We start from the raw sequence: 57671 nt of genomic DNA, 5'->3' as shown, positions 1-57671 counted from the left end.
TTAATAAATTACTTTTGCCTAATTCAATGCCTCCAAAATATCTAATAACAACTAGAAGTTTATTAGATATTTTTTTATTTTCTAATAAAGAATATAAAGGACGACCAGCTACGCCAGAAGGTTCTTTATCATCACTATAGCCTGTAATTTTTCCATTGCTATTTTCAATAATAAAAGCGTAAACTATATGTTTAGCTTTTTTATATTCTTTTTTTAAATCATTAATTATTTCTTTTATTTTTTCTTTATTATCTATATCAAGCAATAAAGGAATAAATTTAGATTTTTTAATTTCAAGCATTTTCATAACTTATATTATAAGCAATTTTGTTATAATTTAAATATGTTAAAAATAATTGCTAAATATTCAGAAAGAATTGATAAATATATTGCAAATAATTCAGAAATAACTAGAAATGATATTCAAGCACTAATTGAACAAGGTGCCGTTTTTGTTAATCAAAAAAAGATTAATAAAAACAAATATGTAGTAAATGAAAATGATGAAATTGAAATAATTAAATTAATTGATAAAGAAATAAAACTAGAAGCTCAAAAAATGCCTTTAGATATAGTATACGAATGTGATGATTATTTAATTATTAATAAACCATCAGGCTTAGTAGTTCATCCAGCACCAGGACATAAAGACTCAACTTTAGTTAATGCTTTAATGTATCATTTTAAAAATAATTTATCAAATGTTAATGGTTTATTAAGAATGGGAGTAGTTCATAGAATTGATAAAGATACAAGTGGACTTTTAATAATTGCAAAAAATAATGAAAGTCATAATTACTTTGCATCTTTATTAAAAAAACACGAAATAAAAAGAACTTATTATGCAATAGTAGATGGCATAATAGAAAATAAAGAATTACACCTAGATTTACCAATAGGAAGAGATCCAAAAAACCGTCAAAAATATTGTGTTACTGAAAAAAATTCAAAAAATGCATACACAATTGTTAAGGTTTTAAAATACTTAAAAATTGATAATAAAGATAAAACTTTAATTCAGTGTAATTTAAAAACTGGAAGAACACATCAAATAAGAGTTCATTTAGCTTATATAAAACACCCAGTTTATGGAGACCCTATTTATAATAAAAAAGTTGATGATTTTAATCAAAGATTACATGCTAAAGAATTATCATTTGTTTTTAAAAATGGTGAAGAAAAACATTTTGAGGTACCTTTACCTGAAATAATGGCTAATGAATGCACTAATAATTAGCAAAAATCATTGAAATTTTATATAATTATATTTATTTTATTAAGGAGAAAAAAAGCATGAGAGGTATTAATTTAGATGCATATAATGATGTAAATGAATACTATTCAAAAAATTCAAAAAGATTTATGGCTTGATTTGCTTCATTTACAGCTGTTTTTGCAATAACTATAATTTTACAATTAACTGCTTTATTACATTTTGTTATAAATAAAGAAAACTATTATGGACATTTTCTTTCTGAAATAACAAATCGTTTTGGAGCAGGCGGAGCAGATGAAAATTCTCAAAGAGTAATATTAAGAACTCTTTCAATGTATTCAATTATATTTTTATTAACTCTTTGAGTTTATATTTGACATATATATTCTTTCGCAAGATCGGTTATTCAAAAAAACTATGGTAATTATTCAATGCCTTTATTAATAATTTATAACTTTGTTTTTATCTTTTTAATTATTAATATTATTTTTAATGGTACAAGTTATTTTGTTATAGCACCATGAGACGTATCAAAAATATTATGAACTGTAGCAACAATTTGATTTATCATTATTTACTTTGCTGTTTTTATGAGATGTAAAAAGATAATCAACTCATTTAAATACTTAACTGCAATAATAAACCAAAGACAAATAATGAGTACAATGGCTAACAGTAATGATTCATTTATGGCGATGTTAAATGCCTTGCAACCAAATCAAAGCAATACACAAAAACCAAAAGAAACAGAAATGTCTCAAAACGAACAAAACCAAAATCAAGAAAATTCATATCGTACAAAACTTGCTAAATTAAATCAAGAACAATTAATTTTAATGGCTCAAAAACTAAATATTTTTGAACCAGAACAACTTAAAAAAGAAGAATTAATTGATAAAATAAGTAGTATTTTTGAAGATAATTCAAAACAAAATGAAAATTCTGAAGAAATAAAACAAGAAAATAAAGATGATAGTAAAGGAGAAACAAATGATTAATGTTTTAAATTATGCAGAAAATACATCTGCAGTAGCTACTAAAAGCAATAACTATTTATTAGCATTTGCAGGGTCATTAATTATTTTAATTGCTTGTTCTTTTTTTCTTTTAAAATATATAGTTAACTTTAAAAAGAGCATTAAAAAAACTCAAGAAATTTTAGGAAAAGATTTAGTTATTAAATATTTACAAGGTTTTAATTTTAAATCAAATGGACTTGTTAATTTTTTAATAGCAAATATACTAGCATTAGCTGCAATTATTTTCAATTCTGTAATGATTGGGAAAATCATTAATAGAAATGAACAATCAAATAATTATTTTCCAGCTTTTTTAGCAATGTTAACTTTTGCAATAATTTGAGTATTTACATTTAATTTATTAGTTTTAACTATTTATTTAATTTCATATAATGTAGCTCAATATAAACACAAAAAAGATTTAGCTGAAGAACTTCATTCTTTAAAAAATGAAAAACAATTAAATGATTTTAATTATCCAGAACAAATTAAATTAGACGTTAAAAAAATTGAACAAAATAACCCTGTTGCCCCAAGAGTTTTATCACACTTTATAATTTTTTATAATAACTTATTTAAAAAAGAAATGTCTTTAATAAAGACATATCAAGAATATTTAAATCAAACTTTTAAAATTAGATTCTTTAATGAGTCACTAAAAATAATAGAAGATCAACAGAAAAAAGATCTTCCAGAAGAAACTCAAACAAAAGCAAATGATTCTTCAATTACAAGCCAAATTGAATGAATGAAAAAAGCAGACGATAGAGCAAAGATTTTAAAAGAAACTGAACAATTAACAAAAATGGATAAAAAAGAATTTAACAAGCATTATGATGAATATCTTGCTACAGTTAGATCACAAGATCCACTATATCAACAAATTCAAAAGAATTCATGATTAACTTATAGAGATGGAGACATAGAAGATCTTTTCTATAATTCATCTTCGCCAATTTTCTATTCATATGATGATGGTAAAACTATTTTAGAAAAACCACTAAATGAATTTTTAAATGAATATCTAGAAAACTTAGAAAAAAAATTCTTTTCAAATAAATAATATAGTTTTAAAATAGACCTTTTTATTTAGGTCTATTTTTATTTAGTTAAAAAATAAAATAATTTTTGTTAAACACCGGTTTAGTTGTTGTATAATATACATGTATTTATATAAAATAGCAAATACCAAACAAATAAATCTTAAGAAAGGAAACAAAATATGCCTACAGTTGCACAATTAGTTAAACAAGGCCGTAAAGATAAAACATCTAAATCAAAAGCACCTGCTTTATTAAAGATGTACAACTCTTTACAAAAAAAAGAAAAATACATTCCTGCACCATTTAAACGTGGTGTATGTACTCGTGTGGCTACTATGACACCTAAAAAACCTAACTCAGCTATTCGTAAATATGCCCGTGTTAGATTATCAAATGGTCAAGAAGTTACAGCTTATATCCCTGGAGAAGGACATAATTTACAAGAGCACTCAGTTGTTTTAATCCGTGGAGGTAAAGTTAAAGATTTACCTGGGGTTAGATACACAATCGTTAGAGGTACACAAGATGCCGCTGGTGTTGATAAGAGAAAACAAGGTCGTTCAATTTACGGAACAAAAAGACCTAAAGGTAATTAATTAGAAAGTTAAGAAAGGAAAAAATATGTCAAGAAAACATAAAGCACCCGTTAGAGACGTTTTAGCAGATCCAGTTTTTAACTCTAAAGTTATTACAAAATTAATCAACACAATTATGTTAGATGGTAAAAAATCTATCGCTGAAAATATTTTATACAACGCTTTTGAAATTATTAAAAACAAAACAGGTAAAGAAGCAATCGAAGTGTTTAATGTTGCTTTAGAAAACATTAGCCCTCAATTAGAAGTAAGATCAAGAAGAGTTGGTGGATCAAACTACCAAGTTCCTTGTGAAGTTAGTGCTAAAAGAAAACAAACATTAGCATTAAGATGATTAATCCAATATGCTCGTTTAAGAAACGACAAAACAATGGAAGAAAAATTAGCACACGAAATTATTGACGCTTCAAACAAAATGGGTGGAGCAATCAAAAAACGTGAAGATACCCACAAAATGGCCGAATCAAACAAAGCATTCGCTCATTTCAGATGATAATCTTATAATAAGGAAATTTAATTATGGCAAGAGAATACAAATTACAAGATTACCGTAATATTGGTATCATGGCTCACATCGATGCTGGTAAAACAACAACTACAGAACGTGTTTTATTCCACACAGGAAAAATTCACAAAATAGGTGAAACACACGAAGGTGCTTCACAAATGGACTGAATGGTTCAAGAACAAGAAAGAGGTATTACAATTACCTCAGCTGCTACAACAGCTTACTGAAAAGGTAAAAGATTAAACATTATCGATACACCAGGACACGTTGACTTTACAATCGAAGTTGAACGTTCATTACGTGTATTAGACGGTGCTGTTGCAGTTTTAGACGCTCAATCAGGTGTTGAACCTCAAACAGAAACAGTTTGAAGACAAGCAACAAACTATGGTGTTCCTAGAATTGTTTATGTTAACAAAATGGACAAAATGGGGGCAAACTTTAAAGCTTCTGTTGAATCTTTAAGAAAATTATTAGGAGCAAATGCTCACGCTATTCAATTAAATATCGGTGAAGAAGCACAATTCGAAGGTATTATTGACTTAGTAGAAATGAAAGCATATTCATATGACGGTTCAGTTGATGAAAATGCTAAAGAAATTGAAATTCCTGCTCATTTAAAAGATGAAGCTGATTTAATGAGAGCTTCATTAGCAGAATCTCTAGCAGACTTTGATGAAGAAATCATGGAATTATTATTAGCTGAACAACCTGTTTCAGCTGAATTAATGAAAAAAGCTATTAGAAAAGCAACAATTAGCGCTCAATATTTCCCAGTAGTTTGTGGAACATCATTTAAAAACAAAGGTGTTAAATTAATGTTAGATGCTGTTGTTGATTATCTACCTAGCCCAGTTGATATTCCAGCTATGAAAGCATACAAAGGTGAAGAAGAAATTTCTATACCTGCTTCAGATGATGAATTCTTCTCATCATTAGCATTTAAAGTTATGAATGACCCATTTGTTGGTAACTTAACATTCTTTAGAGTTTACTCAGGTGTTATAACAAAAGGATCATACGTTTATAACTCAACAAAAGGTGAAAAAGAAAGATTATCAAGAATTCTATTAATGCATGCAAACAGCCGTTCAGATATAGAAGAAGTTAGAGCTGGTGATATAGCTGCTGCAGTTGGTTTAAAAGTTACAACTACAGGGGACACATTAATCGATGAAAAACACAAAGACATCGTTTTAGAAAACATGAACTTCCCTGAACCAGTTATTTCTCAAGCAATTGAACCTAAAACAAAAGACGCTTCTGAAAAATTATCTTTAGCTTTACAAAGATTAGCAGCAGAAGACCCTACATTTAAATACTACACAGACGAAGAAACAGGACAAACAATTATTGCTGGTATGGGTGAACTTCACTTAGACATTATTGTTGACCGTTTAAAACGTGAATTTAAAGTAGAAGTTAGCGTTGGAGCTCCTCAAGTTTCATACCGTGAAACAATTACAAAATCAGCAGAAGTTGAAGGAATTCACAAAAAACAATCTGGTGGTAAAGGTCAATATGGTCACGTTTGAATTAAATATGAACCAAACCCAGATGGTGGTTTTGAATTCATCGACAAAATTGTTGGTGGTAAAATTCCTAAAGAATACATTAAATCAATTGAAAAAGGTTTACGTGAAAAAATGGATATTGGTATTTTAGCTGGATATCCAATGATTGACGTTAAAGCTACTTTATTTGATGGTTCATACCATGAAGTCGATTCATCTGAATTAGCATATAAAATTGCTGCTTCTAAATCACTTACAAAAGGTCGTGAACAATTAGGAACAGTTCTATTAGAACCTATTATGGACGTTGCAGTTGTTGCCCCTGAAGACTTCTTTGGTGACGTTATGGGAGATATCTCACGTCGTAGAGGACAAGTTCGTGACAATGAAACAAGAAATGATGGAGCACATGTTATTAAAGCATTTATTCCATTAAGTGAAATGTTTGGTTATGCAACTCAATTAAGATCTATGACCACAGGTCGTGGAACATATCAAATGTGATTTGATCACTACGAAAAATTACCAAGAAACTTGGCAGATGAAATTATCAAAAAACGTGGTGGAAAAGTCGCAGTTGACGAAGATTAATAATTAAAATAGTAAGATTAATTTCTTACTATTTTTTTATAAAAAATATAAAAAATGTGGTAAAATACAAAAGCAATATATGAAGACAGTAACGGCACAAGCTTAATAATGTTACCGAGTATGTTTATTCGTCATATTTTGCAAATAATAATATAGGAGGAAAAAATGAGTGCTTTAAGAGACGCTAAAGTCGTTGTTGTTAACGAAATCGTTGAAAATTTCAAAGAATCTAAAGCTTTATTTGTAGTTAACTATAAAACATTAGATGTTGTTTCATTACAAACAATTCGTGCTGAATTAGCTAAAAGTAACGTTTTATTAAAAGTTTACAAAAACAGATTAGTAAAACAAGCTTTAAATCAATTAGAATTTTCTGAATTAAACGACTCTTTAGTAGGTCAAAATATCTTTGCATTTGCAAAAGAAGATGATTTAACATCATTAAAAGCATTAGCAAAATTCAAAAAACAATTCCCTGCTTTTGAATTAGTAAGTGGAATTTATGAAAATAAAGTAGTCGATGCTAAAGCATTAGATGAAATTTCAAAACTTCCTTCATACGAAGAATCACTTATGATTCTTGGAAATTCATTATTGAGCCCAATCAGAAATTTAGCTATTGGTCTTAATGAGTTAGTTAAACAAGGAAAAGTATCTGAATAATTTATTTAAGGAGAAAAACATGGCAAAATTAACAAAAGAAGAATTCGTTTCAGCATTAAAAGAAATGAACATTAAAGAAGTTATGGAATTAGTTGAAGGATTAAAAGAAGAATTTGGAATTGATCCTACAGCTGTTGTAGCTGCTGCTCCTCCTGCTGCTTCAGCAGAAGCTGCTGAAGAAAAATTAATCTTCAACGTAACTTTAAAATCAGACGGTGGAAACAAATTAAACGTAATTAAAGTTGTTAAAGAATTAACAGGTTTAGGTTTAATGGACGCTAAAAAATTAGTAGAATCAGCTCCTGCTGTAATTAAAGAAAACGTTAAGAAAGAAGAAGCAGAAGAAATCAAAGCTAAATTAACTGAAGCTGGTGCTGAAGTAACTTTAGACTAATAAATAAAATATAAACAAAACGGGCTTTATTGGCCGCGTTTTGTATTTTATTTTATATATATACATACGCGCGTATAGTATATAACAAAAACTGAATATAGATTAAAAAAATAAAAAATTAAAATAAATGAGGTAGATATGGTGAAAGCAAAATATGAACTAAGAAAATTTGGTCCAATTACAGAGCGAAGAGACTATTCAATTAGTCAAAAGAAATTCGCTACTCCAGACTTTCTTGAAATGCAAAGAACATCAGTAGAAAATTTTATCCATCAAGGCATCGAAGAAGAATTAAGAAACATATATCCAATCGAATCTCACGGAAAAGTGAGAATCGAATATGTTTGAAATTCTGCACATTTTGACTACCCTAAAAAATCTGAGTTCGAAAGCATTAAAGAAGCGAAACAAAAAGGATCATCATATCAAGGTAAATTAAAAGCAAGATTACGTCAAATAAATTTAGAAACTGGTGAAGTTGAAGAAAGTGAAGTAGTATTTGCAGAAATTCCTATCATGACATACGGTGGGTCATTTATTATTAACGGTTCTGAAAAAGTTATTGTTTCACAGTTAATTAGATCAACTGGAGCATACTTTGGTTTAAACGTTAGAAATAAAAAAGCTAATGACTTATTTAACAAAGTTGAAATTATACCTCAAGTTGGGTCATGAGTAGAAATTTATCACAAAGTAACTTCAGCAAACGCTGATTCAGTAAAAATTCATATTGACAAAAATAAATCATTTTTATTAACCACATTTTTAAAAGCTTTAGGTTTTTCTGAAACTGGTATTAGAGCTATGTTTGGCGATATAGCAGAATTAGAAGAAACACTTAAAAAAGATAAAATTGTCGGTTTAAGTTTAGAAGAAAGCACAAGAGAAGCTCAAGAAGCAATTTATAGAATCATTAGAAAAGGTGATCGTATGACTGTCGAATCAGCTAGAAACTTGATTCCTTCTACACTATTTAATGAAAAAAGATACAACTTAACACAAATTGGTCGTTTTACTTTAAATAGAAAATTAAATGTTATAGAAAGAATAGCAAACTCATTTTTAGCTGAAAGTATTTTTTCAGATAAAGGAGAATTACTATACAAAAAAAATGATTTTATAACATGAGATATGGCAAGAAAAATTCATGAAGAATTTAAATTAGGTATTATTCCTATGTGAAATCTTCCTGATATTAATGAATATGTTTATGGAAACCAATTAGAACAACCAGGAAACGAAAAATTAGCAAGTCGTTTAAGCGTTCCAAGTGTTTGAATCTATCCAACAGAAAATGATATGATTCATGATCAAAAAGTTTTAGTTTTAGGAAATGATCCTACAGCTGATGAAAACTTTTTATTAATTCCTGACTTAATTGCTACTATTTCATATTACTTTAATTTACTTTCTAAAGTCGGTGTTGATGATGATCCCGATTCATTAATTAACAAAAGAATAGTTACTATAGGTGAATTATTACAAAATCAATTTAGAGTTGGTTTAATTAAACTAGAAAAAAATACTAGAGAAAGAATTTCAACTAAAGATATTGATAAAATAACACCTAAAAATGTTACAAATAACAAACCTATATTTAATCAATTCAAATCATTTTTCAATACATCAAAACTATCTCAATTTATGGATCAATGTAATCCATTAGCAGAAATTTCAAACAAAAGAAGAATTACTTCATTAGGACCTAGAGGGTTAAATCGTGATACTGCACAATTTGAAGTTCGGGACGTTCACCCAACTCACTTTGGTAGAATTTGTCCAATTGAAACACCAGAAGGACCTAACATCGGTTTGATTTTAAACCTAGCTTCATTTTCACAAATCGACAAATTTGGTTTTATTCAATCACCATATTTTAGAGTAAGAAATAGAAGAGTTGATTTTAGTGAACCTGTATACCTAACAGCAATTGAAGAAGCAGGATTTACTTTTGCTCAGTCAACAGTTAACATTGAAGATGGTGTTATAGTTGATGAAAGAGTTATGGCTAGAAAAGATAATGAATTTATAGAAGTATCAGCTGATGATGTTGATTATTTAGGAGTTTCATCACGTCAAATGACATCTATAGCTGCTTCAGCAATTCCATTTCTAGAAAATGACGATGCTAACCGGGCACTTATGGGTTCTAACATGCAACGTCAAGCAGTTCCAGTTTTATTCCCTGAAGCTCCTTTAGTTGCAACAGGTGTAGAAGCTGATATAGCAAAATATTCTTCAACAAATATCAGAGCAAATAGAGCTGGCATAGTTGAATATGTTGATGCTGAAGTTATAAAAATAAAGCCAGAAGATGCATCAAAAAATTCAAAATTAGATTTATATCATTTAAGAACTTTTGAAAGATCTAACCAAGGAACATTAATTCACCAAGTTCCATTAGTTAAAAAAGGTCAACACATCGAAGCAGGTGATTTATTAGTAGATGGCCCATCTATGAAAAACGGTGAAATGGCATTAGGTAAAAACGTTTTAGTCGGTTTTACAACATGACATGGTTATAACTATGAAGATGCCGTTGTTTTATCAGAAAGATTAGTTAAAGATGATGTTTATACTTCAATTCACATAGAAGAACAAACAATTCAATTTAGACAATCTAAAGCTGGTGAAGACTGATTAACAACTGATATTCCTAATGTTTCAAACCACGCTAAGAGATTTTTAAATGAAAACGGAATCGTTAGAGTTGGTTCAGAAGTTACAGCAGGAGATATATTAGTTGGTAGAACAAGTCCAAAAGGTGAAGAAAACCCAACTCCTGAAGAAAAATTGATGGCTGCAATTTTTGGCCAAAAAACAGCATCAAGAAAAGATACATCATTAAAAGTAAAACACGGTCATAACGGAACTGTTGTTGCAGTAGAAGTTTTAAGTCGTGAAAGTGGTGATCAATTAGAAGACGGAATTGAAATTATTGTTAAAGTATCAATAGCTCAAAAACGTAAAATTAAAGTTGGGGATAAAATGGCTGGACGTCATGGTAATAAAGGGGTTGTTTCTATTGTTTTACCAGTAGAAGAAATGCCTTATTTAGAAGACGGTACTCCATTAGATATCGTTTTAAACCCACAAGGGGTTCCTTCACGTATGAATATCGGTCAAGTTTTAGAATTACATTTAGGTTTAGCTGCTAAAAAACTAAATACTAAATTCGTAACTCCTATTTTTGACGGTATTTCACATAATCAAATTAAAGAAATTTTAGAAGAAGCAAACATCGATGCTAGCGGAAAATCAGTAGTATATGATGGTCAAACTGGTCAACCATTTGATCACCCAATTTCTGTTGGTATAATGTATTATTTAAAACTTTACCACATGGTAGATGACAAAATGCACGCACGTTCAGTTGGTCCTTATTCATTAATTACCCAACAACCTCTTGGAGGAAAAAGTCAAAACGGGGGACAAAGATTTGGGGAAATGGAAACATGAGCAATTGAATCATATGGTGCAGCAAATGTTTTACAAGAATTATTAACATACAAATCAGATAATATTGCGGGAAGAAATCAATTGTATAATGCATTAGCAAGAAATACAAGATTACCAAAACCAGGTATGCCTGAATCATTTAACGTTTTATCTTACGAATTACGTAGTTTAGGAATTAAATTACAAGCACATCAAAAAGATGAAAATCGTCAAGATGATGATGGAAGATCAGAAACTAAATATTATCAAGAATTTGAAGGAGGAGCAGAATAATGAAAAAGAATTCAAAATACGAATCTTTAGATGAAGAAAGAATAACTAGAATTTCATTAGCATTGGCTACTCCAGAAGATGTTGAAAAATGATCTCATGGTGAAGTTACAAAACCAGAAACTATTAACTACAAAAGCTATAAACCAGAACGAGGTGGGCTATTTGATGAAATAATTTTTGGTCCAATGATTGACTACCGTTGTCCAGTTTGTGGATATAAATACAAAAAAATTAATGAAGGTAGTTACTGTACAAGAACTGAATTATGTAAAAGAGAAAATGTTCAAATTTTACCTAAAATAGCAAGAAGAAATCACATGGGTCATATTAAATTAAATAGCCCTGTTGTTCACTTTTGATATTTTAAAGTTGACCACTCAATTTTATATAAATTATTAGGTTTACGTTCATCAAATGGTAGCGATACTGTTAGAAGAGAAGAATTAGAAAACTTAATTTATTACAAAAGCCATATAGTTTTAGAAGATGGTGGACTAAAATCATTACCTAAAAATCAAATAATTGAAATTAATGAAGCTGCTATTATATATAAAGCAGCTTTAGAAGAATTAATTCAAAGATTTGAAAAAGGTAGCGAAGAATATGAAGATATTCATGAAACCTTAGAAGCATTAGTAGAAAAAGCTACTTCAAAAATTGGTCAAGAATATGGAATTGACTTTTATGAATTAAATGAAGTTATTGAACATTATTCAAATGCAAAAATTGGTACAGGTGCTTTAGCTATTGAATATTTATTAAAAAAATTAGATTTAAGAGCTGAAAAAGCATATGTTTCTGGAGAAATTGAAAAATTAAATCTAGAAGAAAATGCAAACCCTGAAAGATTTGCATCAACTTCACGTCAGAGTCGTGAAAAATTATATAAGAGACTACAAGTTATTAATGCATTTATTGAATCAAAACAAGATCCAACAAGTATGTTAATTTATAACTTACCTGTTATTCCAGCTGATTTAAGACCTTTAATTCAGTTAGATGGTGGTCGTCACTCAACTTCTGATATTAACGAATTATACCGTCGTGTAATTATTAGAAATAACCGTCTACAACAATGACAAGAAAAAGATGCTCCTACTTTAGTTTTACAAAACGAACTTAGAATGATTCAAGAAGCAGTTGATGCATTAATTGATAACCAAAGAAGAACACCAAATCCTGTTTTATCAAAAGACAATCGTCCATTTAAATCAATTTCAGATGCTTTAACTGGTAAAAAAGGTCGTTTTAGACAAAACTTATTAGGTAAACGGGTAGACTATTCAGGTCGTTCTGTTATCGTTGTTGGACCTACTTTAAAAATGCATCAATGTGGTATACCTCGTGAAATGGCTGCAAAATTATTCGAACCTTGAATAATTGCGCGTCTAATTGAAAAAGAAGTTGCTACAACTATTAAAAACGCTAAAAAAATAATTGAAGATCAAAATCCAATTATTTGACCTCACGTTGCAAAAGCAATTGAAGGAAAATTAGTTCTTTTAAACCGGGCACCTACTTTACATAGACTTTCAATTCAAGCTTTTGAACCTGTTTTAGTACGTGGTAAAGCTATTAGATTGCACCCATTAGTATGTACCCCATTTAACGCTGACTTCGATGGTGACCAAATGGCTGTTCACGTTCCTATTTCTGAAAAAGCACTTTTAGAAAGTCGTGAATTAATGTTAGCTAATAAAAACATTTTAGGTCCTAAAGATGGTGAACCTATTATTAACCCATCTCAAGATATGGTTTTAGGTTTATACTACTTAACAATAGAAGAAAGTGAAGCTTTAGGTGAAGGAAGAGTGTTTGATAATTATGAACACATGATGAGAGCATATGAAGCTAAAAAAGTTTCATTACATGCTAGAGTTGCTTTACCAGCAAATGAAGTAAAAGCATCTAAATTATTTGTTCCTCATCCTAAACAACAATATGTAATTTCAACAGTTGGTAAATTCATTTTTAATAGAATTTTCCCTGAAACATTCCCATTTATTTACGATAATAAAGTAAATAAAGCAACTTCATTAGATGAATATAGTATTGGTTTTTCACGTTATGTAGTTCCTGCTGGTACAAATATTCCAAATTACATTAAATTTGAACTTTCAATTTTAGAAGCATTTAATAAAAAGAATATTGCTAAAATTATTCGTTTTGCTTTTGATAAATACGTTGCAACAATTTCAATGAGCGACGTTGCAAAAGTAATCGATCTTTTAAATGACAACATAGATCCAAATGATTCAATGATTTATTATTTAGAACTAAAAACATACGAAAACAAAAAAATCAATGGTGAACATGCTATTCTACTTTCTAAATTTACAGCTGAAGAAAAAGCTAGAGTTGAACAACTTAACCCAGAAAGAATCAATTCAAGAACTTTCATTCCTTTAACAGCTGAAGAAAAAGCTAAAATTTTAGATGGTGTTTGATTTAAATATACAAACATTGTTGCATCTATTCTAGATGACATTAAACAATTAGGATTTGATTATTCAACAATTTCAGGTATTTCAATTTCATTCTCTGATATTTTAGAAACTGATAAAAAACAAGAATATATAGCAGAAGGTGATGAATACATTAATCAACTTAAAAATTACTACAATTTAGGTTGAATTACTGATGATGATCGTTACTCATTAACAATTAAAAAATGAGCTGAAGTGAAAGATAAAATTCAAGCTGAACTTCAACAAATTATTAAAGAAAACCCACAAAACTCAGTTATAACTATGATTAACTCAGGGGCTCGTGGTAATATTTCTAACTTCGTTCAATTAGCTGGTATGCGGGGATTAATGGCTAACAACACCAAAACTACCAAAGCCGATGCTAAAAACGATAGAGTTGTTAGATCAACAGTTGAAGTTCCAGTTAAATCATCATTTATTGAAGGTCTAACAGGATTTGAATTCTATTCATCAACTCACGGGGCTCGTAAAGGGTTAACCGATACTGCCTTAAACACTGCAAAATCTGGTTATTTAACACGTAGACTAGTTGACGTTGCTCAGAATATAGTTGTTAGAGAGAAAAACTGTGGTTCTGATTATGGTTATGTAGCAAAAGATATAATTGATACAAAAACAAAACAAACCATCGTTTCATTAAGAGAAAGAATAATTGGTCGTTTTACAAATAAACCAATTATAAATTCAAAAGGTATCACAATTTGTGATAGAAATGAATTAATAAGCGAAGAAAAAGCACAAATTATTATTAAAGATAATATAAAAGAAGTTGAAATTAGATCAATTCTTGGTTGCAACACTAGAAATGGTGTATGTAAAATGTGTTTTGGTAAAGACTTAGCAACAAATAGAGTTGTTAATATCGGTGAAGCAGTTGGTATTATCGCTGCTCAATCAATCGGTGAACCTGGTACTCAGCTAACCATGAGAACCTTCCATACTGGTGGGGTTGCTGGTGTTGAAGATATTACTGGTGGTTTTACTAGATTAATTGAGTTAATCGATGCTCACGAACAACCATGAGGTCGTCCTGCAACTATTTCTCCATATCAAGGTTATGTAACTGAAATTAAAGTAGATGAAAAAAATAATACTTTATACTATGTAACTATTGAAACAAGAAATAAAAAACGTCAAGTTATTGCAACTCATACTTTAGAAGTTAATACAACTAAAAAATTAAGAGTTAAAGAAGGCGATTTTGTAAAAATAGGTCAAAAACTTTCAGAAGGTCCTATTATTCTAAAAGAGTTATTAAACCTAACTGATACAATTACAGTTCAAAACTACTTATTAAAAGAAATTCAAAGAATTTACAGAATTCAAGGTATTGCAATTTCTGATAAATATATTGAAATTATTATTCGTCAAATGATGTCAAAAATTATCATCTCAGATCCAGGAGATTCAAAATTCTTTGCTGGAGCTATTGTAGATATTTTCGATTATCAAGAAGAAAATGCTCATTTATTAACAAAAAATCTAAGACCAGCATATGGAAAAGTTGTTATTAAAGGTGCTAAACAAGTTCCTTTATTATCTGACTCATTCTTAGCTGCTGCTTCATATCAAGAAACAAGCAAAATCTTAGTTCATGCCGCTATTTCATCACGTTCAGATAATTTAACTGGATTAAAAGAAAACATTATTGTTGGTAAAAAAATACCTTCAGGAACCTCTTTATATCCATTTGAAGAACACTCTAAATATGATATTAGACCATCAATTTCATATTTCAAAACTCAAATAGAAGAAAATGAAGAAGATGATTCTGATACAGAAGAACTAGATATTGAATCATTAACAAACCAATTTGTAAATGATTTTTCAACTAGCGAAGATTATTTAGAAGATGAAGAAAATCAAGAAGATTATGAAAACGATGATGATAGTTTAGATGTTAATGAAGATAGTGAAAACTTAGATGATAATTACAGTGATGATGAAGAATAAAAAATCAAATAAATAGACAATTAGTTGTCTATTTATTTTTTTAATTATGGTATAATATAAGCGTTACTTATAGAGTAACCATTCTGAAAAGGTTTTTAAACTAATTTTAGTACCTTCAAGATGTGACAAAATATAAGGAGACCAAATGACATTCTCAATTATCGAAACTGGTGGAAAACAAATTATTGTTAAACCAGGCGATGTAATTTACATCGAAAAAATTGAAGGCGTTGAAGGTGACCAAGTAGTTTTTGATAAAGTTTTAGCAATTGACGAAAAAATTGGTACACCATTTATTAAAGGCGCTTCTGTTTTAGGAACCATTGAAAAACAAGGAAAAGCTAAAAAAATCGTTGTTTATAGACATAATGCAAAATCAACTCACAAACGTAAATTAGGACACCGTCAACCTTATACAAGAGTTAAAATCTTAGAAATCAAAGGAAAATAGTAGACTATGGCACATACGAAATCAGGTGGAACAACCTCTAATAGTAGAGACTCAGCCGGAAGAAGACTTGGAGTTAAAGCTACAGACGGACAATTTATTTTAGCAGGAAGCATTATTTATAGACAAAGAGGAACAAAAATTTTCCCAGGAAACAACGTTGGACGTGGTAAAGACGACACACTATATGCATTAATCGATGGTGTTGTTAAATTCGAAAACAGAATCAATAGAAAATTCGCTTCAGTATACCCTGTCGAAGAATTAAAGAAATAAAAATTTGGGTTATAAAACCCAAATTTTTTAATTATTAAACTTGTTCGAAGTATTTAAGGACAGTTTCTTTAATTTCTTCATCAATTTTAACATAAACCATACAGATAGCCCCTATTCCGGTATGAATAGCTATTTCAGTTGATAAATTACTTACTAAAACAGGATTTTTTAAATTCTTGTTTTCTTTTATTTTTTTAACAAATTCTTTTATATTTAAATTATTAGAATGCATTATTATAAAATAATGATTTTCTGAATTTTGTGAACTTTTTTCATCTATTAATTCGTTTGCATATTTTTCAACCATTTTATTAAATACACGCCCAATAGATTCTTTTTCTAAAGCACCTTTTTCATCAAATTTAATAACAGGTACTATTTTTAATAATTTAGCAATAGCGGCAGCACTTTTTGATAAACGTCCACCTTTGACTAAAGCATCATTAAATTCAGGAATTAAAATAGTTCTTTCTTCATTTTTTGAAAAATGTTTAATAGCATCTTCAAATTTTTCGCCAGCTTTAATTTTTTCATCAAATAATAATAGATCTCTAAAAATTAAATATGAAATTTTAATTGAATCTACTACATAAACTTGTTTATTATCTTTGAAAAATGTTTTTAAAGAATTTGTTTGTGATGATAATTTATTAGATATAGGATAGAATAAAATCATGTCATATCCTTCTGCTAAATATTTATCAACTAATATTTGTGCTTGTCCAGGAGGAGTTGCAAATGTAAGGGCATCAACTTTTTTATTAGCTCTTCAAATCTTTGCAAATTCATCAACAGTGATATTAACACCGATTTCATAAGTTTTGTTATCAATTTCAGCTCTTATAGGTAATAAATCTCAACCTAATTCTAGAGCTTGTTCTTTAGTTAAACCACAAGATGAATCTGGAATAATTTTTATTTTCATATCTGCTCCTTATGATAATTATATTTATAAAAATGATTTATAATATAATATATTAATGATACACCAAAGTAACGGTGCCTATTAATTATAGCAAAAGGAGACTTATGGAAAATAATATTCTTAAAGAATTAAAAAAACGTGGTGTTTTCAATAACATCTCAAGTATTGAAAAATTTAATAATTTAGCATCTGAAGGCATAGGAGTTTATTCTGGTTTTGATCCAACTGCAAAAAGTTTGCATCTAGGAAACTATGTTCAAATTATTACATTATTAAGATTCAAAGAATTTGGTTTTAATCCTATTGCTATATTAGGTGGTATGACCGGAATGATTGGTGATCCTAGTTTTCGTGAAAGCGAAAGAAAATTTTTAGATAATGAAACATTATTAGAAAATAAAAATGCTATAAAAAAACAATTAGAATCTTTTGGTTTACAAGTTATCGATAATTATGAATTTTATAAAAATTGAACAGTTGTTGATTTTTTAAGAAATGTTGGGAAATTAATTAATGTTAATTATTTATTAGAAAAAGAAAGCATTGCAACAAGATTATCTCAAGGTTTATCATTCACTGAATTTTCTTATCAATTAATTCAAGGTTGAGACTTTAAAACTCTTTTTGAAAATAATAATGTAAAAATTCAAGTAGGTGGTTCAGATCAATGAGGTAATATAACAACCGGTCTTGAAATTATTAGAAAATTACATGGTGAAAAAGCTGATGCTATTGCCTTAACAATGAATTTATTAGTTGACGAAAATAATGTGAAATTCGGTAAATCAACTGGTGGTGGTAGTTTATGACTTGATAAAGACATGACAAGTCCATATTCAATTTATCAATTTTTATTAAATCAAAGTGATGAAAAAATTGAGGAATATTTAAAATGATTAACTCATTTAGAAATATCACAAATTGAAAAAATAATGATTGAACATAATGAAGCAAAGTATTTAAGAATAGCTCAAAAAACTTTAGCATATGAAATTGTTAAAGATATTCATAACGAATCTTTAGTAAAACAATGTAAAAAAATAAGTGAAATTTTATTTTCAAAAGATCAAAACGATTTGAATATTGAAGACATTGAAATGCTTTGTGGTTTTTTAAAAACTTATAAAGTAAAAGAAAACGAAAAATTTATTGATGTAATAAAAGAAAATAAAATTCTAACTTCAAATAGAGAAGTTAGAGAATTTATTTCTAAAAAGTCTTTTAGTATTGATTCAGAATTTATATTAGATGAAAATCACTTAATTAAATTTAATAAATATGATTCTAAATATGCTTTATTAAAAAAAGGAAAAAAAGACTTTATTATTTTAATAAAAGATTAATTTTTAATTAGCTCTAAATAAATTTAATAGATGCTGACCAAAAAAAATCATTGTAAATAATATTGATATTCCAAAGAAAACTGCCGAAGTAATAACTCCTGCTCTTGCTAGTTTTCGTGTTTTAGGTTGATCTTTTTTTACATTACTATATGCTATTAAACTAAGAATTAAACCTATTAATGGATATAAAACTCCAAATACTATTCCTAAAATTGCTATAGTTCTGTTAGTTGAGTTTTCATTGTTTGAGTTACTTTCTTTATTATCTTTTTTAAATAATTGATCTGAATAATCTTTTTCTTTTAAAGCTTTAATTTGGTCTTCCAAGTTATTGCTTATTTTTTTATCATCTTCTTTTTTATCAAAATCATTAACTTGGTTTTGTACTTCTTCAATTATTTTTTTGTCTTCTTCATTGTTCATTTAAAACTACCTCATTTATTTTATCTACAAATAATTTTATAGATTTTTTTAAAATATTAGAATTTAAATTACTTAATTGGGAAATAAAATTGATTTTTTTGCTATTTTTAATGCTAAAAATATTAAAAAAAGAAAAATAAAATCCGCAAAATGCGGATAGTTATAATACTAGTTAGATTTTTTGATTTCTTTCAATCTAGCACTTTTACCTTTTAATTCTCTCATGTAGTATAGTTTAGCTCTTCTAACTTTGTTTCTTCTAATTACTTCAATGTTTGAAATTAAAGGTGAGTTAATTTTGAAAATTCTTTCAACACCAATTCCGTATGAATCTTTTCTTACGGTAATTGATTTATTAATACCTTCTCCGTATGATGCGATAACTAAACCTTCAAATACTTGAATACGTTCTTTGTTACCTTCTTTAATTCTAACGTGAACTCTTACGTTGTAACCTTCTCTAATTTGAGGTAAATCGGTTCTAATTTGATCTCTTTCAACTAATTCTAATAATTTAGTTCTCATTTTTTTTCCTTTCGATTATATCTTTTCGGTTTTTCAATGTTTTTAAATAAGCATTCTCTTTTCTTCATTTTTCAATTAAAGCATGATTTCCACTTAAAAGAACTTCTGGAACTTTTAAACCTTTATATTCAGCAGGCTTTGTATATTGTGGAAAATCTAACAAACCTTCACCTTCAAAACTTTCATTTTGATGACTTCCTTTTTTTAAAACTCCAGGCACTAATCTAGCTACTGCTTCAGCAATTGCCATTGCTGGAATTTCACCACCTGTTAAAATGTAATCACCAATTGAAATTTCTTCATCAACAAAGTGTAAAACGCGTTCATCAAATCCTTCATAATGGCCACAAACTAATGTAATTTCTTCAAATTTAGAAAGTTCATGAGCTTTTTTTTGATTAAAAACACTTCCTTGAGGTGAAACTAACAATTTATAACTATTTTTAACTGTTTCTAAGGCTAAGTCAATAGGTTCTACTTGTAAAAGCATTCCATCGCCACCACCGTAAATAGTATCGTCAACTTTATGATGTTTTTCTTTTGAAAAATCTCTAAAGTTAATAATATTTATTTCTAGATGACCTAATTTAATTGCTTTTGCTATTATACTTTGAGTTTTAAAAGCCTCAAAATATTCTGGAAATAATGTAAGAATGTTTATTTTCATAAGAAATTAAATTACTATTTTTTTAGATATTCTGAATAGAAGTTGTCTTTTTTAAGTAGAGTTCTAACTGTGTCAGTTGGTTTAGCACCATTGTTTAGGTATTGTGTTGTAAGTTCTTTATTTAAAACTAAAGCTTTTGTATGAGGGTCGTAGTGACCTAATTCGTCGATAAATTTTCCATCTCTTGGGCTTCTTGCATCTGAAGCAACGATTTTATATGTAGCGTGGAATTTTTTACCGGTTCTTTTTAATCTTAATTTAACCATTTTATTCCTTTCAAAGTTTATATTTAATTAAACTAATACTATTTTAACATAAAAATAAAAATGTTAAGTAAAAATACTTGACACTTTTTAAAATATTTTCGTTTTTAAAATTATTTATATATTTATTAGTTATGTAGTAAAATATTAATTATGAAATTAGAAGAAAAAATTGTTGAAAATTTAAAATACGCTTACGTTCCATATTCACATGTACAAGTTTCAGCTTGTGCGATTGATGAAAATGGTAAAGAATATTATGGTGTAAACTGTGAAAATCCAGCATACCCAAGTGGTTTATGTGCTGAGAGATCAGCTTTATTTAGCGCTCCAGTTCAAGGCGCTACTGTTGGTACATTTAAAGAAATTCATGTTACAAGTAATATGACTGAAATTATTTATCCATGTGCCGGATGTTTACAAGTTATATCAACATTTCTAAAACCAGATGGATTAGTTTATTTATATAAAAAAGACCTTTCAGAAAAAAGAGTATATAAAGTAACTGATTTATTACCTCACATGGTTCGTGACGAAGACATTAAAAAATTTTAATTAATTGAAGGGTTTTACCCTTCTTTTTAAACTTTATAAGGAGTTAAAATGTATCGCTTTTTTGCTTATGAAAAAATAAATGATTCTTTTATTTTAGATAATGAATTAATTAATCATTTAAAAGTAATTAGAATAAAAGATAAAGAATTTTTAATTAATTTTGAAAATGAATTTTATTTATGTAAATATGAATATCCAGACAAAGCTAATATAATAAAAAAGTTAGATATTAATAATGAAATTGATCAGGATATAATTGTTGCTATTCCTTTAATAAAACAAGCCAATTTTGAAATAGCATTACAAAAATGTACTGAATTAGGAGTTAAAAGAATTTATCCTTTTATTTCAGAATTTTGTGATAAATCTAATTTGAAATTTGAAAATAAAAAACAAAGATATCAAAAAATTATTCTTGAAGCAGCTCAACAATCTTTTAGAAATAAAATACCATATCTTGAAGATCCAATTGATTTTGATAAACTAATTTCTTTAAATATAAAAAATAAAATATTAGCTTATGAAAAAGAATTTAATAATGCTTTAAATAATAAATATGAAGAAGTACTTTTAATAGTAGGTCCAGAAGGTGGATTTTCTAAACAAGAAATCGAAAAAGCTAAAGAAAATAATGTTTCAATAGTTGCTTTAACAAAGTCAATTTTAAGAGCAGAAACAGCAATTATTTATATGGTTTCAAAAATAAATTAATATATTATAAAAATTAATCATTTATGTGATATAATAACTTTTGTATTTTAAAACAAAAAGAACAATAAGAAGGATATAGAAAGTATGCGTCAAACTACAATTATAAACAGTCAAACTGTTGACAAAAAATGATACATTATCGATGCAACCAACGTACCTCTAGGTAGACTTTCAGCTCTTGTTGCTTCAATGTTACGTGGAAAAAATAAACCAACATTTACTCCAAATGTAGACATGGGCGACAATGTAGTTGTAATTAATGCTAAAGATGTATTATTAACTGCTAAAAAAGATGAAAAGAAAATTTACTACCACCACACAGGATACCCTGGTGGATTAAAACAAATTACAGCAGCTAACTTAAGAGCAAAAAAACCTGAATTACTAGTTGAAAAAGCTGTAAGAGGAATGCTTCCTCACACCAAATTAGGACGTAAACAATTTAAAAACTTATTTGTTTATGCAGGTGCAGATCACAAACAAGTTGCACAACAACCTGTTAAAGTAGAGGTTAAATAATGGCTGACAAAATTAGATACTATGGTTTAGGAAGAAGAAAATCTTCAGTTGCTAGAGTTTATTTATTACCAGGTAGTGGTAAATTTATTATCAACGGTAAAGAATCAAAAGAATATTTAAATTCTGAAATTTTAATTAAAGATGCTTTAAGTCCATTTGCAGTTACAGAAACAGTAAATCAATTTGATGTTTTTGCTAACGTTAATGGTGGTGGTTTAACAGGTCAAGCTGGAGCTATCAGATTAGGTATTGCTAGAGGACTATTAGAAGCTTCAAATAACGAATACAGATCTAAATTAAAAGAAGCTGGATTCTTAACACGTGATGCCCGTGTTAAAGAACGTAAGAAATTTGGTCTTAGAAAAGCTAGAAGAGCAAGACAATTTTCAAAACGTTAATAAATTTTATGATATAATTGTATGGAGTGTTAAAAAACTCCATAATTATGCGAGCGTAGCTCAGTTGGTTAGAGCACACGACTGATAATCGTGAGGTCGATGGTTCAAGTCCATTCGTTCGCACCATTTCAAGAAATTGACCGAAATACGCTAATGCGTATTTTTTATATAAAAATTTTAAAATGTGCTATAATACTTAAGAATAATAATTAAACAACAAATTTTTTATTCCTTGGTAATAATTATGATTATTGCTAGGTTATGAAAGGAAACTTTAATGGTAACAAAACAACGTAAAGCTGAATTAGTTGCTAAATATGGAAGAAATGCAAAAGATACAGGTTACTTACCAGTTCAAATTGCTATCTTAACAGAAGACATCGAAAGCTTAAAAAAACACTTTGCTGTAAATAAAAAAGATTTACACTCAATGCGTGGATTTATGGCTAAAGTTAGTCACCGTAAAGCTCTTCTAGCACACTTAAAAGAAGAAAATTACAACTTATATTTAGAAACTATTAAAGCCCTAAATATTAGAAAATAATATCTTTAAATTAAAAATTGAATTTCATTTTAGAAAATCAGTTTTTAATTTTTTATTTTATTAAAAAAATAAAACTAAAATAATTATTGATTTTTAATCAATAAAGAAAAATTACAATCAACTTTTTGAATTATTAAAATAAAAATTATTTTATAAGTTAAAATTAATATACTATGATTAACATTATTCTATATCAACCAGAAATAAGTCCTAACACTTCAAATATTATAAGAACTTGCCTAGCTTCTCAAGCAAAGCTACATATTATAAAACCTATAGCTTTTGATTTGCATCCACATTGAATGAAAAGAAAGGCTGCAGGACACTTTTTAAGTGAAATTCAGCATGAAATTCACAGCAGTTATGAAGCATTTGATAAAAAATATGGACATAATAAAATTTATTATATAACCCGTTATGGTTTAAATAATTATGCTGATATTGATTTTAAAAAAGAGCTAGAAACTTCAGGTGATATTTGAATTATGTTTGGAACTGAAAGCACAGGAATTCCTAAAAGAATAATGCAAAAAAGCATTGAAACTTGTTTAAGAATTCCAATGTATGAAAAATGTAGAAGCTTAAATTTAGCTAATACAGTAGCAATTGTTTCTTATGAAATATTAAGACAGATAGACTTTCAAGATTTATCAAAATTTGAAGTTCAAAAAGGAAAAGATTTTATTTTAAAGAAAGACTAAAAAATTATGATTCATTGATTTCCTGGCCATATGGCTAAAGAGTTTAGATTACTAAAAGAAAAAGTTAAATTATTTGACTTATTTATAATCATTTTAGATAGTAGAATACCTCAATCATCATTTAACCCAGAAATTTTAAAAATTGCAAATAATAAAGCAATTCTTTTTGTTATTAATAAAGTTGACAAATGTGATTTAAAAAGATTGGATCCTTTTTTAGAAGAGTATAAAAAAAGAGGAGAGGTTATTTTAACTAATCTAAAATCAAAAAATGCATATAACTTAGTAAATAAAGCCTTAAACAATGAATTTAATAATTTAAAGAAAAAGAATTTAGCTAAAGGAAAATTAACCCCATCTTTAAAATGTGTAGTAGTTGGTGTTCCTAATGTAGGTAAAAGTACATTTATTAACTTAATGGCAAAAGCAAAGGTTGCAAAAGTTGGTTCAATTGCTGGTGTAACTAGATCTGAACAATGAATTAATTGCAAAAACTATTTATTACTTGATACTCCAGGTTTATTAATGCCTAAAATTGAAGATGAAGAAGTAGGTGCTAAATTAGCAATAGTAGGTTCAATTAGACAAGAAGCTCTAAATCAAAATGAACTTATTTTAGAAATTTATAAAATTATTTCAAAATACTATCCTGAAAAACTTAAAGATATAAATCTTGAAGCAGCTTTTGATGAAGAAAATATTTTTGAAAATATTTCAAAATATGCATCTAATAATAATTATTTATTAAAAAACAATGTTTTAGATATTAATAAAGCAATCAATCAATTGATTTCATATTTTAAAAATTTAGATAATGTAGTTTATGATTTAAAGGATTAATATGCATAGTCAAAATTCAAAATTACCAATAGAAAAAAACGTTAATTATGTAGCATTAGGTGATTCTTTTGCTGCTGGTTTTAATAGTAAATTTGGTTTTAATGCAAATGGAAAATTAGAAAATGGGCAAATAACAGGACTAGGCTATCCTTCTTTTTTAGCTGATATATTAAGAGATTTTAATTTTAGAATTGAAAATTTTCACAATTTAAGTATTTCTAATACTTCTTTAGATTTTTTATATTCATTAATAAAAAATGATAAAAAAGCCTTAATATCTAAATATGAAAATAGATTAGATTGTCTTCAATCGTTAGATTGACATGCAAGAAATCCTTTTAAATACTTTTTTAGTTCACTTTTAAAAGATTGAAATATTAAAAATAATGATTACTTAATATTTCAAAACTTAATAAAACAAGCTAACTTTATAACTTTAACAATAGGATATAATGAATTACTTCATCGTTTACCTTATAGAAGAATTTTAAGATTATCTAAAAATAAAACTAATTTTGTAATTGAATTAAAAGAAATTATTTCAATTATTGAAAAAGAATCAGAAGCAATAGCAAAAGATTATGAAAAATTAGTTAATTTAATAAAACAAATTAATCCAAAAGCTCATTTAGTTTTAACCAACTATAGCAATTTGTTTTATCGTTTAAAAGAAGTATTTTTAAACTATATTTATAAAAACGAAAATGAAGACATAAACTTATATCAAGTTATTGCAGATTGTTTATCAAAAATGGCTATAGTAGTATCTAAAAATACTGATTGCAGTTATGTTGATATTTTTGAAGCAAAATATTGAGATAACTATTCAAATTATTTACTTGAAAATCCTTTTTCAATAATGCCTACTGAAAAAGGTTATAAAAAAATTGCTTATGATCTTTTTGCAAAACTTGCTTTAAATAAAAAAGACATTGTTTTAGATATGTCTAATAATATAAATTTAATTAATAACTATATAACTGATCAAACTTATTGAATTAAAGATATTAAAACACATCAACAAATTTTTAATACAAATTATAATAACTACCAACTTTTTAAAAATATATATGGTAAAAATAAAAACAGTAAAATAATTTCATATACTAATTTAGAAAAAAAATCAGTTGATATTTTAAAACAATTTTATAATACATCTGATTATTTAGATTTATTAACTAGATATAGTAATAATTCATTATATCAATATACAAAAGGTTTTTTTGATGATAAATTCATGACCTTTTTTAGTAAATATAATAGTATAGAAGCCATAAGCACTTTTTTAAAAAATCAAAAATGAAGTAAAGAAGTTTTTTTAACTTTGATTAAAAATGGCAAGTTAGATAAAATGCTTTTTGAGTTTCAAAATCTAATATTAAAACAAGAATTAAATCAACAAATTATTAAGCCTAAATATTTTTATAGTGCTTGAAAAGAAATGGTTTTAAACAATCAAAAACATTTTTATAACGTTTTTAAACAATTCTTTGATTCAGGAATAATTGAACAAACTAAAGGTGAAATTAAAACAATCACTCGCTTATTTTTAAAAGACGCTTTAAATACTGATTTACTTTCAGCTTTATTTAATATTAAACAATCAAATAGATTTCAAGATATTAAAATCTTTTTATCAAGTTTAAAATCATTTGATGAATTAGTTGATTTTATAATTGATATAATAACAAGTTCATTTGATTATAAAAAATTAAACAGTTTTGATGAACTTTGAAAAGATTTGATTATTAAAAATAAATATAAATTTTTAGTTTTATTAAACAAAATCTTTTTTGAAGTTTTTGATGATAATAAAACAGAGGAAACTATTCAATTTATTATAAACACAATTCAAACTGTTATTAGAATGCAAAAATTAACTGCAAAAGATCAAAATAAAATAACTAAAATTTTAAATAAAATTGTTGATACAATAAAAGCTAATCCGAACTTTTTAAACAACAATTTTATGATCTTTTTAGAAAAAATAAAAACTCTTAAAATATATAGCTTAATTTTTAATAATGATTTTAAAACCTTAAAATGAAAAATTATTAAATTTTTACATTTAAATCGTTATTTATTTATTAATTTAAAAATAGGTTTTAATGTTTTAAAAATTAAAAATATAATTAAAAAATACAAAATATAAAACTGCTAATAATAAGCAGTTTTTTAATATTTTAATTTTAAATAAAACTAATTTTTAAATAACATTTATTGCATTTTAGTTAATTAAAATATTTTATTTTTTAAACCTAAATTACCGTTTGCTAGTTCTTTCATTTGTTTAGACATTCTTTCAAAATCAGTTACTAGCATATTATATTCTCTTGCGCTTCTACCTGAACCCTTAAGGATTCTATCTTTTCTTTCAGCATTTTTTAATATTTTTGGGTTTCTTTTTTCATATTCAGTCATTGAATTAATTAAGTATGTATAGACTTTGAATTTTTCTTCTGCTTCTTCAATTTTGCTATCGCTTACTTTATCAGCTACTCCTGGAATCATTTTTAAAATATTTTTCATTTTTCCAAGTTTTTTAATTTGTGCTAAAGAATTCATTAAATCGTTTAAATCGAAGTTACCGCTTAACATTCTATAACCGATTTTTTTCATCATTTTTTCATCAACTTCTTCAGAAGCTTTTTCAATAAGTGATAAAACATCACCCATTCCCAAAATTCTTTCAGCCATTCTATCTGGATGGAAAATTTCTAAACCAGTTAGTTTTTCACCTGTACCAATATAAACTATTGGAACATTTAATAAATGAGTAATACTTAAAGCAGCCCCACCACGAGCATCACTATCTAATTTAGTAATAATAGTTCCATCTAAATTCAATTCTTCATGGAATTTTTTAGCAGTATTAATTACGTCTTGACCGCTCATTGCATCAACTACTAAAAAGATATAATCAGGTCTTATTGTCTTTTTAATGTTTTTTAATTCATTCATCAATGTTTCATCAATAGCCAAACGGCCTGCAGTATCAATTATAATTAAATCATTTTTATTTTCTTTAGCAAAATCAATTGCGTTTTCAGCAATCTTAACAGCGTCATTATGTTCTTCTGTAAAAAATGTTGTTTGAGTTTGTTTTGCTAATTGATTTAATTGCTCTCTAGCTGCGGGTCTATAAATATCATCTCCAACTAAAAGAGGATTTTTTGCAATGTTTTTTTTCTTAAAAAATGTTGATAATTTTGCTGAAGTTGTAGTTTTACCTGAACCTTGTAAACCAACGATCATAATTTTTGTTGGCAAGTTATTTAGTTTAATTTCACAAGTTTTTTTACCTAAAATATTGACTAATTCATCTTTAAAAATCTTAATTACTGTTTGTTGTTGATTTAATTTACCAATGATTTGACTATCTAAAGCTTTTTCTTTAACTTGCTTTGTAAAAGTTTTAACAACTTCTAAATTAACGTCAGCCTCCAACAGCGCTAATTTAACTTCTCTTAATACTTCTAAAATATCTTCTTCATTTATAGAAAGTTTTTTATTAATTTTCTGCATTGATTTTTGCAGTCTTTTTTGCATAAAGTCTAACATTCTTTAATTATATAAAAAAATTGCTTATTTATAAACTTTTTGAGTTTAAAATAAAAGTCTTTTAAATAAATTTAAAAGACCATATTTGTGGTAAAATATGTATGTATTTTGTGAAACAAAAAGAGGTATTTATGGCAAAAAACATTCAAGAAATCATTAATCATTTAAAAACTTCAGGCTTTGTGTATCAAAATTCTGAAATCTATGGAGGTTTAATTAATACTTGAGATTATGGACCTTTAGCAACTTATATGATGTCAGCTATTAAAAACTTATGAATTAGAGAATTTATTAAAAGAGAAGGAAATTATCAAATAGATTCTAAAATCATAATGAATAAAGAAGTTTGAAAAGCTAGTGGACATTTAGAAAACTTTTCAGATTTTTTAATTGAAAATAAAGTTAATCAAAAAAGATATAGAGCTGATCATTTAGTAAAAGAGTTGTTTCCTGAAGTTAATGTAGAAAAAGCATCATTTGAAGAACTTCAAAAATTAATTCAAGAAAATGTAAAAGAATATGATAACTCAAAATGTGATTGAACTTCAATTAGGCCATTTAATTTAATGTTTAAAACACAAATGGGAGCAATTGATACTTCAGCAGCTGAAACTTATTTAAGACCAGAAACAGCTCAAGGTATATTTGTTAACTTTAAAAATGTATGTAGAACTACAAGAGCAAAATTACCTTTTGGAATAGGTCAAATTGGTAAAAGTTTTAGAAATGAAATAACACCAAGAGATTTTATTTTTAGAACAAGAGAATTTGAACAAATGGAATTAGAATTTTTCTGTGAAGAAGAAAGCAGCGATAAATACTATCAATATTGAATTCAAAAATGTGCATCATTTGTAAAAATGTTAGGTTTGAAAAATGAAAACATTAGAATAAGACCACATGAAGCTGAAGAATTAAGCCATTATTCAAAAGGAACTAGTGATATTGAATATCTATTTCCATTTGGTTGAGGTGAACTTCTTGGAATAGCAAATCGTGGAAATTATGATTTAAGTCAACATATGAAATTTTCACAAGAATCTTTAGAATATTTAAAAGATGATGGAAGTAAAATAATTCCTTATGTAATTGAACCTTCAATAGGATTAGATCGTTTAATGCTAGCTCTATTAATAGATGCTTATGAAGTAGAAGATTTAGGCGACGATGATACAAGAGTTGTTTTAAAAACTGATTTTATGGTTTCTCCATATCAAGTTGCAATTTTTCCACTAATGAAAAAATTGTCTGAACCTGCTAAAGAAATATATGAAGATTTATTAAAAAATAGTGATTTTAGAGTGACTTATGATGAAACTGGTTCTATTGGAAAAAGATACCGTCGTCAAGATGCTATAGGTACACCATTTTCAATAACAATAGATTTTGATACTCTAGAAAAGAAAACTGTAACCATTAGAAATAGAGACACAATGGAACAAGATGTTATAGAAGTCTCACAAATTAAAAATTATTTATCTAAATATTTAAAATAAGAGTAAAGCAAAGGAAAGCATGAATAATATAGATAAAGAAAACATATGAAACAAAGTTCTAGAAAAAACAGATCTCGTGTCTGTTATTTCTGAATTTGTTGCTTTATCTAAAAAAGGAAAAAATTACGTAGCAAATTGTCCATTCCATGGCGAAGCTACACCTTCTTTTTATGTAAATGCTGAAAAAAGAGTTTGAAAATGTTTTGGTTGCAACAAAGCAGGTAATGCATTAAAATTCTTAGAATATCATTTACATATTTCTCCTTTAGAAGCTTTAAAAAAATTAGCCGAAAAAGCTAATATTGATTTAAGCAAACATGATTCATTTTTCACTAATTCAGAAAATAATACTGAGTTAAAAAAACTTTATGAAATTAATAAAGCAGTAAATGAGTATTTTCAATATCAAATGATGATGAAAAAAACTCCTGAACTTTATGCGTTTATTAAAAAAAGAAATTTAACTAGAGAAATAATAAAAGAATTTGAAATAGGTTTTGCTTCATCTAATGAAAGCTTGTATAACTATTTAGTTTCTCAAAAATTTGATAATTATACTATTGCAAATGCTTCATTAATAAATTCAAATCAAGGCAATTTCTTTTCAAATCGATTAATGTTTCCAATCAAAAATACTTATGGAGATATTGTTGGTTTTTCAGGAAGAGATATAACTTCAAAAAGCGATCCTAAGTATTTGAATACAGCCGAGACATTAGCTTTTCATAAAAGCGAAGTAATATTTAATTATTATCACGCTCAAAGCGAAATTTTAAAAACTAATGAAGTTTATTTAGTTGAAGGTCAATTTGATGCCGTAGCTTTATATAAAATTAACTATAAAAACGTAGTTGCAATTATGGGGACATCTTTAACATTAGACCATCTTAAACTTTTTAAAAATTGCAAAATAAATATGTTTTTTGATAGTGATAAAGCCGGAATAGCAGCAACAAAAAAACATTTAAAAACAATTTTGTATTTTAAAAATCAGTTTTCAATTGAACCTGTTTTTATAATAAATAATTTAAATAAAGATCCAGATGAACTTTATAATTTAGATAATGGAATTACACTAAAAAAAGTAATTGAAAATAAAATAGATTTATTTACATTTTTATTTAAAAACTTTGAGACTTTAAAAAATAATAATTCAATATCAACAGTTGAAAAAAATAAAGAATATTCTTATTTATTTGAACATATTTATTATTTAGATGCTGAACTTCAACTACTTTTAAAAGAAAAAGTAATTAATAGCAATATTATGTCTAAAGAGGTTTATGAAAGTTTTTATTCAAATTATGCAAAACCTAATTTTGCATTAGATAAAAGCTTTATTAAAAAAGTAAACTCTCAGCGTAATTTTATTAAAGAAGAAATAGAGGCACCAAATAATTTTAATATTAATAAAAATACTGAAATCAATAATTATTTTGTTAATGACTTTGAAATACCAAATCCTAAAAGAAAAATAAAATCTAACAAACAATTTTTTGCAAGAAGTCAATTAATTGTTGAAATTATTAAAACTGTTTTAGTTAATCCAAGCTATATAGATGATATTTCTAAATTTAGCACTAGTTTTATAAGAAGTAATGTAACAAAAGAAACTGAAGAATATAGAGAATTAGTTTTATATGCTTTAAAACTAATGAAAAATAATATTTATATAGAAAATAATTTAGAACAAACAATTTCAGATGATAAAAACTTAAGCCAGGAAAGAAAAGAAAGACTTTTAAAAGCTTATGATAATTTAAAAGATATTCAAACCTTAGATAAAATAACTTTTCAAAATCAATCAAATATTTTATTTGAAGACAAATCAAATCCAAAAAACATTTTCAATTTAAAAAGGGGGCAAAATGGACAATAATGAAGAATTTCTAACATCTATAGAAAAAATAGTTGCTGTTTTAGAAGAAGAACTAAAAAAGGCGCAAAAGAAAAATAAAAGTAAAAAAACTTTTAGTCAAGATGAAATTTTTAAATTATTAGATAAAAAGAAATTAATGGTTAGTGATGAAGATGCTGATTTATTATTAAAAAAATTAATTGATCATCATCTTTTAGAAGATGAAGTTGATTATGGTGATAATGAATTTATAACAGATGAAGAATTTAGCCATGACTTAGTTGACGAAGATGAGCATGAAACAAATGAAGCTGAAGAAGAATTTGATGAATCTAAATTAAGTGATTTAGAAGAAGAAAATTTAGATGAAGAAGACATCGATATTGATGCTGAATTTGATGATAGTGGAATTTTACATAAACAAGAAGAAGACGAAGAAACATATGATGAAGATGAAGCTTACATTACTCATAATAATAACTATGAAATGAGTGATGATGAAGATTACTATGATTCAGAATATGATGACAATTTTTATAATGAAGAAACATATCACGAAGACAAACATCATGACAATTTTAAAGCTTCACAACTATTAAAAGAATATTCTCATGACAGTATTAAATTAGCAGAAAATCCTAATAATAAATCTTCTACAAATGCCTTAGCAAACCGTTTAACAGAAACAAATGACATTATTAAATGATATATGCGTTGAATTGGTAAATATGGAAAACTACTTACTCCAAAAGAAGAAAGAGAATTAGCTGTTAAAATGCAAGAAGCAAAAGATGCTAATAATGATTATAAATATAAAAAAGCAAGAGATATGCTAGTTAAAAGAAATTTAAGACTAGTTATAAATAATGCAAAAAGGTATAAAAATAGAGGTTTAAGTTTTATTGATTTGATTTCTGAAGGTAATTCTGGAATTATGAAAGCCGTTTCAAAATATGACTATACAAAAGGTTTTAAATTCTCAACTTATGCAACCTGATGAATTAGACAAGCAATTACAAGAGCGGTAGCTGATCAAGCTAGAACTGTTAGGGTTCCTGTTCATATGGTTGAAACAATTAATAAGGTTTTAAAAATTGAAAGAGAGTTGCAACAAGAAAACGGATATCCTCCAACAGATGAAGAAATAGCTAAAAAATATGGTGGAGAATGTACTGCTGAAAGAGTTAGATACATTAGAAAAATAAATGTTGATCCTATTTCTCTAGATAAAAACATTGGTAAAGAAGAAAATTCAAGCTTTGCTGATTTTGTTAAAGACGAAACAGTTATTAGTCCAACAAACTTCGCAAGCCAAGAAGAATTAAGTGAAATTATTAATCAATTATTAGAAGAAGGTTTAACTGAAGAATCAGAACGTCTTTTAATTAGAAAAAGATTTGGTATTAATGATTTAAATGGTAAAAAATACCGTCCACATAGTTTAGATGAACTTTCAAAAGAATTAGGTATTAGCAAAGAAAAAGTTAGACAATTAGAAACAAAAGTTTTAAGAAAATTAAAACATCCTCAAAAAAGAAAGAAATTAAAAGAATTCTTTGTAAACGATAGTTATGACAGTGATTAAAAAGCAGAAATATTTTCTGCTTTTATTTATTTAAAAAAATAATAAGTATAATTAAGTTATAAAATCTTTAGTTTTAGGAGATAAAAATGGAAAAACAAAAGCAAAGAGACGATTTAGATTTAATGGCTATACTAGCACTTATTTTTTCTTTTTTTGTGCCAATAGCTGGGCTTGTTTTAGGCTCAATAGCTTTAAATAAAAATAAAAAAATTAAATCAAAAGAATCTATTGTTATGTCTAAATGAGCAATTGTAATTTCGGTATTTTTTATTATTATATCTATTATTGTAATGGCTTTAGTAACTAAATTTACTATAGATTTTATTGAATATAAAAATACACACAGTGCACCAACAATGTAAAAAATGCTAATTTGATTTAAAAATTAGCATTTTTAAAAAAGTTAAAGGAAAATAAAATGATTAAATTAGGAAGTCATATTTCATTTAAAAAACCAAATTATTTATTAGATGCTATAAAAGAAAGCATTGATAATTCTGCTAATTGCATGATGATATATTTAGGAGCACCACAAACAACCTTAAGAGCAAAAGTGGAGGATTATCATTATGAAGAGTATTTAAAAGATTACTCTAATATAATTAAAGCTGAAGATATTGTAGTTCATGCACCTTATATAGTTAATCCAGCAAGTCCTCTTAAATATAAATTTGCTACTAATTTTTTAATTGAAGAAATTAAAAGAATGAATTATATAAAAGCAAAATATTTAGTTTTACATCCAGGTTCATCAACTGAATTTAGTAGAAAAGAAAGCTTAGATTGTTTAATTAATTCCTTAAAAGAAATATTAAATAAAACAGAAGATGTAGTTATATGTTTAGAAACAATGGCTGGTAAAGGAAGCCAAGTATGCTCTAGTTTTGAAGAACTTTTATATGTAATAAATAATATAAAAAGTGATAGAGTTGCAATATGTTTAGATACATGCCATGTTTGAGATGCTGGTTATAATATAAAAAATTATGAAGAATTTAAAACAATGCTAAAAAATAAAGATATTTTGAAACACATTAAAGTTATTCACTTAAATGATTCATTAAATGATATTAGATCTAAAAAAGATAGACATGCTAATTTAGATAAGGGTTATATAGGATTAGAAACTCTAAAAAAATTTGTATATGATCAAGATTTTGATAATATTCCTATTATTTTAGAAACTCCTTATATCGATAATAAACCTCCATATAAAAAGAAATAGCTATTTTGTTAAATAAAAACTTAGATGATTTAGAAGAAAATCAAAAATTGTTTTAAAAAAAATGAAGTTTGATAACTTCATTTTTTATTATTCAGGTCTGCTTAAAACTTTTGAACCATTTGCTGTAACTAAAATTGTATCTTCAATTCTAGCTCCACCTAAATTTTCTACATAAATTCCTGGTTCAACAGTAATAATCATTCCTTCTTTTAAAACTGTTTCAGATCCATTTGAAACGCTTGGTAATTCGTGAACATCAATACCTACTCCATGGCCAGTTGAGTGTGTAAAGAATTTACCGTAACCTTTTGATTCAATGTAATCACGACAAATTTTGTCGATTTCTCCAGTTGTCATACCTCGTCTAACAGCTTCACGTCCTAATCTTTGTGCTTCTGTAACAACGTCTAAAATTGTAACTAATTCAGCTTCACGTGGTTTACCAAAGAAAAATGTTCTTGTAATATCACTTGCTCATCCTTGATATTGAGCACCGAAGTCAACTTTAACAATATCTCCATCAACTAATTTTCTTGATGTAGGGTGGTGGTGAGGTTCTGCTGCATTTGAACCAAAAGCAACTATTGTGTCAAAACATTCTTTTTCAGCACCAAATAAACGCATTAAATAACCTAATTTATTTGAAGCTTCTAGTTCGGTCATTCCTTCTACTAAAAGTTTCTTTAATTCTTCAAAAGCTTGTAATGAAATAATACATGCTTCTTGAACTTTTGAATATTCTTCTTCGTCTTTTAAAATTCTCAAATCTTGTCCTACAAATGGAACGAATTCTGAATTAGGTAAGTAGCTTTTTAAAACTTCATAAACACGTAGGTTCATGTATTCTTTTTCTACACCAACTTTTTTGTAGTTTTTCTTAGCTAAAAAGTCTTTTAAAACATTTTTTTGAAGTAAGTGAACTTCAACATTTCTTGCGTTTTTAGTTACATATTCAATATATCTACCGTCAACAAATAAGTGAGCTTTTTCTTTTTCAATAACTAAATATCCATCACTTGTTTGTACATTAGCATATCATAAACGTGTTTGTGGATCTTCTGAAATAATAGCATCTAAGTTATTATCAGCAAAAAGTTGTAGAAGTATTTCTTTTCTCATAATAAAAACTCCTTATAATTATTTCTTTTCTTTGTGGTTTGTATGTGAATTACATTTTGGGCAGTATTTTGTTACTTCCATTTTATCTGGATGTAATTTTTTATTTTTCTTAGTAATGTAATTTTCCATTTTACAGGTTTCACATCTTAAGGTTAAGCCTTCTCTTGGCATAAGTACCTCCTATTTAAAATAAAGCTTTATTTTGTATATTAAATTAATATTATTAATTATACAATATTTTAGTTAATTATTAAAATTAAGATAAGCTTTTTAAATACTAAATGCTTTTATTTTTAAATATAAATAAATTAAATTTTTATTTTTTTATTTTATCAATAAAAAAGTATTATCATTAAGTCGCACAGTTACAAATTAAAAAACAATCAAAAGGGGGTTTATATGGGATGCTGTAATAAAAGCGCATGCTCTAATCAAGAATTAAAAGCATGTGGTTGTCAAAAAGAAAAAGCTTGCAGTTGTACTTCAAAAGAAGAATGCAAATGCAAAAGTTCATGTTCTAAAGAAAAAACCTGTTCTTGTTCAAAAAAATAACTAAATGTTAGATAAAAAATTTAACTGTGCAAAAAAAGTCTTAGGTTCTTCCTAAGACTTTTTCATTTTTTTGTTTGTTGTTTTTATATATTTTTAATATGTTTTATTTTATTGAGCAAAAGCTGCATCTTGAAGATTTTTTAGAATTTTTTGGAATAGTTTTGAAACTTCTGAAGCGGCTGCAATTTGTTTTTTGTAGTCTGTTTCCCCGTTAATGGTTGCTATCATTTCTTTTTTAGCTTCTAATTTTTTAATATCTTCTTCTGCTTCTTTTATCATCTTCTTGCCTTTTTCATTGTTTCCTACGGCTTTCTTTACAACTTCTAGATATTGTTTGATAGTCATATTGTTTAATTGTGGGTTAGCAGCAGTTTCAATGTTTTTTATAGAGCTATCAACAAGTTTAGATGTTGCTGATTTAATTGCATCTTTTGCTTTTTGAATTTTTTCTTTAATTGTTTTGTCTTTCTTTGTTAACTCTTCTTTAGTATTTTTAACTGTTTCTAATTCATCTAAAGTAGCTAAAGCAGAAGCAATGTTTGGATCTGATGTTAATACTGCATTTAAAACGGCATTTCCAGCATTATCAGTAATATTTTCTGAATTAATAGGTAAAGTTACAGAATCTTTTATTGATTTTACTTCTTTTTTAGATTCTCTAATTTTCTTAATTTCAGTTTTCTTTGCTTCCAATATTTCTGGTTTATCTGTTGAAATTTCTTGTGAAGCATCCTGAACTCCTTTTAAAATTTCTTGGAATAAAACTTGAGCCTTAACTGCTAAATCAAGTTTTGAATCTAAGTTCATATTTTCTGGTGTTGCCATTTGAGCACTTAATTTTTTTAATTCATCAATTTTAGCAATAGCTGCATCTAATTGAGTTGTAGGTGTTAATTGATCTTCTAAAACAGTTTTTACACCAGTTGCTACAGCTTTTAAATTACCATTTAAAGTAGGCACTGGTGTTTCATCTGCAGATTTAACAGCAACTACTGTCAATTCTAAAGATTTAGTTCCAATTAATTTTTTTGCCTCTTCTAATTTTGAATTTACAGCTGTTTCTTTTTCATCAACTAGAGAATTTTGAGAACTTGGACTTAATTTTGCTTCTGCTATTAAAGCAAATGCTTCTTTGACTCCTGGTAAAGCGCTTAAAGTTGCAATTACGTATTTTTTAGCATTTTTAACTTCAACTGGATCAGATTCTTTAACAATACTATCTATTTTTGTTTTTAGACCTTTAATTTCTTCTTTTTAGCTTCAATTTTTTCTATTTTAGCTGTATTAGCTTTTACTCTTTCCTCTTCTTCTTTTTTAGCTTCATCGGCTAAATTCTTTTTGTTGTCTTCATTTTTCTTTTCATTTGTTTTGCTATTTCCGCTTTGACATGCTGCTGCCATTAAAGCTGGTGCAATTGCTATAGTCGGAGCAGAAATTGTTAATAATAAAACACTTATCTTCTTTTTATTGACATACATACTTCTTTCTATATATATAATTTGTACGATAATTATATACCTATTATAAAAAAAAAAAAAAGCAAAAGCTTTTCTAAATTTGCACAATTTTTATAACCTTAAAGTCAATTTATTTTGTTTTTTAAAATAAATATTATTTTATAAGTGCTTCTTTTGTAATATTTTTTAAATATTTTTTCATATATATAATTCCACTAATAACTGATAAAACAGCACCAATAATTAAAGGAATATTTAAATAAAAAGTAATTAAATTTGAATTATTTACTAATGTAGGACTTGCTAATCAAGGACCAGCAACAGATAAAAATACTAATGAAAATGAAACTACTATAGTTTTAGCTTTACCTCATCAGTTAGCTTGTACTGTTATATTTTTTTTGATTGCATAAATTCTAGCGCCATCAACTAGAATATCTCTTAAACTAAATATTATTACTATTGGGAAAAATGTAAATCTCATGATTGCTAAATAAACTAGCATTAAAACTGTTGCAACCTTATCAGCAATTGGATCAAATATTTTTCCAAAATTTGAAACTGTTTTAGTTCTTCTTGCATATCAGCCATCAATAAAATCTGTTATCATGGCTAATGAAAAAATTATAAAGTTAGTTCAGTGTAAAGCTGCTAATAATTCTTTATGTGGGTTTTCACTAACAATTGTTAATTTATCGTAATGAAAAACAGTATTATATTCAATAACATAAACATATGAAATGGTCATTGTTATTAAAAAAGGAATCATTAACAATATTCTTATAATAGTTAATCAGTTTGCTAAACCAAACTTAGTTGTTTTTTGATTATTCATAAAATTTTTCTTCTATACTTTTTTTAGCTAAAGCACGTGATTTTGCTACTTCTTCTGTTTCAGTGATTAATTTTTCTTGATCTTTAAAAAATTCTAAAACTTCACTTGCTTTTGTTTTTCATAAATTACATGGTGTTGCTGTTAATATTTCACATTTTAAAACAAAATCTTTATAAATATCGTTGCTTATAAATGATGAAGCAAAGTCATCACGACTAATTAATTTAAACAATAAATTATAAGCACCTTGTTTAATTTGACCCATTTTAACTTGTCCAATACTTACTTGGAAATTCTCAAGTTCTTTTTCTGTATATCTAATTATTTCATTAATTGTTGCAATGTATTCAAAATATAAATTCTGAATTTTTTGTTCTCTTTTTTGTTCAGCTAGTTTTGTTTTTTTCTTCATAATTCTTGAACGAATTATTTTTCAAATTATATATCCAATAACCGCTAATATAATTAATGATAATAAAACATACGCTGCAATTTGTCCTGTTTGAGAAGAACCTGTTTGTGTTTCTAAAGCTGTTTCTTCTGCTAAGTTTAAATAATTCATATTTTACCTTTCTTTTCTATATTTTCAATTATATATATTTTTAAAATTTTTATTGTTTTCTTTCTGAAATCAAAACAAGAGATTCATAAGGCATTAAAAATTCAGGAATTGAAGCATAAAATTTATTAGCATATGTTGTTAAAAGAATTTTGTAATTATTGTCATAATGATTTGATCTTAAAGAATTTTTAGATAAATTAATAATAAAAATAATGCTTTTATCTTGTATTAAATTTTTATGGAATATTTTTATATATCCTTCTTTTGAAAAATCATATTCTATTTTTGTATTTTGATCTAAAAAGAAATCTTTGTATTTATAGAATATAAATCTTATTGATTTTTTAAAGAAGTTTAAAGCACTATATTTATTGTTTAGTTGATTTTCAACATTATTATTTTGAAAATCAATTGAATTAAAGATATTGCCGTTTCCTCTGTTTGAAGCGCCTGAGCAATATGAATTATTTCAAGCCATTCATGTATGTGAGGTTCATTTATTTTGATATGATTGTGCTAAATAATATGTTTCTTTTGAAATGTTTTTTGTTTGAATAAAACGTTTTTCTTCATTAAAATCAGGGTTATTAAACTGATAATTAATAGGAATTTTTGCTCTTAAAATACCAAATTCATCACCATAATAAATAGCAATTGAATTTTTAGACGACATTAAAAAGATATTGAATGTTTTTATAGCTTCAAATAAATAACTGTTTTCGCTTCCTCATCTTGAAGTTATTCTTCCAACTTGATCAGATCCTAAAGCTAAAATAACATTACTTTGATTTATAAATAATTTAAATTGATTAAATAATTCTTGATAATTTAAAGGCATTTTTTGAGCTCATTTTAAATGTGTATTTAAATTATTTAAAGATAAATGTGTTAAATAAAGATAATCAAAACAATTGAATTTTTCATTAAATTTAATTAAAGATAAATAAGCTTCTTTTTTGAATTTATGGCTTTTTAAAATGACTTTTATATTTACATTTATTTTTTAACTATTTTAAAAATATCTACTAAAAATTGAAATCTATTTTGTTTATTTAATTTTTTATCTTCAATTAAAAAATCAAAGTCTTCTAAAATCAATGTTTGAATATTTAAGTTGTTATAAAAATTAATTACTTTTTTAAATTCTTCAACAAAGCTTGCAATAGTATTTAAATTTAAATATTTATTTTCATTTTTTATATAAGTGTCTAAAATGGTTAATTCTTGAGTTTTTTCTAGATTTGCTTTTCTATATAAATTTTCATAATTATTTAAATTTGTTGCTGATTGTTTAATTTTAGTTAAATTTAAAGTTATAGCTAAATCAATATTTTTTAAATCTAAAGCTTTTTTTAGTTCTTTAAAATCTTCAATTGAACCATAATTAAAATTTACTTTTTCTAATTCAAATTTATTTTCATAATGTTTTAAAATATCTTCAATTGCAACACAATTTACATCTAAAAAAGTTAAATAATCAATTTTTTGTTTTAAACCATTAAAATCACCATAACCAGAATCATTTGAGTCATAAAATGTTTCAAGTTTTAGATCATATAAAAATATTCTTTTATTTTGTATCATTTTATTCTCCTATTTAATTAATTCTAGTGTAACTTTATTTAAAAGTATTTCTTCTGAAATATAACCTCTTTTAAAATCAATATCAATTTCAGTCATTTTTTTTATTAATTCATTTATTTTGGCTATTGATGTTTTTTTAACAAAATCAATAAATAAAGATAAACGATAAATATGCATATTTAATTTTTTTGATATATCTTCATTTGAGTAATAGTTTTTTAAAATAGCAATTTTTTTAGCTTGAATAAAAATATTATTAATTTGAGAAAATATTTTAATAATAGGATTTCCTAAATCAACTTGTTCTTTTATTTTTTTAATTAAAATTGCCTTAGATTGTTTTTTTAATAAAGCATCTTGCAGGGCAAATTCGACATTGCTTGATCTAAAAAAGTTGTTATTTTCAATTGCTTTTTTATCAATTTCATTATTTAATAAAAGCATTTTATCAATTTCTTTTGTTAATATTGTTAAATCACTTGGCATATTAGCAATTAAATCAAATAATGTTTCTTTATTTATTTCAGCACCTTTTTTGAAATGTAGTTTAAAAGAAATGAATAAATTTCTTTTTCTTTTAATTTATCAAAATTTATAATTTCAGAATCTTTTAAAAGTTCTTTATAGTATTGATTTAAAGAACTTTCTTCATTTTTTTGTAGTTCTAAAACTATTAAAATTTCATGCATTTCTTTTGCTTTTTTTAATAAATCAATTAACTCAATTGCATCTTGTTTATCAACTTCCTTAGTTAATTTTTTAAAAAGTAAAAGATTTTTTAAAACAAAAATTTTATTATTATTAAAAAAATCATTACTGAAAAGTTGGTTTGAAAGTTCTTCTAAATCAACTGTTTCATTAAAGGTAATTATTTCTAAATTAGCATCATTTTTTTTAGCTAATTCAACAATTTTATTAACTTCACTTTCAATTAAATATAACTCTTCACCTTTAATAATTTTCATATTATTTATTATAACTTAAATTACTTTTTTAGCCTTTATTTGGTATAATTTTTTATTATAATAAGGAGAAAATATGTCAGGACATTCAAAATGAGCAACAAATAAACATCATAAAGCAGCTCAAGATGCTAAAAGAGGCGTAATGTTTCAAAAATTTTCAAAAGAAATCATTGTCGCTGCAACATTAGGAGGCCCTGACCCTGAATCTAACCCAGCATTAAAATTAGCAATAGCAAAAGCTAAAGCAAAATCAATGCCTAAAGCAAATATTGAAAAAGCAATCGCAAAAGTAGCAGGTGGTTCAAAAGAAGGTGCTAATTTTCAAGGTTATTTATATTCAGGAACAGCTTATGGAGGAATTAATTTCGTTGTAAGTTGTTTAACTGATAACTTTAATCGTTTATCTTCAAATATTAAACACTATTTCAATAAACACAACGGTCAATTAGGAAAACAAGGAACTGTTCCTTATGTCTTTGATCAAAAAGGATTAATTGAATTTTCAGCTGATTTAGCAAATGAAGAAGATGTAATGATGACTGTTTTAGAAGCAGGGGCTAGTGACTTTTATAATGAAGATGGTTTATATGTTGTTTTAACAGAACCTTCAAAATTTCAAAAAGTAAAACAAGCATTAGATGAAACTTTTAAAATTGATAATTATACAACTGCTGAAGTAACTTACATTTCAAACTCAGATACTGAAGTAGATGCAGAAAAATTAGAACAAATAGAACAATTTGTATCTTTATTAGAAGATGATGAAGATATTCAAGAAGTTTGACACAATGCAGTTTCAAATGAATAAATGCTTCGGCATTTTTTCTTTTATTTTTCTTAACTTTTAAATTAAAAATAAATACTAATTAATAATTAAGGTATGAGCAAATTTAATAAATTAAAATTTATTTCTTTAAGTTTTTTAATTGCTTCAGTTGCCTTAATTTCAACTTTAGTTTTAAAAAAATATAAAAGAAATTTAAAAGAATTTAATAAAGCCGAAATAAAAAATGATTATATAGAAGTTAAAATTACAGGAGCTATTTTATATCCTGGTTTTTATACTTTAAAAAATAAAAGTAATTTAAATGATTTATTAATTAAAGCTCAATTATTATCGTTTGCTGATTTAAAAGATTTTAATAAAGCTGAAATTCTAAAAAATAAACAAGAAATACATATTCCTTTTTTAAATAACTTTAAAATTTTAATTTCAAATATTAATAATGTTCAAATTTTAAAAGCAATGGATATAAGCAGTAGCATTGCTAATAAAATATTTTTATTAATTAAACAAAAAAGAAACAATATTACATGAAATGATATTTCAGAAATACCTTTAGTTGGTGAAAAAACTTTAGCCAAGCTAAAAAATCACATTATTCTATAAATTTAATATTTGAATTTTGTTTGATATTAATATTTTTAATTTTGCTATTTAAAAAAACAACTTTAATATTGCCCATTATTTGTTTAACTTTAATAAGTTTTTTAAATTTTTTTAACTATAAATATTGAATAGGTTTTTTAATTATTTTTTTAATAGTTTTATTTTTTAATTTTTTAAACTTTCAAGACACTAAACGGCTTCAAGATTTAGTTATTGAAAATAAAGATGCAAAAATAATTAAAGTTTTTGCATCTAAAACATTAGTTAATATAAATAATCAAAACGTTTTAGTAGATTTTAAAATTAAAATCGATGAAAGCTTTAGTCATTTAAATTTTTTAAAAATTTCAGCTAAAATAACAAAAATTAAAGAAGTCAATAATTTTTCATTAGCTAATAATTTTTATTTAGAAATTTTAAAAAATAATATTAAAGAAATTAAGATATTAAAAAGAGCAACATTTATAAATTTATTTTATGAAAATAAAGATACTAAAGAATTTTTAAATTTAATTTTATTTAATATTGCAAATAAAAACTCAGATTTATATTTGAGTTTATCAAAACTAAATATAAGCCATTTATTTACTATTAGCGGATTTCACTTTGGTTTAATTTTTTTAATTTTAAATTTCATTTTAAAGAAATTGAAATTTAATAAATTCTTTATTTTTTTAATAACAGAAATAATCTTGTTTTATTATCTATATTTATTAAATTTTTCTTTAAGTGCTTTAAGAGCTTTAATATTTTTAAATAGTTTTTATATTTTTAAAAATTTTTTAAAAATAAAAATTAAAACTATAAATATTTTTTTATTAAACACTTTTGTTTTTATTGTTTTAAATTTAAATATTATTTACAATTTAACTTTTATTTTGTCTTTTGGTATTACTTTTAATATTTTTTATTAAATAATATTTTTAAAAAATTAAAAAACAATTTTTTAAAAGAGATTATATTAAGCATTTTAATTTTTTTAATAGCAAATAGTTATATATTAATTTTTCAAAACTATATAAATATACTAGGTTTATTTTTTCAATTTTTATTTTTACCTATTTTATTTTTTAGTTATTTATATATCGGCTTATTTTTCTATTTTGAAAAAGCTTTAGATTTATATTTTTTAATTTTAAAAATAATAATTTTTGAATTAAAAAAACTAACAATTGAAATATCTATTGTTAGTTCTTATTATTATTTTTTTTGAATAAATTTTATTTTAATTTTTTTAAATTATCTTTTAACTAATCATTTTCATTAATTCTTCTTCTACTATAACTTTAACATTTAATTTTAAAGCTTTATTTAGTTTAGAGCCAGCATCTTCACCTTTTAATAAAAAAGAGGTTTTTGAAGATATAGCACTTGAAATCAAACCACCATTTTTAATTATTAAATCTTCAAAATATTTTCTTGATTTAGATAAAGTACCAGTTATAACAAAACTTTGATGATCTAGTTTATTAATTATATTTTCATCTTGATATTCTAAATTTAAATTAAGTTCAATTAAGTCATTAACTAAATCAATATTTTTTTGATTTTGAACTCATGTTTTTAATGAATAAACGATTTTTTCACCTATTTCATTATATTCAAGTAAGCTATCATAATCAAAAGTTAATAAATTTTCTAATTTTTTAACTTTTGAAGCTATAAATTTAGCTACTTTAACACCTATTAATTTTATTGATAAAGCATAGATTAAATTACTTAAATTTTTTTGTCTTGAATTTTCTATTGCTTCTAGCATTTTAAAACTTGATTTAGTTCCAAAGCGATTTATTTTAATCATTTCAGATAAATTATTTTTAAGCTTATAAATATCTTGAATTGAATTAATTAGATTGTATTTTTGTAAGATTTCAATGTTTTTTTCACCTAAAGTTACAATATCCATTGCTTCTTTTGAAACAAAGTGAATTAATTTTCTTTTTAAAATCTCAGGACAATTTTCATTAGGACAATATTGTTCTAATGCGCTTTCACTGTCTATTAATGAAGATAAACAAAAAGGACACAATAAAATTTTTTTAAACTCTCTAACTGAATTATTTTCTTTAGCTAAGCCAATTACACAAGGTATAATTTCTCCTGCTTTTTTAATATAAACTTCATCGCCTACATTAATTTTTAAATCGCTAATATATTGAAAATTATTCAATGTTGCATATTCAACTAATGAGCCTGAAATTTCCACTTTTTCTAATAAAGCGTTGTATGTAACTAAACCTGTTCTACCTACTGTAATAAATATATTTTTTAATTTAGTTGAAACAATATCAGGTTCATATTTAAAAGCAATAGCATGGTGTGGAAATTTAGCAGTATTTCCTAAAAGTTCATATAATTCAAATTCATTAATTTTTATAACAATACCATCGGTTTCATAATCTAAAGTTAATTTTTTTCTTTAAATTCTTTATTGAATTCTTCTATTTCTAAAATATTAGTTAAATGTTTTGATTCATTAGTTATTAAAAAACCTAATTGTTTTAAAAATAAAAAACTTTCTTGCATTGTTTTTAAATTATGTTTTTCAGGATCAATTACATAATATAAAAAAGCTGATAAATTTCTCTTTTTAACGATCTCAGGATTTAATTGTCTTAGTGTTCCTGCTGCGGCATTTCTTGGATTTGCTAATAATGGTTTATTTTCTTTTTTAAGCTCTTCATTTAGTTTATTAAATTCTGAAATACTTAAAAAAACTTCCCCTCTTATTTCTAAATCATTTAAATAATTTATTTTTTTAGGAATGCTAGAAATTTGCATTATATTTTCTGTGACATCTTCACCTATTAAACCATTTCCTCTTGTTATAGCTTGTTTTAAAACGCCGTTTTGATATTTTACAGCAATTGATAAACCATCAATTTTTGGTTCAATAAAAAAGCTAAAAGGTTTATTTAATTTTTTAACATTATCAATAAATTTTTGAATTTCTTCAATGCTATATGCTTTATTTAATGAAAGCATTGGTTTATTATGTTTGACTTTTTCAAAATTTTCAGAAGCTGATGCATTTATTTTTTTAGTTGGAGAGTTATTTAGTTGTTCAAAAGTTAATAAATGACCATATTGATTTTCTAATTTAATTAATTTATTTATTTCAGTGTCATAAATTTCATCTGAAACAAGTGGATTATCTAAATTATAATAAGCATTATCTCAAGTATTTATTTTAGCTTGAAGCTCTAAAATCTCTTCTATTATTTTTTTATTTTGATCCATTTTTATACCTTTTGAAAAGTAGCTATTCATCAAGTAGGTAAAGCTACTGCATCTAATTGACAAACAATAACCATTGATGAAGCTAATATAATAAATGTTAAAGCAACAAAATCTCTTCAATTTGGTCTTAAATCACGATAATGTGATCTTTTAGCATATGGTTCATATCCTCTAGAAGTCATAGCATCTGATAAATCATTTGCTTTAGTAAATGAAGAAACGAATAAAGGAATAATTAAAACTAAAAATGATTTTGCTTTGTCTTTAATATTTCCATTTTTAAAATCAACTCCACGGCTTGATTGTGCTTTCATAATTCTATTAGATTCTTCTAGTAAAGTTGGAATAAATCTTAAAGCAATTGAAATAATCATAGTAATAATTTCAGTTGGTATTTTAAATATCTTTAAAGGAAATAGTAAATCATTAATTGCTCTAGTTAATAAAACTGGTTTTGTTGTAACTGTTAAAATTGTTGTTGTTAAAATAACGCCATAAATTCTTAAAAATATTGAAGCTGTTCTATATAAAGTAAATTTAGTTATTTGAAAAGGTTTAGTTATACCAAATGGTGCTCAATAAATTGTATTAACTATAGTTTCACCACGATAAAATACATAAGAATCAGCGTTTCCTAATGAAGAAAGTGGAATAAAAGCACCATTAGCATCAGGTTCAGCTCCTTTTATTGTGAGCATATTGACTATAAAAATAAAAATTGCAATATATAATGGTAATTTCAATTTTAAAAAGCATGATTTAATTGATTTAGTTGCCATTATATAAATTATCATTATACTTAATACTAAAACGCCTAATGTTATAAAATGATCGGCTATAAAAAATAAAATAATAAATAAAATATTTGCTAAAAATTTTAATCTAGGATCTAATTTATGAATAGGAGTTTCAATATTTAAATATTTACCAATAATAGCTTTATTCATATTTACCTCCTATTTTTTTAAATTATTTAATTTATTAGCTAAATCTTCTATTGATGTAACTTTACCTACATTTATACCTTTTTTATTTAATTTTTCAACAAAGGATAAAAGTTTTGTTGGAATTAAATTATTATTAATTAATAAATCATTATCACTTAAGATATCATATGTATTTCCATCTTTTATTATTTTTTTGTCTTTAACAAAAATTGTTCTATTTGTTCATTTTAAAGCATTGTCTAAATCGTGAGTTACTATAATTATAGTTATATTATTTTCTTTATGAAGTTTATGAAATAAAGAAAGCATATCTTCAACACCTTGTGGATCAAGTCCAGCAGTTGGTTCGTCTAAAACTAAAAATCTAGGTTCCATTGCTAAAATACCTGCTAAGGCAACTCTTCTTTTTTGACCACCTGATAAATTAAAGGGGCTTCTTTTTAAATAATCTACTGGTAAACCTACCATTTCAATATATTTTAAAGCTAGTTCTTTAGCTTTTTCTTTTTTTATTCCCATTGATATAGGGCCAAAAATTATATCTTTTTCAATAGTTGCTTCAAAAAGTTGATATTCTGCAAATTGAAAAACAACACCTACATTTTTTCTTAATGCTTTTACGTTTTTAATCTTTTTAATTGTTTTAGATAAAGATATATCAGTTGTTACTAATTCAACTCTATCTTTTCTATTCATTTTTTTATACTCTTCAAGTTTATTTTGAAATTCTTGAAAAGCTTGATGGTATTCTTCTGGATCTTTAAAATCTTTTGAATTAGGTTTTTTTGGTTTTTTTAATTTTGTTATTAAAGGTACATCTTTAAATTCTACTGAACCACTTGAGGGGTTTAATAAAGCATTAAAATGTTCAATTAATGTTGTTTTACCTGAACCGGTAGGTCCAATAATAGAAATTGCTTCGCCTTCATTTATAGTTAATGAAACATCATCTAAAACTCTTATATATGTAGGTAAACCTTTATCATATTCTTTAATTATATTATTTACTTTAATTTGCATAATTCTTCTATTAGTTTCCCTTCATCATAAGTTGGGGTTATTCCATTTACTAATTCACTTAGTTTATAAACAAAAGGTGAATCGATTTTAGCTATTTCTATTATTTCTTTATTATTTAATATTTCAATTGGTTTTCCTTGTGCTATAACTTTTCCACCTGAAAAAACTATAAGCTTATCAGCTAATAAGGCTTCGTCCATATCATGTGTAATTGAAATTAATGTTTTATTAGTTTCTTTATGTAATTTATGAATTATTGAATAAATATCTGAACGACCTTTTGGATCTAGCATAGAAGTTATTTCATCAAAAATAATAATTTTAGGATCTAATGCTAAAGTTGAAGCTATAGCAACTCTTTGCTTTTGCCCACCTGATAAATTTTGAGGTTCTCTATCTAAATGATCAAACATGCCAACTTCTTTTGCAAATTTATAAACTATTTCTTGCATTTCTTCTCTAGACATTTGTTTATTTTCTAAACCAAAAGCTATGTCATCTTCAACAGTAGAGCCAATAAATTGATTATCTGGGTTTTGAAAAACTATTCCTATTTTTTTTCTTATTTCAGGTAAGTTTTCTGAATTAATTTCTAAACCATCTATTATTATTTTTCCACTTGTAGCTTTATAAATAGCTGAAATAAGTTTTGAAAATGTACTTTTTCCAGAACCATTGTGACCTAAAATGGCAATATACTGCCCTTCTTCTATATTTAAATTAATTCCTTTTAAAGCAGGCTCTTTTGCACCTGGATATTTATATACTAATTTTTTAATTTCAATCATAGTTCTTTAATTATATTATAAATTTAATTTCATAATTAAATGTCTAAAAATTTGTGCAATTTTTTTAGCTTTTTTAAACTAACAAAAAACTTAAAAAACCACAAAAAGTATCTTAAATTAAGCATAAAAACTGTGAATTTACAAGAAAAATATCTTAATTTAAATAAATCATTGTTTTTTTTTTTGCATTACAATATACAAATAAACAAGAATTTATGAAAGGATATTTTTAAATTATGCCTAAAGATAAATTAAAAATAGCAACCGCAGTTGTAGGTGCTATCGCTGCAGCAACTACTGTTGCTACAATCGGCGTATTATTTTATCAACCAACAAAAAATGCACAAAATAACGATTTTGATACATTATTAAGTAAGGCTAAACGTTTAGAAGAAAGCGACGGATTAGCAAAAGTTTCTGAAGTTCCTGAATATGCAGAAATTAAATCTAATTTTTCAGAAAAAGTTAATAAATATGAATCAGAAAAAAATGCTATAAATAAAGATGCTTCAAAAAGAGCCAAAGCCAAAAAAGATTTAACAGATTCATTAGTTCAATTAAACAGTGATTTAAAAGCTAAAATAGAAGATGAAAAAGCAATTTCAAATGCTTATTTAAATTCACCTTTAGTTTGAGAAAACTGAAAAACCACAGTTAAATCAGCTTTAGATGATTATGAAGACAAAGATTTAAATGATAATGATGAAGCACTTAATATGTTAAGTGATTTAATTTCATACAACCGCTTTATGTATAATGAATTAAAAAAACAACTTGATTCAGATTTAACAGAGGCAAAATCTGCAGTTAATGTTTTAAGCGATGAAGGTGATAATGCTACTGCTAAAAATGATTTAAGTGATAAAATTGCAGCAGCTGAAGATAATGACATTATCTCAATACCGGAAAGATTAAACGATTTATCAAATTCATTAAAAAATGCTAAAGATATAATTTTAAGAACAGATATTCCAACAATAAAAGAAGAAATTACAAAAGCTTTAGAAAACAGCAAAATGCTATTAAATAACCAAGGATTAAACGATACACCAGAAAAAGCAGACTTACAGGCTGCAATAAATGAATTAGAAACCTTAAATTCAAACAGCAATGATGCATTAGCTTTATTTAATAAATTACAAGATTTAAATGAAAAAACTACAAAAGCTCAAGAAATTTTAGAAGGCAAAAATGCAACTATTGCAAAAGCTGAATTAGTTAAAACTATTGCTAAAGCTGATGAAATTATATCTTCTATTACTGATATCGAAGCCAAGGCCGCTTTAGCCTCAACTATAAACAAATCAAAAATAATAAACGAAGATAAAACTAGTACTTCAAATGAAGCATCAGAATCTAATACAAAATTAGCAAATGCTATTAGAGATGCTATAATCAAAACCAACACAAAACTTGGCAGTGACAAATTTGTGAAATTAACAAATGATGTAAATGCAGCAAGAGAATTATTAAAAAGCATTGAAAATATTGCCGATTTAAAACCACAAAAAGATGTTTTAGAAGCTTTATTATTAAAAACTTCTCCTTATGTGGAAGGGGAAACATTGTTAGCTTCAACAGCTGACCTAGACAATCAATTAGCTGAAATTGACAAAACATTAAAAGCAAATGATGCGGTTGTAAGTCAATATTTTGGTACTCATATAAATGAAAAATATGATACTACCTTAAAATCTGCCAAAGAACTGTTAAGTGATATATCAAACATTCCAGAATTAGGTAAAGCTAAAGCAGCTTTAGAAAAAGCTATTTTAGACAACGCAAAAAAGGAAACTGACCAAAGAGAAGAATTATTAAATAAAGACACTGCATTGAATGAAGCAGTTAATAATGCAAAAAAATCAATAGAAATTAATAAAAAACAAAAAGAATTAAAAGTTTTAATTGAAAAAAGTGAAATATTAAAAAATAATTTAACTAAATTTAATGTTGATAAAGGAAATTTGGAAAATAAAATAAACGATGCAAAAATGCAAAAAGATTCAACTTCTTTAGATACATTGAAAGACAAGATTAAAACATTAAAAGAAGTATATAATGATAGAAGTAGTGTTTTAGAACCTGTTAGAAAAGAAAACATTAAAGAAAAAATAAAAGCTTTATTGACAAAATCTGATGTTTTATTGTCAGATAATTCTTTAGACGGTGTAATAAGAAGAAGATTATTGTCTTACAAATCAGATAATGCGTTAGCATCAGAATTAAGTGCAGATCAATTAGAAAATTTAGCAAATAAAATAGAAAATGATAATTCAAATGCAGAAAAAAATATCTATACAAAAAAATATAATAGCAGTCGTCAGGGATTGGAAGATATTAATCTTAGATTAAAAGTTGATCTTAATACTATAAGTATGTTAGGAAAACTACAAAAAGAAATTGATGCAACTTTAAAACAAAATATAATAAACGAAGAAAGCAATGCTGAGCAAATTAAGAATGCTTCTTTAGCATTAGAAACAAAATTAAATCAATCACTTCAAAAAGAAAAAGGCGAATGATTAAATGCATATGGTGTATTAAAAAACAGGGCTGTAGCATTGAAAGAATCTATTCCAACAGATGGACCCCATAATCTAATAAGAAGTAGCTTCGAAAGAAAAATTCAAAGTTCTAATGTTACTGCTAACAGTAGTTTAGATCAAATTAAAATGCATATAGATCCTTAAATTCTGAAACCAATAGAATCGATTCTTTAGAAAAAAGAACTTTAAAGAGCGAAATTCAAGAATTAGCAAAAGACAAAACTCAAGTAGAATCTTTTTTAAGAAGTTCTAATCTAGAAAATGATGCAAGAGATTTTAAAAGAATATTAGATGATAACAAAACTATTTCTGATTCAGATGGTGTTTCGTCATTAGTTGTCAAGAGAACAAATATTAAAAATGCAATAGATAATTATTCAAATAAACTAGAAACCAATAATAAAAAAATTGTTTCTGAATTAAAATCTTGAGCTGAAGGATTTTTAAATAAAGAATTAAATTCTATTCCTAATTTCTTTAATAAATTGAGTGCTGATTTAAAAAGAGATATTCCTAAAGATGTAAATTCTTTAAATAGTGATCAATTGAGAGATTATCGTAATAAATTAGCAACTAAAAAATCAGATTACCCTGCATTAGTTGAATCTATAAAGAATGAAAAAAGAAATTATGACAACGCAAAAGAAAATGCAGAAAATGTTTATGGTGTTTTAGCTAGAGATAATCAGTCAGATTTTTCTAGAATAAATAATGAATCAATAACTAAAGGTAGAGAGAGTTATCAAAATTATTTAAAAACTAATAGAATTTCAGATTTACAAAATTTAGTTTCAAATTATAATAAAGCAGCAAGTATTTACAATTCTATAATAGAAGAACAAAGAGATTCTATTAGAGCAACATTAAATAAAATAGACATGCATAATAAAGAAATAGCTTCTTTCATCAATTCAGGAAAAGATAAAAATAAAGCTACCTTAGATTCCGATGCTATAAAACAATTGCAAGCTTTAAAAGTTGAATTTGACAAACAAAATAAAGAAAATAGTGTTTCAAGAGAACTAACACAAGATAAATTAACTACAAAACAACTGAGAGATAAAGCCAAAGAAATTTCGGATTTTGAAAAAACTTATACATCTAAACTAAATGATATATTTGAAAAAAATAAATTAAGAAATAATAAAATAAAAGACTATGAAAAAGCAAAGACAGAATTATTTGGTTTAATGTTTAAAAATGCAAATAATTTACAAAGTGGACCTACCGATAAAAAAGCTTATGATGCTTTATCAGGGGGTAAAGATTCGTTAAATGCAAGTTCTCAACCTTCTCTAATAAGTCAAACATTAAACACTTTAAAATCTATTATTGCCGAGTACAAAACCATAACAGATAAATCAAGAGAAGAGATTAACTTAAGATATCAAGATTGATTAGACAGAGACGCTCCTTTCTTTGAAAATCGTGTTAACTATGCTATAAGTGAAGCAAAACAATGAGCAAATAATAAATCTAACAATGTTCTAGTAAACTATAAAACAAATCTACAAGATTTAAATAGAGTAACCGATTTAGCCATTGTAAAATATAGAGAAATGCTAAAACAAAAATCAAACTTAATGGCCATGATAATTGCTAGAGAAATGCAAAATGTAATAGAAACATTTTATACAGACTGGCAAGCATTTGGTAGAGATAATTTTAGAGCAAATGGCTCATGGCATTCTACAAAAAGACAAAGACTTATTGATTATGTAAACATTTTCTATAATCATTCTTCTTGAGGACCAGAAAAAAACGTAGCTTATTACACTAAAAAATTTAGTCCTAATGAAAATGATAGATTTATAAAAAGTGATAATTTTTGGGCATCTGATGAGGGAGAAGCATATAAAAATCAATTCGATCACCAAGACGACCAACCATTATTTAATGTAATGGATAGATTATGAAATCTAGATGGTTATGTAACTATCACTAAAACTTTATTGAATGACTTGATAAAATTATGAGATAAAGTTAAAAACTTTAAACCACAAGATAACAACAAAAATAAATATAGTTCATATGCATTTATGGGAACTGGTTTAAAAACAGGTTTAAACAATTTCTTTAGATGATATTTACAAACTCCTGAATTAATAGACGGACCACGCAGAATGTTTACTCCTAAAGGTCTTGTTAGATTCCACGACGACGTTACTTCAAAACTTTAATCGCAAAAACACTGGGCAAACCAGTGTTTTTTATATAATTTTGAAAATTTGTATTAAAATTAATAAGTTAGCAACTTTTAGGAGTAATTATGAGAAGAAACAATTTTAAACTAGCAGTTAGTTTTTTAGCTGCAGCAACAATTGCTATAACAGCAGGAACAATTGCAGTTGTAGTTACAAGACAGCAAGATAATACAAATGTAAATCAAAATTTTAATGCAGAATTATCACGTTATGAAAATTTGTTAAAAAGAGAAAGTATGGCAAAAATCTTAGATTCTGCTGAATATTCAAACATAAAAGATGCATATGCACAAAAATTAATGGATATTAAAGCAAAATCTAAAGAAACAAAACCAGATTATTTATTTTTACAAGCAGAACTTAAAAAAGAAAATGCTACATTTGAAGCTCTATTAAGAGAAAAATTAGAAATTGAAAAAGAAGCAATTAAAAAACTACAAGATAATAGTTTAGTTTTAAAACCATACAAAGACACTATAAAAAATCTTTTAGAAAAAGAAAGTGAACCACAAGAAGATAATTTAGAAGAAGTTGTTGATTATTTAAGTGATTTTGTTAATGTAGGTAACTATACTGTAGAATCAATTAATGATAGTTATTTAAGTTATATTAATTCAGCTGAAGCTTATTTAAAAGCTATGAAATCAAATTCTTCACTAGCTAATATTAAAGCTGAATTAACTAAAAAAATAGCAGATGCAAAAACATTTACAAGATTAAATGTTGCCGATAAATATTTAGCATTAGAAAATACACTAAATGAAGCTAAAAAACAAAATGATGCTGCAGTAGTTGAAAGTAATAATAATTAAAAGAGAGAATTTATTAAATTCTAAACTAGGATAAAAATTTATAGACACATTCCATTTAAAAGAAAGGAATGTGTTTTTTTATGTCAAGAAAACAGTTTACAGCAGAACAAAAACTAAAATATATAAAAATTTTAATTGAAAAAGATTTAGAAATGGCGATGATTACTTTTGTTGAAGATTTCTGAGAAGAAAGATATAAAGAAAATTATTTAAAATACAAGAATAAAAGAAACCCATTTAAATATGCCAAAATGCTAATTACAGATTGATACAACTTGTATAATTTAGATATGGAATTACTCAAATCTAAAACGGGAATTGCTCCAAAAAAAGGTAAATCAGGTCGAAAAAGAAAAATAAGCATAAATGACTTAAATGAATATGAAAGACAATTTTATCAAGATGTCTTAGAAGAAATATTAGAAGAGCATGGGATAACAAATTCAGATATAATTGAGAAAGTTAAGAAAAGAAAAGACGAAAAAAATATTAAAAACTGCAGAATGAAAATTCTAGCAGAAATCTTTGATATAAACAGAACTTCTATTTACTCTAACTATCTTAAAAAACAAAAAAAAGATTCTAAAGAAAAATATATTAAACAAGAAATTATTGATTGGATTTTAGCAGAAGCTGAAAAATCAGGATTAGTTATAGGTAGGGACAAACTCTATTATAAATATATAAGATCAACAAAAAAATATGTTTCTTCATATGTTTTTAGAATAAATTATGAAAAAAGTCAATATAAATCTTTGTCATATGTGCGTTCAAACAAATCAAGACCACCGAAAGAAGCTAAATACGATAAAATATGAACTGATGACTTTTTAAAAGGAGATTTTTCATCATCTTTTTTCGCTCAAACAATTCCTGCGGATATTAAATATGTAAGAGTCAAAGAACAATGATACTACTTACATGTTTTAACTGAAACATTTTCAAATTCAATTTTAAACTGAACATTGTCAAAAGAAAGAACCGCTGATTCAACTATTAAATTATTAGATGAAACCATTAAGAAATTTAAAATAAAACCTCAAATTTTTCATAGCGACCATGGTATAGAGTATGCAAATAATAAATTTAGGGACTTTTTAAAAATCAACAACATTAAACAATCTATGTCACCAAAAGGGAATTCATTAGCTAATAGACCTTCGGAATATTTGTTTTCAATTTTTCAAAGAGAATTATTCAATTTTTACGATACCAGTAAAATGAATTTATTAAATGTGTATAATATAGTTAACAAATTTGTGGTTTGATATAACTTAGATAGGCCACAATCGAATATGGAATATAAAACGCCATATGCTGTTAATCAACATATAGCGTTTTGTGTCTAAATTTTTTATCCTAATATAGAATTTATTAAATTCCCTCTTTTTTTTAACTTATTTTTGTTTAGCAGATTCTGCTTCTATTATTTCTAAAGCTTTATCAAAGACTTGTTCTTCTGTTAAATTATTTGTATCAATTATAATGTAGTTTAAATTAAATCTTTGAGCTATTTCTTTAAATATTTTTAAATAGTTAGCATGTAAGTTTTTAAAATATTCGTAGTTTTCATCTCAGTTATCAACTTCTGTTTCTCTACCTCTTTCAAAAATTCTCTTTTTAAAGGTATCAAAGCTGATATCTAAATAAATAGCTAAATTTGGTAATTCCTCTGAAGTTACTAATTTTTCAAATAAAGCGTCATATGCTTCTAAATATTTTTCACTTTTTTCTAATAATATTAATTTAGCAAAAATGTAGTGTTCAAGTGAAAAACGATCTAAAAATACGTGATCTTTAGCATAGTTAAGATTTGCTTCATGATATTTGTCCATTATTTCAGCAAATTTTGCTGAGTGATTTTCTGCTATATATGTTTGAAAACCTATTGTTAAGTTTGGTTTCTTTTCATATAGTCATTTTAAAAATGTGTTAAAAACTTCATCATCTTCATCAAATTCGTGTAGCATAAATGATGATTTGTAATGTTTGTGTAATTTTTCAGCTAAAGAACTTTTTCCAGCTGCTATCATACCACTAATACCGATTACCATTATCTCTCCTTAAAATTTAGTTATTATGTTTATATTTTAACCAAAATAATAAGGCAATTTTTTAATATTTTTATATTTTAGAAAATAAAAAACAACTCAAAAAAGTTGTTTTAGTTATTTAATAAATTTTCTATTTTTTTAAAAATAATTTCATTAAATATGCTACTGCTTAATGCCTTGGCTTTTAACAAATTTAACATTAATGAAATTATAGTCATTGGCCCAACTCCACCGGGAACCGGGGTTATATATGAAGCTTTTTTATAAAATTCATCAAAATCTAAATCCCCGACTATTTTATTATTTTCTAATCTATGAATTCCAACGTCTACTATTATTGCGTTTTCTTTTATTTGATTTGCTAATATGCAGTTTCTTTGTCCTGTTGCTACTATAACTATTTCACATTTATCTAAATTATTTTTTGATGTGTTTTTAGTATATCTATAAATTGTATTGTCTAGATTTTCTAAATAGTTAGCTAAAGGATAACCAACTATCTTGCTTTGTCCTAATACTGCTATTGATTTGTTTTTTAATTTTATTTTATATTTATTTAATAATAAAATAATTCCATTAGGTGTAGCTGATAAATAATGTGATTCATTGCTATTTTTAAAATGGTTTTTCTCATTTAAACCATCGATATCTTTAAGTGGATCAATTAAATTTAATAAAGCTTGTGGATCTTTAATTTGATTACTTTGCATTGGAAGTTGAATAATAAAACCATCTGTTATTTTATTAAGTTTTAAAATTTCATCTTTTATTGTTTTTTCATCTGCATTTTCTTGTAATTTTATAAATTCAGTTTTAAAACCTAGTTCTGAAGCCATTTTTAATTTATATTTTATATAAATATTTGATTCTTCTAAATTTCCAACTTGTAATATACCTAAAACAGGCATATCATCATATGCCTGTTCAGATAAAATTATTTTTATTTTTTCTTTCAGTTCTTTTGAATATTGTTTGCCATCTAATAAAATAGTCATCTTAGTTCTTTCTAAAAGAA

General features: G+C 25.6%; 57 protein-coding genes, 1 tRNA gene and 1 pseudogene (2 of these 59 only partly in view). 34 read left to right on the top strand and 25 right to left on the bottom strand.

Going from position 1 to position 57671, the window contains the following annotated elements; translation table 4 throughout:
• Positions 1-307, bottom strand: the 5' portion of a protein-coding gene (locus EGN60_RS02840) for a YigZ family protein (RefSeq protein ID WP_124724567.1). 38 nt of this gene lie to the left of the window's left edge; only the first 307 of its 345 coding nucleotides appear in the window; the start codon lies at positions 305-307; its stop codon lies beyond the left edge, outside the window.
• Positions 308-343: 36 nt separating this feature from the next.
• On the opposite strand from EGN60_RS02840, the gene EGN60_RS02835 reads away from it, so the two are divergent.
• The 12 genes from EGN60_RS02835 to rpmA all read left to right on the top strand — a co-directional run bounded on the left by EGN60_RS02835 (position 344) and on the right by rpmA (position 16442).
• Positions 344-1237, top strand: a complete 894-nt coding sequence (locus EGN60_RS02835; protein WP_124724566.1) for an RluA family pseudouridine synthase — start codon at positions 344-346, stop codon at positions 1235-1237.
• Between the two features lie 56 nt (positions 1238-1293).
• Entirely contained in the window at positions 1294-2214 is a 921-nt protein-coding gene (locus tag EGN60_RS02830; protein ID WP_124724565.1) for a hypothetical protein, read from the top strand.
• Positions 2207-3298, top strand: coding sequence for a hypothetical protein (locus EGN60_RS02825; RefSeq protein WP_124724564.1), 1092 nt, complete (start codon positions 2207-2209; stop codon positions 3296-3298). Before EGN60_RS02830 ends, EGN60_RS02825 begins: the two co-directional genes overlap by 8 nt.
• A gap of 159 nt (positions 3299-3457) precedes the next feature.
• The gene (gene rpsL, locus EGN60_RS02820; RefSeq protein WP_124724563.1) at positions 3458-3874 is read left to right on the top strand and encodes a 30S ribosomal protein S12; all 417 of its coding nucleotides are present in this window, start codon (positions 3458-3460) and stop codon (positions 3872-3874) included.
• Between the two features lie 25 nt (positions 3875-3899).
• The gene (rpsG, locus tag EGN60_RS02815) at positions 3900-4370 is read left to right on the top strand and encodes a 30S ribosomal protein S7 (RefSeq protein ID WP_124724562.1); all 471 of its coding nucleotides are present in this window, start codon (positions 3900-3902) and stop codon (positions 4368-4370) included.
• Positions 4371-4393: 23 nt separating this feature from the next.
• Positions 4394-6487, top strand: coding sequence for an elongation factor G (gene fusA, locus EGN60_RS02810; protein WP_124724561.1), 2094 nt, complete (start codon positions 4394-4396; stop codon positions 6485-6487).
• Positions 6488-6652: 165 nt separating this feature from the next.
• Positions 6653-7150, top strand: coding sequence for a 50S ribosomal protein L10 (rplJ, locus tag EGN60_RS02805; RefSeq protein ID WP_124724560.1), 498 nt, complete (start codon positions 6653-6655; stop codon positions 7148-7150).
• Positions 7151-7169: 19 nt separating this feature from the next.
• Positions 7170-7544 (top strand): 50S ribosomal protein L7/L12, encoded by a 375-nt coding sequence (rplL, locus tag EGN60_RS02800; RefSeq protein ID WP_124724559.1) that lies wholly within the window; start codon positions 7170-7172, stop codon positions 7542-7544.
• A 138-nt stretch (positions 7545-7682) separates the two neighbouring features.
• Positions 7683-11276, top strand: a complete 3594-nt coding sequence (gene rpoB / locus EGN60_RS02795) for a DNA-directed RNA polymerase subunit beta (RefSeq protein WP_124724558.1) — start codon at positions 7683-7685, stop codon at positions 11274-11276.
• A complete protein-coding gene (rpoC, locus tag EGN60_RS02790) occupies positions 11276-15718 on the top strand; it encodes a DNA-directed RNA polymerase subunit beta' (protein ID WP_124724557.1) in 4443 nt (1480 codons plus the stop codon). Before rpoB ends, rpoC begins: the two co-directional genes overlap by 1 nt.
• A gap of 145 nt (positions 15719-15863) precedes the next feature.
• Positions 15864-16169 (top strand): 50S ribosomal protein L21, encoded by a 306-nt coding sequence (rplU, locus tag EGN60_RS02785; RefSeq protein WP_124724556.1) that lies wholly within the window; start codon positions 15864-15866, stop codon positions 16167-16169.
• Positions 16170-16175: 6 nt separating this feature from the next.
• Complete coding sequence (gene rpmA / locus EGN60_RS02780; RefSeq protein WP_124724555.1) at positions 16176-16442, top strand: 50S ribosomal protein L27; 267 nt, start codon at positions 16176-16178, stop codon at positions 16440-16442.
• 34 nt (positions 16443-16476) lie between these two features.
• Here rpmA and EGN60_RS02775 read toward each other — a convergent pair whose 3' ends face one another.
• Entirely contained in the window at positions 16477-17367 is an 891-nt protein-coding gene (locus tag EGN60_RS02775; protein ID WP_124724554.1) for a DegV family protein, read from the bottom strand.
• 104 nt (positions 17368-17471) lie between these two features.
• Between EGN60_RS02775 and tyrS the strand changes: the two genes are divergently transcribed.
• Entirely contained in the window at positions 17472-18710 is a 1239-nt protein-coding gene (tyrS, locus tag EGN60_RS02770) for a tyrosine--tRNA ligase (RefSeq protein ID WP_124724553.1), read from the top strand.
• Positions 18711-18713: 3 nt separating this feature from the next.
• On the opposite strand, the gene EGN60_RS02765 is transcribed toward tyrS, so the two are convergent.
• From EGN60_RS02765 to rpsP, 4 genes are all read right to left on the bottom strand, one after another.
• Positions 18714-19133, bottom strand: a complete 420-nt coding sequence (locus EGN60_RS02765) for a DUF4190 domain-containing protein (RefSeq protein WP_124724552.1) — start codon at positions 19131-19133, stop codon at positions 18714-18716.
• A 168-nt stretch (positions 19134-19301) separates the two neighbouring features.
• Positions 19302-19658 (bottom strand): 50S ribosomal protein L19, encoded by a 357-nt coding sequence (gene rplS, locus EGN60_RS02760; RefSeq protein WP_124724551.1) that lies wholly within the window; start codon positions 19656-19658, stop codon positions 19302-19304.
• Complete coding sequence (gene trmD, locus EGN60_RS02755) at positions 19648-20325, bottom strand: tRNA (guanosine(37)-N1)-methyltransferase TrmD (RefSeq protein ID WP_124724550.1); 678 nt, start codon at positions 20323-20325, stop codon at positions 19648-19650. The genes rplS and trmD overlap by 11 nt, the downstream gene beginning before the upstream one ends.
• A 14-nt stretch (positions 20326-20339) precedes the next feature.
• A complete protein-coding gene (rpsP, locus tag EGN60_RS02750; RefSeq protein WP_124724549.1) occupies positions 20340-20591 on the bottom strand; it encodes a 30S ribosomal protein S16 in 252 nt (83 codons plus the stop codon).
• Between the two features lie 150 nt (positions 20592-20741).
• Here rpsP and EGN60_RS02745 point away from each other — a divergent pair, with 150 nt between their 5' ends.
• The 9 genes from EGN60_RS02745 to EGN60_RS02705 all read left to right on the top strand — a co-directional run bounded on the left by EGN60_RS02745 (position 20742) and on the right by EGN60_RS02705 (position 27008).
• Positions 20742-21143: a cytidine deaminase gene (locus tag EGN60_RS02745; RefSeq protein ID WP_124724548.1), complete on the top strand. Its 402-nt coding sequence runs from the start codon at positions 20742-20744 to the stop codon at positions 21141-21143.
• Between the two features lie 48 nt (positions 21144-21191).
• Entirely contained in the window at positions 21192-21854 is a 663-nt protein-coding gene (locus EGN60_RS02740) for a 16S rRNA (uracil(1498)-N(3))-methyltransferase (protein ID WP_124724547.1), read from the top strand.
• A gap of 84 nt (positions 21855-21938) precedes the next feature.
• Positions 21939-22373, top strand: coding sequence for a 50S ribosomal protein L13 (gene rplM / locus EGN60_RS02735; RefSeq protein ID WP_124724546.1), 435 nt, complete (start codon positions 21939-21941; stop codon positions 22371-22373).
• Positions 22373-22771: a 30S ribosomal protein S9 gene (gene rpsI, locus EGN60_RS02730; protein ID WP_124724545.1), complete on the top strand. Its 399-nt coding sequence runs from the start codon at positions 22373-22375 to the stop codon at positions 22769-22771. The genes rplM and rpsI overlap by 1 nt, the downstream gene beginning before the upstream one ends.
• A gap of 49 nt (positions 22772-22820) precedes the next feature.
• Positions 22821-22897 (top strand) — tRNA-Ile (locus EGN60_RS02725).
• Between the two features lie 151 nt (positions 22898-23048).
• The gene (gene rpsO, locus EGN60_RS02720) at positions 23049-23315 is read left to right on the top strand and encodes a 30S ribosomal protein S15 (protein ID WP_124724544.1); all 267 of its coding nucleotides are present in this window, start codon (positions 23049-23051) and stop codon (positions 23313-23315) included.
• A gap of 173 nt (positions 23316-23488) precedes the next feature.
• On the top strand, positions 23489-24016 hold the full coding sequence (locus EGN60_RS02715; RefSeq protein WP_124724543.1) for a tRNA (cytidine(34)-2'-O)-methyltransferase: 528 nt from the start codon (positions 23489-23491) through the stop codon (positions 24014-24016).
• 6 nt (positions 24017-24022) lie between these two features.
• Positions 24023-24856, top strand: a complete 834-nt coding sequence (ylqF, locus tag EGN60_RS02710) for a ribosome biogenesis GTPase YlqF (RefSeq protein WP_124724542.1) — start codon at positions 24023-24025, stop codon at positions 24854-24856.
• Position 24857: 1 nt separating this feature from the next.
• On the top strand, positions 24858-27008 hold the full coding sequence (locus EGN60_RS02705; protein ID WP_124724541.1) for an SGNH/GDSL hydrolase family protein: 2151 nt from the start codon (positions 24858-24860) through the stop codon (positions 27006-27008).
• An 83-nt stretch (positions 27009-27091) separates the two neighbouring features.
• Here the strand turns inward: EGN60_RS02705 and ffh are convergent, their stop codons facing one another.
• Positions 27092-28405 (bottom strand): signal recognition particle protein, encoded by a 1314-nt coding sequence (ffh, locus tag EGN60_RS02700; protein ID WP_334198901.1) that lies wholly within the window; start codon positions 28403-28405, stop codon positions 27092-27094.
• Positions 28406-28548: 143 nt separating this feature from the next.
• Between ffh and EGN60_RS02695 the strand changes: the two genes are divergently transcribed.
• The 5 genes from EGN60_RS02695 (at position 28549) to EGN60_RS02675 (ending at position 34581) form a co-directional block, all read left to right on the top strand.
• Positions 28549-29913, top strand: coding sequence for a glycine--tRNA ligase (locus EGN60_RS02695; RefSeq protein WP_124724539.1), 1365 nt, complete (start codon positions 28549-28551; stop codon positions 29911-29913).
• Positions 29914-29932: 19 nt separating this feature from the next.
• On the top strand, positions 29933-31792 hold the full coding sequence (gene dnaG, locus EGN60_RS02690; protein WP_124724538.1) for a DNA primase: 1860 nt from the start codon (positions 29933-29935) through the stop codon (positions 31790-31792).
• On the top strand, positions 31782-33356 hold the full coding sequence (locus EGN60_RS02685; RefSeq protein WP_124724537.1) for an RNA polymerase sigma factor: 1575 nt from the start codon (positions 31782-31784) through the stop codon (positions 33354-33356). The genes dnaG and EGN60_RS02685 overlap by 11 nt, the downstream gene beginning before the upstream one ends.
• A gap of 86 nt (positions 33357-33442) precedes the next feature.
• Positions 33443-33718, top strand: coding sequence for a hypothetical protein (locus tag EGN60_RS02680; protein ID WP_124724536.1), 276 nt, complete (start codon positions 33443-33445; stop codon positions 33716-33718).
• Between the two features lie 56 nt (positions 33719-33774).
• The gene (locus tag EGN60_RS02675; protein ID WP_124724535.1) at positions 33775-34581 is read left to right on the top strand and encodes a deoxyribonuclease IV; all 807 of its coding nucleotides are present in this window, start codon (positions 33775-33777) and stop codon (positions 34579-34581) included.
• A gap of 87 nt (positions 34582-34668) precedes the next feature.
• Here EGN60_RS02675 and EGN60_RS02670 read toward each other — a convergent pair whose 3' ends face one another.
• The 10 genes from EGN60_RS02670 to EGN60_RS02625 form a co-directional block, all read right to left on the bottom strand.
• Positions 34669-35700: an aminopeptidase P family protein gene (locus EGN60_RS02670; protein ID WP_124724534.1), complete on the bottom strand. Its 1032-nt coding sequence runs from the start codon at positions 35698-35700 to the stop codon at positions 34669-34671.
• An 18-nt stretch (positions 35701-35718) separates the two neighbouring features.
• Positions 35719-35871, bottom strand: coding sequence for a 50S ribosomal protein L33 (gene rpmG, locus EGN60_RS02665; protein WP_124724533.1), 153 nt, complete (start codon positions 35869-35871; stop codon positions 35719-35721).
• A gap of 489 nt (positions 35872-36360) precedes the next feature.
• Positions 36361-37251, bottom strand: a complete 891-nt coding sequence (locus EGN60_RS02660) for a hypothetical protein (protein WP_124724532.1) — start codon at positions 37249-37251, stop codon at positions 36361-36363.
• A gap of 233 nt (positions 37252-37484) precedes the next feature.
• The gene (locus EGN60_RS02655; RefSeq protein ID WP_124724531.1) at positions 37485-37730 is read right to left on the bottom strand and encodes a hypothetical protein; all 246 of its coding nucleotides are present in this window, start codon (positions 37728-37730) and stop codon (positions 37485-37487) included.
• Between the two features lie 133 nt (positions 37731-37863).
• Positions 37864-38544 (bottom strand): CDP-diacylglycerol--glycerol-3-phosphate 3-phosphatidyltransferase, encoded by a 681-nt coding sequence (pgsA, locus tag EGN60_RS02650; protein WP_124724530.1) that lies wholly within the window; start codon positions 38542-38544, stop codon positions 37864-37866.
• Positions 38537-39106: an MHJ_0274 family protein gene (locus tag EGN60_RS02645; RefSeq protein ID WP_124724529.1), complete on the bottom strand. Its 570-nt coding sequence runs from the start codon at positions 39104-39106 to the stop codon at positions 38537-38539. The genes pgsA and EGN60_RS02645 overlap by 8 nt, the downstream gene beginning before the upstream one ends.
• A gap of 49 nt (positions 39107-39155) precedes the next feature.
• Positions 39156-39944: an alpha-amylase family glycosyl hydrolase gene (locus EGN60_RS02640; RefSeq protein ID WP_124724528.1), complete on the bottom strand. Its 789-nt coding sequence runs from the start codon at positions 39942-39944 to the stop codon at positions 39156-39158.
• A gap of 158 nt (positions 39945-40102) precedes the next feature.
• Entirely contained in the window at positions 40103-40690 is a 588-nt protein-coding gene (locus tag EGN60_RS02635; protein WP_124724527.1) for an alpha-amylase family glycosyl hydrolase, read from the bottom strand.
• 9 nt (positions 40691-40699) lie between these two features.
• Complete coding sequence (locus tag EGN60_RS02630) at positions 40700-41176, bottom strand: DNA polymerase III subunit delta (protein WP_124724526.1); 477 nt, start codon at positions 41174-41176, stop codon at positions 40700-40702.
• A gap of 32 nt (positions 41177-41208) precedes the next feature.
• Positions 41209-41655, bottom strand: coding sequence for a DNA polymerase III subunit delta (locus tag EGN60_RS02625; RefSeq protein ID WP_124724525.1), 447 nt, complete (start codon positions 41653-41655; stop codon positions 41209-41211).
• A gap of 73 nt (positions 41656-41728) precedes the next feature.
• Here EGN60_RS02625 and EGN60_RS02620 point away from each other — a divergent pair, with 73 nt between their 5' ends.
• From EGN60_RS02620 to EGN60_RS02610, 3 genes are all read left to right on the top strand, one after another.
• Positions 41729-42463 (top strand): YebC/PmpR family DNA-binding transcriptional regulator, encoded by a 735-nt coding sequence (locus tag EGN60_RS02620; RefSeq protein ID WP_124724524.1) that lies wholly within the window; start codon positions 41729-41731, stop codon positions 42461-42463.
• Between the two features lie 72 nt (positions 42464-42535).
• Entirely contained in the window at positions 42536-43045 is a 510-nt protein-coding gene (locus EGN60_RS02615) for an MAG0490 family ComEA-like DNA-binding protein (RefSeq protein ID WP_124724523.1), read from the top strand.
• On the top strand, positions 42970-43959 hold the full coding sequence (locus EGN60_RS02610) for an MAG0480 family ComEC-like protein (RefSeq protein WP_124724522.1): 990 nt from the start codon (positions 42970-42972) through the stop codon (positions 43957-43959). Before EGN60_RS02615 ends, EGN60_RS02610 begins: the two co-directional genes overlap by 76 nt.
• Positions 43960-44291: 332 nt before the next feature.
• On the opposite strand, the gene EGN60_RS03625 is transcribed toward EGN60_RS02610, so the two are convergent.
• The 5 genes and pseudogenes from EGN60_RS03625 to EGN60_RS02590 form a co-directional block, all read right to left on the bottom strand.
• Positions 44292-44951, bottom strand: coding sequence for a helix-hairpin-helix domain-containing protein (locus tag EGN60_RS03625; RefSeq protein ID WP_408632034.1), 660 nt, complete (start codon positions 44949-44951; stop codon positions 44292-44294).
• A gap of 210 nt (positions 44952-45161) precedes the next feature.
• Positions 45162-46030, bottom strand: a pseudogene (locus tag EGN60_RS03545) (NAD-dependent DNA ligase LigA); the annotation flags it as partial.
• A gap of 257 nt (positions 46031-46287) precedes the next feature.
• On the bottom strand, positions 46288-47232 hold the full coding sequence (locus EGN60_RS02600; RefSeq protein WP_124724521.1) for an energy-coupling factor transporter transmembrane component T family protein: 945 nt from the start codon (positions 47230-47232) through the stop codon (positions 46288-46290).
• Between the two features lie 9 nt (positions 47233-47241).
• On the bottom strand, positions 47242-48252 hold the full coding sequence (locus EGN60_RS02595) for an ATP-binding cassette domain-containing protein (RefSeq protein ID WP_124724520.1): 1011 nt from the start codon (positions 48250-48252) through the stop codon (positions 47242-47244).
• Positions 48237-49040, bottom strand: coding sequence for an energy-coupling factor transporter ATPase (locus tag EGN60_RS02590; protein WP_124724519.1), 804 nt, complete (start codon positions 49038-49040; stop codon positions 48237-48239). Before EGN60_RS02590 ends, EGN60_RS02595 begins: the two co-directional genes overlap by 16 nt.
• Before the next feature lie 236 nt (positions 49041-49276).
• Between EGN60_RS02590 and EGN60_RS02585 the strand changes: the two genes are divergently transcribed.
• From EGN60_RS02585 to EGN60_RS02570, 4 genes are all read left to right on the top strand, one after another.
• Complete coding sequence (locus EGN60_RS02585; protein ID WP_124724518.1) at positions 49277-51730, top strand: hypothetical protein; 2454 nt, start codon at positions 49277-49279, stop codon at positions 51728-51730.
• 341 nt (positions 51731-52071) lie between these two features.
• On the top strand, positions 52072-53766 hold the full coding sequence (locus EGN60_RS02580) for a hypothetical protein (RefSeq protein WP_124724517.1): 1695 nt from the start codon (positions 52072-52074) through the stop codon (positions 53764-53766).
• Positions 53767-53855: 89 nt separating this feature from the next.
• A complete protein-coding gene (locus EGN60_RS02575) occupies positions 53856-54602 on the top strand; it encodes a hypothetical protein (RefSeq protein WP_124724516.1) in 747 nt (248 codons plus the stop codon).
• An 80-nt stretch (positions 54603-54682) separates the two neighbouring features.
• Positions 54683-55951, top strand: coding sequence for a DDE-type integrase/transposase/recombinase (locus EGN60_RS02570; RefSeq protein ID WP_157977615.1), 1269 nt, complete (start codon positions 54683-54685; stop codon positions 55949-55951).
• Positions 55952-55999: 48 nt separating this feature from the next.
• On the opposite strand, the gene EGN60_RS02565 is transcribed toward EGN60_RS02570, so the two are convergent.
• From EGN60_RS02565 to EGN60_RS02555, 3 genes are all read right to left on the bottom strand, one after another.
• Positions 56000-56656, bottom strand: a complete 657-nt coding sequence (locus EGN60_RS02565; protein ID WP_124724514.1) for a deoxynucleoside kinase — start codon at positions 56654-56656, stop codon at positions 56000-56002.
• Positions 56657-56766: 110 nt separating this feature from the next.
• Positions 56767-57651, bottom strand: coding sequence for a bifunctional 5,10-methylenetetrahydrofolate dehydrogenase/5,10-methenyltetrahydrofolate cyclohydrolase (locus EGN60_RS02560; protein ID WP_124724513.1), 885 nt, complete (start codon positions 57649-57651; stop codon positions 56767-56769).
• A gap of 1 nt (position 57652) precedes the next feature.
• A protein-coding gene (locus tag EGN60_RS02555; RefSeq protein WP_124724512.1) for a DUF2188 domain-containing protein crosses the window boundary here: on the bottom strand, positions 57653-57671 show its 3' end. Its footprint extends 158 nt past the window's final position; only the last 19 of its 177 coding nucleotides appear in the window; the start codon falls outside the window, past its right edge — the gene reads right to left on this strand; the stop codon is at positions 57653-57655.

Origin of the sequence: Mycoplasma struthionis (assembly GCF_003855455.1) — a bacterium.
Taxonomy (GTDB): Bacteria; Bacillota_I; Bacilli_A; order Mycoplasmatales; family Metamycoplasmataceae; genus Metamycoplasma; species Metamycoplasma struthionis.
Note: the sequence above shows the minus strand (reverse complement) of the source record. Positions and strands in the feature narration are given on the sequence as shown.